Annotated in this window: 57 protein-coding genes and 1 riboswitch (1 of these 58 running past the window's edge); of the genes, 26 read left to right on the forward strand and 31 right to left on the reverse strand. The window is 46.7% G+C overall.

Annotated elements, in window-relative coordinates; genetic code table 11:
• Together QUB68_RS25940 and QUB68_RS25945 are read left to right on the forward strand one after the other, a co-directional pair.
• Nucleotides 1–1398 (forward strand): WD40 repeat domain-containing protein (locus tag QUB68_RS25940; RefSeq protein ID WP_332997791.1); only part of this gene is annotated, 1398 nt, incomplete at its 5' end.
• A gap of 250 nt (nt 1399–1648) precedes the next feature.
• Complete coding sequence (locus QUB68_RS25945; RefSeq protein ID WP_332997793.1) at nt 1649–3346, forward strand: SpoIID/LytB domain-containing protein; 1698 nt, start codon at nt 1649–1651, stop codon at nt 3344–3346.
• 319 nt (nt 3347–3665) lie between these two features.
• Here QUB68_RS25945 and QUB68_RS25950 read toward each other — a convergent pair whose 3' ends face one another.
• Nucleotides 3666–3965, reverse strand: coding sequence for a ferredoxin (locus tag QUB68_RS25950; protein ID WP_332997794.1), 300 nt, complete (start codon nt 3963–3965; stop codon nt 3666–3668).
• Between the two features lie 453 nt (nt 3966–4418).
• Between QUB68_RS25950 and QUB68_RS25955 the strand changes: the two genes are divergently transcribed.
• The 3 genes from QUB68_RS25955 (at nt 4419) to QUB68_RS25965 (ending at nt 7090) form a co-directional block, all read left to right on the forward strand.
• On the forward strand, nt 4419–5429 hold the full coding sequence (locus QUB68_RS25955; protein WP_332997795.1) for a Gfo/Idh/MocA family protein: 1011 nt from the start codon (nt 4419–4421) through the stop codon (nt 5427–5429).
• A gap of 200 nt (nt 5430–5629) precedes the next feature.
• Complete coding sequence (locus QUB68_RS25960) at nt 5630–6538, forward strand: DMT family transporter (protein ID WP_332997796.1); 909 nt, start codon at nt 5630–5632, stop codon at nt 6536–6538.
• A gap of 270 nt (nt 6539–6808) precedes the next feature.
• On the forward strand, nt 6809–7090 hold the full coding sequence (locus tag QUB68_RS25965) for a hypothetical protein (protein ID WP_332997797.1): 282 nt from the start codon (nt 6809–6811) through the stop codon (nt 7088–7090).
• Between the two features lie 206 nt (nt 7091–7296).
• Here QUB68_RS25965 and QUB68_RS25970 read toward each other — a convergent pair whose 3' ends face one another.
• The 3 genes from QUB68_RS25970 to QUB68_RS25980 are packed head-to-tail and all read right to left on the reverse strand — an operon-like array spanning nt 7297 to nt 10237.
• Entirely contained in the window at nt 7297–8253 is a 957-nt protein-coding gene (locus QUB68_RS25970; RefSeq protein ID WP_332997798.1) for a glycosyltransferase family 2 protein, read from the reverse strand.
• Nucleotides 8254–8300: 47 nt separating this feature from the next.
• Nucleotides 8301–8903, reverse strand: a complete 603-nt coding sequence (locus tag QUB68_RS25975; protein WP_332997799.1) for a hypothetical protein — start codon at nt 8901–8903, stop codon at nt 8301–8303.
• 26 nt (nt 8904–8929) lie between these two features.
• The gene (locus QUB68_RS25980; RefSeq protein WP_332997800.1) at nt 8930–10237 is read right to left on the reverse strand and encodes a glycosyltransferase family 39 protein; all 1308 of its coding nucleotides are present in this window, start codon (nt 10235–10237) and stop codon (nt 8930–8932) included.
• Between the two features lie 53 nt (nt 10238–10290).
• On the opposite strand from QUB68_RS25980, the gene QUB68_RS25985 reads away from it, so the two are divergent.
• Complete coding sequence (locus tag QUB68_RS25985; RefSeq protein ID WP_332997801.1) at nt 10291–10914, forward strand: TenA family protein; 624 nt, start codon at nt 10291–10293, stop codon at nt 10912–10914.
• 38 nt (nt 10915–10952) lie between these two features.
• Here QUB68_RS25985 and QUB68_RS25990 read toward each other — a convergent pair whose 3' ends face one another.
• Together QUB68_RS25990 and QUB68_RS25995 are read right to left on the reverse strand one after the other, a co-directional pair.
• Complete coding sequence (locus tag QUB68_RS25990; RefSeq protein WP_332997802.1) at nt 10953–12200, reverse strand: mannosyltransferase family protein; 1248 nt, start codon at nt 12198–12200, stop codon at nt 10953–10955.
• Complete coding sequence (locus QUB68_RS25995) at nt 12197–13495, reverse strand: pentapeptide repeat-containing protein (protein WP_332997803.1); 1299 nt, start codon at nt 13493–13495, stop codon at nt 12197–12199. Before QUB68_RS25995 ends, QUB68_RS25990 begins: the two co-directional genes overlap by 4 nt.
• A 119-nt stretch (nt 13496–13614) precedes the next feature.
• Between QUB68_RS25995 and QUB68_RS26000 the strand changes: the two genes are divergently transcribed.
• The gene (locus tag QUB68_RS26000) at nt 13615–14070 is read left to right on the forward strand and encodes an aspartyl protease (protein ID WP_332997804.1); all 456 of its coding nucleotides are present in this window, start codon (nt 13615–13617) and stop codon (nt 14068–14070) included.
• A gap of 136 nt (nt 14071–14206) precedes the next feature.
• On the opposite strand, the gene QUB68_RS26005 is transcribed toward QUB68_RS26000, so the two are convergent.
• On the reverse strand, nt 14207–14719 hold the full coding sequence (locus QUB68_RS26005) for a DUF1648 domain-containing protein (protein WP_332997805.1): 513 nt from the start codon (nt 14717–14719) through the stop codon (nt 14207–14209).
• 100 nt (nt 14720–14819) lie between these two features.
• On the opposite strand from QUB68_RS26005, the gene def reads away from it, so the two are divergent.
• The 3 genes from def (at nt 14820) to QUB68_RS26020 (ending at nt 17321) form a co-directional block, all read left to right on the forward strand.
• Nucleotides 14820–15380: a peptide deformylase gene (gene def, locus QUB68_RS26010; RefSeq protein ID WP_332997806.1), complete on the forward strand. Its 561-nt coding sequence runs from the start codon at nt 14820–14822 to the stop codon at nt 15378–15380.
• Nucleotides 15380–15580, forward strand: a complete 201-nt coding sequence (locus QUB68_RS26015; RefSeq protein ID WP_332997852.1) for a hypothetical protein — start codon at nt 15380–15382, stop codon at nt 15578–15580. Before def ends, QUB68_RS26015 begins: the two co-directional genes overlap by 1 nt.
• 403 nt (nt 15581–15983) lie before the next feature.
• Nucleotides 15984–17321, forward strand: coding sequence for a PrsW family glutamic-type intramembrane protease (locus tag QUB68_RS26020; RefSeq protein ID WP_332997807.1), 1338 nt, complete (start codon nt 15984–15986; stop codon nt 17319–17321).
• Between the two features lie 9 nt (nt 17322–17330).
• On the opposite strand, the gene QUB68_RS30020 is transcribed toward QUB68_RS26020, so the two are convergent.
• The 3 genes from QUB68_RS30020 to QUB68_RS26035 form a co-directional block, all read right to left on the reverse strand.
• The gene (locus QUB68_RS30020) at nt 17331–17438 is read right to left on the reverse strand and encodes a PEP-CTERM sorting domain-containing protein (protein ID WP_442923128.1); all 108 of its coding nucleotides are present in this window, start codon (nt 17436–17438) and stop codon (nt 17331–17333) included.
• Nucleotides 17439–17523: 85 nt separating this feature from the next.
• Nucleotides 17524–17970 (reverse strand): hypothetical protein, encoded by a 447-nt coding sequence (locus tag QUB68_RS26030; protein ID WP_332997809.1) that lies wholly within the window; start codon nt 17968–17970, stop codon nt 17524–17526.
• A gap of 177 nt (nt 17971–18147) precedes the next feature.
• The gene (locus QUB68_RS26035; protein WP_332997810.1) at nt 18148–18306 is read right to left on the reverse strand and encodes a hypothetical protein; all 159 of its coding nucleotides are present in this window, start codon (nt 18304–18306) and stop codon (nt 18148–18150) included.
• 228 nt (nt 18307–18534) lie between these two features.
• Between QUB68_RS26035 and QUB68_RS26040 the strand changes: the two genes are divergently transcribed.
• Nucleotides 18535–19587 carry a Gfo/Idh/MocA family oxidoreductase gene (locus tag QUB68_RS26040; protein WP_332997854.1) on the forward strand — a complete coding sequence of 351 codons (1053 nt, stop codon included), beginning with the start codon at nt 18535–18537 and terminating at the stop codon, nt 19585–19587.
• 219 nt (nt 19588–19806) lie between these two features.
• On the opposite strand, the gene QUB68_RS26045 is transcribed toward QUB68_RS26040, so the two are convergent.
• Nucleotides 19807–20790 (reverse strand): SGNH/GDSL hydrolase family protein, encoded by a 984-nt coding sequence (locus QUB68_RS26045; protein ID WP_332997811.1) that lies wholly within the window; start codon nt 20788–20790, stop codon nt 19807–19809.
• A 165-nt stretch (nt 20791–20955) separates the two neighbouring features.
• Between QUB68_RS26045 and btpA the strand changes: the two genes are divergently transcribed.
• The 4 genes from btpA to QUB68_RS26065 all read left to right on the forward strand — a co-directional run bounded on the left by btpA (nt 20956) and on the right by QUB68_RS26065 (nt 26669).
• Nucleotides 20956–21843, forward strand: a complete 888-nt coding sequence (gene btpA, locus QUB68_RS26050; protein WP_332997812.1) for a photosystem I biogenesis protein BtpA — start codon at nt 20956–20958, stop codon at nt 21841–21843.
• Nucleotides 21844–22214: 371 nt separating this feature from the next.
• A complete protein-coding gene (locus tag QUB68_RS26055) occupies nt 22215–23138 on the forward strand; it encodes a vitamin K epoxide reductase family protein (RefSeq protein ID WP_332997813.1) in 924 nt (307 codons plus the stop codon).
• 785 nt (nt 23139–23923) lie between these two features.
• The gene (locus tag QUB68_RS26060) at nt 23924–26026 is read left to right on the forward strand and encodes a CHASE2 domain-containing protein (RefSeq protein WP_332997814.1); all 2103 of its coding nucleotides are present in this window, start codon (nt 23924–23926) and stop codon (nt 26024–26026) included.
• Between the two features lie 373 nt (nt 26027–26399).
• Nucleotides 26400–26669 carry a hypothetical protein gene (locus QUB68_RS26065; RefSeq protein WP_332997815.1) on the forward strand — a complete coding sequence of 90 codons (270 nt, stop codon included), beginning with the start codon at nt 26400–26402 and terminating at the stop codon, nt 26667–26669.
• A gap of 10 nt (nt 26670–26679) precedes the next feature.
• On the opposite strand, the gene nadB is transcribed toward QUB68_RS26065, so the two are convergent.
• The 3 genes from nadB to QUB68_RS26080 all read right to left on the reverse strand — a co-directional run bounded on the left by nadB (nt 26680) and on the right by QUB68_RS26080 (nt 30383).
• Nucleotides 26680–28329, reverse strand: a complete 1650-nt coding sequence (gene nadB, locus QUB68_RS26070) for an L-aspartate oxidase (protein WP_332997816.1) — start codon at nt 28327–28329, stop codon at nt 26680–26682.
• Between the two features lie 434 nt (nt 28330–28763).
• The gene (psbU, locus tag QUB68_RS26075) at nt 28764–29198 is read right to left on the reverse strand and encodes a photosystem II complex extrinsic protein PsbU (RefSeq protein ID WP_332997817.1); all 435 of its coding nucleotides are present in this window, start codon (nt 29196–29198) and stop codon (nt 28764–28766) included.
• A 198-nt stretch (nt 29199–29396) separates the two neighbouring features.
• Entirely contained in the window at nt 29397–30383 is a 987-nt protein-coding gene (locus QUB68_RS26080) for an adenylate/guanylate cyclase domain-containing protein (protein ID WP_332997818.1), read from the reverse strand.
• A gap of 464 nt (nt 30384–30847) precedes the next feature.
• Here QUB68_RS26080 and hisF point away from each other — a divergent pair, with 464 nt between their 5' ends.
• From hisF to QUB68_RS26095, 3 genes are all read left to right on the forward strand, one after another.
• Nucleotides 30848–31618, forward strand: a complete 771-nt coding sequence (gene hisF, locus QUB68_RS26085) for an imidazole glycerol phosphate synthase subunit HisF (RefSeq protein ID WP_332997819.1) — start codon at nt 30848–30850, stop codon at nt 31616–31618.
• 381 nt (nt 31619–31999) lie between these two features.
• Nucleotides 32000–32125 carry a hypothetical protein gene (locus QUB68_RS26090; protein ID WP_332997820.1) on the forward strand — a complete coding sequence of 42 codons (126 nt, stop codon included), beginning with the start codon at nt 32000–32002 and terminating at the stop codon, nt 32123–32125.
• Between the two features lie 17 nt (nt 32126–32142).
• A complete protein-coding gene (locus QUB68_RS26095) occupies nt 32143–32484 on the forward strand; it encodes a low temperature-induced protein (RefSeq protein ID WP_332997821.1) in 342 nt (113 codons plus the stop codon).
• 196 nt (nt 32485–32680) lie between these two features.
• On the opposite strand, the gene QUB68_RS26100 is transcribed toward QUB68_RS26095, so the two are convergent.
• Entirely contained in the window at nt 32681–33697 is a 1017-nt protein-coding gene (locus QUB68_RS26100; RefSeq protein ID WP_332997822.1) for a sulfate/molybdate ABC transporter ATP-binding protein, read from the reverse strand.
• Between the two features lie 304 nt (nt 33698–34001).
• Here QUB68_RS26100 and argC point away from each other — a divergent pair, with 304 nt between their 5' ends.
• On the forward strand, nt 34002–35060 hold the full coding sequence (argC, locus tag QUB68_RS26105) for an N-acetyl-gamma-glutamyl-phosphate reductase (RefSeq protein WP_332997823.1): 1059 nt from the start codon (nt 34002–34004) through the stop codon (nt 35058–35060).
• A 309-nt stretch (nt 35061–35369) separates the two neighbouring features.
• On the opposite strand, the gene eno is transcribed toward argC, so the two are convergent.
• Nucleotides 35370–36650 (reverse strand): phosphopyruvate hydratase, encoded by a 1281-nt coding sequence (gene eno / locus QUB68_RS26110; protein ID WP_442923130.1) that lies wholly within the window; start codon nt 36648–36650, stop codon nt 35370–35372.
• A gap of 300 nt (nt 36651–36950) precedes the next feature.
• Here eno and QUB68_RS26115 point away from each other — a divergent pair, with 300 nt between their 5' ends.
• A complete protein-coding gene (locus QUB68_RS26115) occupies nt 36951–37868 on the forward strand; it encodes a calcium-binding protein (protein ID WP_332997824.1) in 918 nt (305 codons plus the stop codon).
• Between the two features lie 154 nt (nt 37869–38022).
• On the opposite strand, the gene QUB68_RS26120 is transcribed toward QUB68_RS26115, so the two are convergent.
• The 3 genes from QUB68_RS26120 to QUB68_RS26130 form a co-directional block, all read right to left on the reverse strand.
• On the reverse strand, nt 38023–38673 hold the full coding sequence (locus QUB68_RS26120; protein WP_332997825.1) for a Maf family protein: 651 nt from the start codon (nt 38671–38673) through the stop codon (nt 38023–38025).
• Between the two features lie 146 nt (nt 38674–38819).
• The gene (gene psbP, locus QUB68_RS26125) at nt 38820–39359 is read right to left on the reverse strand and encodes a photosystem II reaction center PsbP (protein WP_332997826.1); all 540 of its coding nucleotides are present in this window, start codon (nt 39357–39359) and stop codon (nt 38820–38822) included.
• Between the two features lie 143 nt (nt 39360–39502).
• Nucleotides 39503–39715 carry a high light inducible protein gene (locus QUB68_RS26130; RefSeq protein WP_332997827.1) on the reverse strand — a complete coding sequence of 71 codons (213 nt, stop codon included), beginning with the start codon at nt 39713–39715 and terminating at the stop codon, nt 39503–39505.
• A gap of 321 nt (nt 39716–40036) precedes the next feature.
• Here QUB68_RS26130 and QUB68_RS26135 point away from each other — a divergent pair, with 321 nt between their 5' ends.
• Nucleotides 40037–40648 (forward strand): hypothetical protein, encoded by a 612-nt coding sequence (locus tag QUB68_RS26135; protein WP_332997828.1) that lies wholly within the window; start codon nt 40037–40039, stop codon nt 40646–40648.
• A 155-nt stretch (nt 40649–40803) separates the two neighbouring features.
• On the opposite strand, the gene larB is transcribed toward QUB68_RS26135, so the two are convergent.
• From larB to QUB68_RS26185, 10 genes are all read right to left on the reverse strand, one after another.
• Nucleotides 40804–41589 (reverse strand): nickel pincer cofactor biosynthesis protein LarB, encoded by a 786-nt coding sequence (larB, locus tag QUB68_RS26140; protein WP_332997829.1) that lies wholly within the window; start codon nt 41587–41589, stop codon nt 40804–40806.
• Nucleotides 41590–41799: 210 nt separating this feature from the next.
• Nucleotides 41800–43572 (reverse strand): ABC transporter substrate-binding protein, encoded by a 1773-nt coding sequence (locus QUB68_RS26145; RefSeq protein WP_332997830.1) that lies wholly within the window; start codon nt 43570–43572, stop codon nt 41800–41802.
• A gap of 28 nt (nt 43573–43600) precedes the next feature.
• A complete protein-coding gene (locus tag QUB68_RS26150) occupies nt 43601–44173 on the reverse strand; it encodes a PIN domain-containing protein (protein WP_332997831.1) in 573 nt (190 codons plus the stop codon).
• Nucleotides 44151–44699 (reverse strand): hypothetical protein, encoded by a 549-nt coding sequence (locus QUB68_RS26155; RefSeq protein ID WP_332997832.1) that lies wholly within the window; start codon nt 44697–44699, stop codon nt 44151–44153. The genes QUB68_RS26150 and QUB68_RS26155 overlap by 23 nt, the downstream gene beginning before the upstream one ends.
• 68 nt (nt 44700–44767) lie before the next feature.
• Nucleotides 44768–45247: a 2-C-methyl-D-erythritol 2,4-cyclodiphosphate synthase gene (ispF, locus tag QUB68_RS26160; protein WP_332997833.1), complete on the reverse strand. Its 480-nt coding sequence runs from the start codon at nt 45245–45247 to the stop codon at nt 44768–44770.
• 229 nt (nt 45248–45476) lie between these two features.
• Entirely contained in the window at nt 45477–45653 is a 177-nt protein-coding gene (locus QUB68_RS26165; RefSeq protein ID WP_332997834.1) for a hypothetical protein, read from the reverse strand.
• 1 nt (nt 45654) lies between these two features.
• Nucleotides 45655–46221 (reverse strand): zeta toxin family protein, encoded by a 567-nt coding sequence (locus QUB68_RS26170; protein ID WP_332997835.1) that lies wholly within the window; start codon nt 46219–46221, stop codon nt 45655–45657.
• A 121-nt stretch (nt 46222–46342) separates the two neighbouring features.
• Nucleotides 46343–47554 (reverse strand): DUF1517 domain-containing protein, encoded by a 1212-nt coding sequence (locus QUB68_RS26175; RefSeq protein WP_332997836.1) that lies wholly within the window; start codon nt 47552–47554, stop codon nt 46343–46345.
• A gap of 57 nt (nt 47555–47611) precedes the next feature.
• Nucleotides 47612–48286 (reverse strand): tRNA (guanosine(37)-N1)-methyltransferase TrmD, encoded by a 675-nt coding sequence (trmD, locus tag QUB68_RS26180; RefSeq protein ID WP_332997837.1) that lies wholly within the window; start codon nt 48284–48286, stop codon nt 47612–47614.
• An 88-nt stretch (nt 48287–48374) separates the two neighbouring features.
• Nucleotides 48375–48545, reverse strand: coding sequence for a hypothetical protein (locus QUB68_RS26185; RefSeq protein WP_332997838.1), 171 nt, complete (start codon nt 48543–48545; stop codon nt 48375–48377).
• A 71-nt stretch (nt 48546–48616) separates the two neighbouring features.
• Between QUB68_RS26185 and QUB68_RS26190 the strand changes: the two genes are divergently transcribed.
• From QUB68_RS26190 to QUB68_RS26205, 4 genes are all read left to right on the forward strand, one after another.
• Nucleotides 48617–49510 carry a cyanophycinase gene (locus QUB68_RS26190; RefSeq protein WP_332997839.1) on the forward strand — a complete coding sequence of 298 codons (894 nt, stop codon included), beginning with the start codon at nt 48617–48619 and terminating at the stop codon, nt 49508–49510.
• A 318-nt stretch (nt 49511–49828) separates the two neighbouring features.
• Nucleotides 49829–52540, forward strand: coding sequence for a cyanophycin synthetase (gene cphA / locus QUB68_RS26195; protein WP_332997840.1), 2712 nt, complete (start codon nt 49829–49831; stop codon nt 52538–52540).
• A 667-nt stretch (nt 52541–53207) separates the two neighbouring features.
• Nucleotides 53208–54146, forward strand: a complete 939-nt coding sequence (locus QUB68_RS26200) for a trypsin-like serine peptidase (protein WP_332997841.1) — start codon at nt 53208–53210, stop codon at nt 54144–54146.
• Between the two features lie 420 nt (nt 54147–54566).
• On the forward strand, nt 54567–54803 hold the full coding sequence (locus QUB68_RS26205) for a hypothetical protein (RefSeq protein WP_332997842.1): 237 nt from the start codon (nt 54567–54569) through the stop codon (nt 54801–54803).
• Nucleotides 54804–55039: 236 nt separating this feature from the next.
• On the opposite strand, the gene cbiE is transcribed toward QUB68_RS26205, so the two are convergent.
• Together cbiE and QUB68_RS26215 are read right to left on the reverse strand one after the other, a co-directional pair.
• The gene (gene cbiE, locus QUB68_RS26210; protein WP_332997843.1) at nt 55040–56251 is read right to left on the reverse strand and encodes a precorrin-6y C5,15-methyltransferase (decarboxylating) subunit CbiE; all 1212 of its coding nucleotides are present in this window, start codon (nt 56249–56251) and stop codon (nt 55040–55042) included.
• Nucleotides 56251–56790, reverse strand: a complete 540-nt coding sequence (locus tag QUB68_RS26215) for a GNAT family N-acetyltransferase (RefSeq protein WP_332997844.1) — start codon at nt 56788–56790, stop codon at nt 56251–56253. Before QUB68_RS26215 ends, cbiE begins: the two co-directional genes overlap by 1 nt.
• A gap of 82 nt (nt 56791–56872) precedes the next feature.
• Nucleotides 56873–56952, forward strand: a riboswitch (adenosylcobalamin-variant (AdoCbl-variant) riboswitch).
• Nucleotides 56953–57008: 56 nt separating this feature from the next.
• Between QUB68_RS26215 and cobG the strand changes: the two genes are divergently transcribed.
• A protein-coding gene (cobG, locus tag QUB68_RS26220; protein WP_332997845.1) for a precorrin-3B synthase crosses the window boundary here: on the forward strand, nt 57009–57671 show its start. 783 nt of this gene lie beyond the right edge of the window; only the first 663 of its 1446 coding nucleotides appear in the window; its start codon is at nt 57009–57011; its stop codon lies off the right edge, out of view.

Genomic DNA, 57671 nt, shown 5'->3' on the forward strand with positions numbered 1-57671 from the left:
TTTAGTCCCGACGGCAAATATGTCGCTACGGCATCAGGCGACAAAACAGCCCGGTTGTGGGACTTAAAAGGCAAGCTGATACAAGAATTTAAAGGACATCAAGATTGGGTAAGGAGTGTCAGTTTTAGTCCCGACGGCAAATATGTCGCTACGGCATCAGGCGACAAAACAGCCCGGTTGTGGGACTTAAAAGGCAAGCTAATACAAGAATTTAAAGGACATCAAGGTTTGGTAAATAGTGTCAGTTTTAGTCCAGACGGCAAATACATCGCTACGGCATCATTTGACAAAACAGCCAGGTTGTGGGACTTAAAAGGCACGCTGATTCAGGAATTTAAAGTATCTCAAAATTTGGTATTGAGTGTCAGTTTTAGTCCCGACGGCAAATACATCGCTACGGCATCATGGGACAAAACAGTCAGGTTGTGGAATTTACAAAGCAAGCTGATACAAGAATTTAAAGGACATCAAGATGGGGTAAATAGTGTCAGTTTTAGTCCCGATGGCAAATACATCGCTACGGCATCAACGGACAAAACAGCCCGGTTGTGGGATTTAACAGGCAAGCTGATACAAGAATTTAAAGGAGATCAGGAATGGGTAATGAGTGTCAGTTTTAGTCCCGATGGCAAATACATCGCTACGGCATCATTTGACAATACAGCCAGGTTGTGGGATTTAAAAGGCAAGCTAATACAGAAATTTAAAGGACATCAAGGTTCGGTAAATAGTGTCAGTTTTAGTCCCGACGGGAAATACATCGCTACGGCATCGGATAAAACAGCCAGGTTGTGGGACTTAAAAGGCAAGCTGATACAAGAATTTAAAGGACATCAGGAATGGGTATCGAGTGTCAGTTTTAGTCCCGACGGCAAATACATTGTTACGGCATCGGATAAAACAGCAAGGTTGTGGGACTTAAAAGGCAAGCAGATACAAGAATTTAAAGGGCATCAACATTCGGTAATGAGTGTCAGTTTTAGTCCCGACGGCAAATACATTGTTACGGCATCGGATAAAACAGCCAGGTTGTGGGACTTAAAAGGCAAGCTGATACAAGAATTTAAAGGACATCAAGGTTCGGTAAATAGTGTCAGTTTTAGTCCTGACAGCAAATACATCGCTACGGCATCAGGGGACAAAACAGCCAGGTTGTGGGACTTAAAAGGCAAGCTGATCCAAGAATTTAAAGGACATCAAGATGGGGTATCGAGTGTCAGTTTTAGTCCTGATGGCAAATACATCGCTACGGCATCAGATGACAAAACAGCCCGGTTGTGGCAAATCAGAAGTTTAGATGAGATGCTGGTGCAAGGTTGCGATTGGCTGCACGACTATTTGCAGAATAATGCTGATAAAAGTGATAAAGACGTTTGTGATGGGATTAGCAAAAAATGATTAGTTCCTAAAGTTTGGATAGTTTCAGGGCTTCGCATGGGAGGCGAGAAACCGGGTTTCTACGAAATTTTGCGTTTAGTAGCGAGAAATCTAGGAAGAAACCCGGTTTCTGAGGACACAAATATTTTGCAAGGTGCGTCGCTACGAGATTGTCGCTCTTTTTTAGGGATTTATCGCAGGCGACACACCCTACAATTGGCCGATCTTCGGCAATTCCGCTGTAGTGGCGGCCAAATGTGCTAACGTAACAATGAAAAATCCCCAAATTTCAACTATCGGGAGACAGATAACCGTGTTCGCTCAAGCACCTCCAACTCCCAATTACAAATGGTTTAGCTGCATTTCTAGCACTGTTTTCACCGCATTGTGCCTGTTGCCCATTTTCAGCGCTGCGGGATACGCCCAAACTCCCCAAAATAGACCCATCAAAATCGGCGTGGTACAGCGGTTTGGCACCAAAGCCACCGATAAACTCACGCTGAAAGCATTACCGGGCGACAGTTTAACTTTGAGTTACAAAACTCCTCAAGGTACAGAAACCAAAACTGCCGCCAGCATCAAGCTAGAAATTGCCAATAAACCTCTGGAAGCGCCATTAGTAGAAGAACGAGTTGTTCTGAGCTCCCACCGCAGTTTCGAGAGTGCAGAAGATAGCGCTAATCAATGGCGCGCTAAAGGCATTGATGTGGAAATTGCTCAACCTTTGCGCTGGCAAGTTTGGGCGAAAAGAGATACTTACAACTCTCCTTTGGTGCGGCGCTGGCTGTTGCAAAGTTTGCAGGCTCAAGGTAACAAAACAGCTTTTTTAGATACCAAGGTTTTTAAACAAATACCTCAAACGTTTTGGGTGTTAAACGGCTTTCGTTTCAACCGCAATGAGTTGGATGTGACGGCGGGTAAAAATGTAATCGAGGTATTGAAACAAACTACCCAAGAGGCGACAGCTATCGACCCAGAAAAAGCTATTCAAGAAACTCGCCGTTATGGTGGCAGTTTGCACCTGCAAAAAAATTCTTACGGCACTTATACTTTAGTTAATGAGGTGCCGACTGAAACTTATTTGCGGGGTGTTGTTCCTCACGAAATTGGGGCTTTTGCGCCTTATGCTTCGATTGTCGCTCAAGCTATTTTAGCGAGAACTTACGCCCTGAGAAATTTGCGCCGGTTTGCTGTGGATAATTACGAGTTGTGCGCTGATGTTAACTGCCAAGTTTATCAGGGTTTGACGGAAGTTTACCCGCAGAGCGATCGCGCGATCGCCCAAACAAGCGGTTTAGTCCTAACTTACGAAAATCAGCTAGTAGACGCGCTCTATTCCGCGTCTAGCGGCGGCGTGACAGCGACTTTTGGCGATGTGTGGCACGGCCCGGAACGTCCATATTTGCGATCGATCGTCGATTCCCCCAAAAACGTCTGGGATTTGACAAAGCAGAGTTTGTCTGACGAAACCAACTTCCGCCGCTTTATGACTCTGAAAGCAGGCTTTAATGAGGAAAAAGAACAAACCTTCCGCTGGCGCGAACAAGTTTCATTGACCTCGATTGGTGGATTTCTGCGCCAGTATCTTCAGAAGAAAAAGCACCCGCTAGCTAATTTTAAAACTCTCACAAAAGTTGAAGTGGTGGAAAGGTCAGCCGCTGGTAGAGTTTTGCAGATGAAGGTACAAACTGATTTGGGCCCCATCGATATCGATAAAGATGAGATTCGCAATGCTTTTTATCCGCCGATTAGCACGCTTTTTTACCTTGAACCGATTTATAATCCAGACAAAACTCTCAACGGTTATGCTTTTGTCGGAGGCGGTTTCGGACACGGCGTGGGAATGAGTCAAACCGGTTCTTACAATTTAGCTAATTTGGGCTGGAATGGATCTCGAATTCTCGGCTTTTATTTTCCCGGCGCTCAAGTTGTCCCCCTCAACGATTCCATTACATTTTGGCGCGAATAGTTTATTAAGAGTCGGCGTAGAATCGGCGATTGAAATCGCGTCTAGACAAACGAAGTCCGCCTCCGCGGACTGAAGAACATAACGTAATATTAACCGTCTTTTCTTCAACCCGCACTCCTCGGGTTTTGTTTGTCTAGACGCGGTTTCAACCGTACGTCCCATCTTCAACCCGCGCACCATCCGGGTTTTGTCTGTGTAGACGCGGTTTCAACCGCCGTCTTTAACGCAAAAACCCGGTTTCTTAACGTAATTAAGCTGTTTCAGCTCAATTACGTTAAGAAACCGGGTTACTTAGCGCATCGCGCCTGTGAATCCTTCCTTAGTAGAGGGATTCTTCTTGGTGAGTTTCGATCGTACAATCAGACTTAGGATAGGCGACGCAGGTCAGAACAAATCCGGCCTCGATTTGGTCGTCATCTAAGAAAGATTGGTCAGATTGGTCAACTTCACCCTTAGTGATTTTGCCGGCGCAGGTGGAGCAAGCTCCAGCGCGGCAAGAGTAAGGGAGGTCGAGTCCTGCTTCTTCGGCAGCATCAAGAATGTAAGTATCGTCATCAACGTCAATGGTCTGGTTGATTCCTTCGGCTTCGCTGATGAGGGTAACTTTGTAAGTTGGCATGCACTAAATCCTCTCAAAAATTCAACAATATTGATAATTTTTCCTAATGCAACCTTCAAGGCTCTATTAGCTCTGAAGTTAGCTCTTAGGTTCGTTCCCTTTATGATAGTAGGGGATAGAAGTAAGGTTGCAACACTCATTTACGAAAAATTTGAATGGGATTAGTTATAACTTTTTCTAATTTCATCTTGATTGCTTATACCTATGTTGGGATCGGCCTTGTGATACTGTTGCCGCAAGACTTGCACCACATCACCCGGTTTCTGAGAAAAATCAGGTTTTGAGCCGTACAGCCCAAAAAACCGGGTTTTTGGTATGCGTTGTGCCGATCGACTTTCAGCTCAACTTGCTTGAGTTTGTCCCCGCAGCCTAAAATCTCGGCGATGGAACCGTCAGCCCCAGGGCTGCAAGTCTATAACTATAACTATACTAAAATCTCAAATCTCACATCCTATGACTCAGATTAATACAGGCTTTGGTTTTTCGGTCGCTCCAATTCGGGTGGGGATTGTGGGTACTGGTTTTGCAGCTAAGTTGAGGGCCGAAACGCTGGTAGCTGACGCGCGATCGAACTTGGTAGCAGTCGCGGGCCACAACCCGGAGCAAACCGCAGCATTTTGTCAAACATTCGGGGCCGAAGCTGAGGTTTCTTGGCGCAAGCTGGTAGAAAGAGACGATTTAGATTTGGTAATTGTCTGTACTGTGAACCGGGATCACGGGGCGATTGTCCTGGCGGCGCTGGAAAATCAAAAGCACGTTGTGGTGGAATATCCTCTATCTTTAGATGTATCTGAGGCCGAAAGGGCGATCGAGCTTGCCGCCCAAAAGCAAAAACTCCTCCACATCGAACACATCGAACTGTTAGGCGGTTTGCACTCCTCAATCAAAGAATCCTTACCATTAATCGGTAAAGTTTTTTATGCTCGCTACGTCACTATTACCTCTGTGCGATCGGCACCGCAGCGCTGGACTTTTCAACACTCCCTGTTTGGCTTTCCCTTAATCGGGGCAATTTCTCGGCTGCACCGATTTACAGATTTGTTCGGGGAAGTAGCAACCGTTAACTGTCAAACTCAATTTTGGGACACTCAGCCGGATTTCTACAAAGCTTGTTTGTGCAACGCCCAGTTGCGCTTTACTAATGGCGTTCTCGCTGAAGCTGTTTATGGAAAAGGAGAGACTTTTTCGCAGTCGGAAAACATTTTTACCATCTACGGAGAAGCCGGAACGCTGGTTTTTACTCCCGAATCCGGTCAATTAATTCAGGGAGAAAATCGGCAGAATATCCAAGTAGGAACGCGACGTGGTTTGTTTGCCAAAGATACGGATATGGTGTTAGAGTGTTTGCTAAACGGTACGCCCTTGTACGTCGAAAATACCAGTAGTTTGTATGCTTTGAAGGTAGCTGATGCTGCGAGGCGATCGAGCGAAACTAGGCAAAATGTGGCGATCGACAATTCATAACTATTCAGTCTCTTAGAGAGTCAACCGCAGATGCAAGGCAGATGGACGCAGATCAACGCAGATAATTTCCAGCAACAATATTTGTAGGGTGTGTCGCCCGGAAAAGTCCCTAAATTTAACAGAAAATCTCACAGCGACGCACCTTACATATGGGTTGAGCAAACACACACAAATAGAAAATTAGAGCAACAATTTTTACAATGAGATTACACTGGAAACATCATCAATTCGAGCCAGAAACAATCGGGCTAATTTACGGTTTTCTCGGCGTAGTTGGATTCAGCTTAACACTGCCAGCCACCAGAGCAGCAGTGCACGACTTAGACCCTATTTTTGTAGGATTAGGACGCGGATTAGTCGCAGCTATACTAGCCGCAATTACTCTATGGATAACTCGTCAACCTATTCCTTCCAAACAGCAATTTTTGAGTTTATTAGTTGTCGGATTGGGAGTAGTTGTCGGATTTCCGCTATTATCAGCTTGGGCAATGCAGTACGTGCCTGCCGCCCACGGTGCTGTAGTATTAGGATTGTTGCCCTTAGCCACAGCAATAGGAGGAGTCGTGCGATCGGGCGATCGCCCATCTTCTAGCTTTTGGCTTGCTAGTATCGCCGGGAGTCTAACCGTTGTCTGTTTTGGAATTGTTACTGGTGCAGGGCAACTCCAACTCCCAGATTTAGCTTTATTTGCAGCAGTAATTGCTGCTGCTTTTGGTTACGCCGAAGGTGGGCGATTAGCTAAGACTTTAGGTGGCTGGCAAGTTATCTGTTGGGCATTGATACTTGTCGCTCCCTTCGAGGTTTTGCCTACAATATTTGTGGTTGTCAAACATGGATTAATAGCTGCACCGACGGCCTGGTTGGGTTTTGCCTATGTGAGTATTGTCAGTCAATTTATAGCATTTTTTGCCTGGTATGAGGGGATGGCAATTGGCGGAGTTGCCAGGGTAGGGCAAATTCAGCTATTGCAACCGTTTTTGACGATCCTAGCATCCGCAATTTTGCTGGGTGAGACTGTGGAGCCGATCGCCCTAGGCAGCGCTTGTTTAGTTGTTGCTTGTGTAGCAGCGGGGAAAAAAGCATCAATTAAGCAGGCACCCGATTTGTGAGGGGAGTGACCAACCTCCAAATCTCTAAGAAAGGACTCTTCGTCCTTACTACAAACCTAACTACAAACCGGACATGAGATCGCTAGTCTGTCCAATTATAGATCGCATTCTCATCACAACTGTTTCTAGCGATAGATGAAATTTAAATATTTGAATTTTATTATCACAATATAAACCAAAAAACATCAAGCTGATCGTGTTTGTGGTTGCCTAGTTTGTGGTTGCCTATCAGACAATTCCTACCTTTTATCACATTGACAGCATAAACTCATGGAAATCAGACAAGATACGTTGTTCGATCGAGTATTCCGGGACAGCGAAGGCAACATTGTTATAGCTCAGCCACCAAATCTACCGCTAATTGTCGGGATTGTATCTAGTTTATTGAAGCTCCTTTTTACCACAGGTCAAATTTATCTAGTGTTGGATCTAGTAGCTTTTGGCGCCTTGTTTACTTGGGCTTGGGAAGAATTATTTCAAGGCGTTAATTACTTTCGTAGAGCATTAGGTCTGATTGGGCTGGTTGGTCTGATTGCCTGGAAACTTCAATAAGTAGGTAAGTAAGTCCACCTAAAAAAATATAATACCCAGATTCCCGACTTCTTTAAGAAGTCGGGAATCTAAAGCGCGAGCTTGTTTTACGTTTAATTCGGTAGTTTCTATTTAGTCAAGCTGCTACTTTTGTCTGAGTTAAAGCCCATTGACATAAATTTATCGCCGAAGTTGGCGTTTTTGATTATTACTTGATAATTTTTTTACTATCGTCGATGTCGATCGCCAAAACCAGCAACTTCTCCCAGCGTATAAAGCGGCCTGCCCTTCACCTCCTCATAAATCCGCCCAATATACTGGCCCAAAATCCCAATACTCACCAACTGCACCGCACCCAAAAAGAAAACCGCCATAATGATAATTGTCAAACCAGTTAATGCCGCACCCGGAGAGAAAAGACGCCAATACAAAACCAAAAAAGCCATTAAAACAGACACCAAAGCCGAAAATAAACCCAAATAAATCGACAGTTGCAGAGGAACTTTTGAAAAAGATACTAAACCATTCATCGCCAAAGCAAAAGATTTGCTAAACGTATACTTAACCTCACCAGCAAAACGCGGATCTCGTTCAAACTTAACAGCAGTTTGTTTAAAACCAATCCAAGCCCGCAGTCCCCGAATGTAGCGATTGCGTTCCGGCATCGCATTCAGCACATCCACGACGCACCTATCCATCAAACAAAAATCCCCCGTATCTATGGGAATATCAACATCAGCCAGATTCCGCAAAATGCGATAATACATATAAGCTGGCAACCGCTTAAACCAACCTTCTTGACGGCGTTGAGTGCGCTGGGCGTAAACAACTTGATACCCGATACGCCACTGTTCTACCATATCTAAAATTAGCTCTGGCGGGTCTTGCAAATCGCCATCCATGATGACTACAACTTGACCGCTAGAAAAGTTCAAACCAGCAGTTACAGCTATTTGATGGCCGAAATTGCGGGCAAAACTGAGGTAACAAATTCGCGAGTCTTGTTCGTGCAACTCTCGCAAAAGTTCCAAAGAGCGATCGCGACTGCCATCATTGATTAAAATTAATTCTACTGGGCCATCCATGCGCTCCATCACGCCACTTACTCGTCGGTACAATTCTGGGAGATTTTCTTCTTCGTTATAGATGGGAATTATTAAGGAATACTTAGGTGTATTGTTCATCGCAGTTTATGTTGTAAAATCAGGGGTTGAACTGTTAAATCAAAAGTTTATTCTTTCACAAACACGCTCAGCGGCTCCATCGACCATTTTTGTACGTAAGTTTGATTTTTGACTGTTATCTCTTTTACTTGTCTGCCGTCATTTTTTGTAGGAGAGTAAATTATCGCACAAGGGATAAAACTTTTGTAAGGTTCCGAGTCAAGTTTTTGCTTAACAATAGGATCAATCGTCGAGATATGTTCAATGCGAGGTGCTGGTTTTCCCGGTTCTGGAAACATGATCCACAAGGGATATTCCCAAACACTTTTAGCCCAAAATGACAGTCCTATATTGGTGCAGTTTTGAGATTTAACAAAATCTACTGCTGTATTATAAGCAACCTCGATCTTCGGCCGACTGGTAAAGTAAAGCTCGTGTCTGCTGCTATTAAAAATGTTACTATCTCCCAGGAGAGGTCTAAATTGGTTGTAAAAAATCCAAGGTAGCGACATGACAATCAGAATCGCAGCAAGATAATTTGCTATTTTTTGATTTGATAATTGCGATAATGCTAATCCAAATATGGGCGAAAATAATACAAATATTGACAGGTGGTGGCGGCCATGCCAAGGCTGCAATTTTAGTAGCATACATAGGATTAAAAATGTCATTATTACAGCAATTAAATAAATTACAACTATTTTTTTTTTCTTAAATTTGGGGTTTTAAATATAAGTGCGATGGCGGCAAATGTCAACCAAAAGTGAATTGGATTGGTAGCTGTGTTTTCATTAAATGACGGTGTGGCGATCGCAAATACTTGTCCGGGAGGCCAAGTGATGCGCGGGTCATTTGTAGCTACACCCAGTATTCTATGCAGCACGTTAATCACTCCCACAATCGCACCGTTAATGCGGGAAATCCTCGTACCCGCTTGCATACCTAAATTTCTAATTACATTTGACAGGAACGTTGGCAGCGTAATTGCTTCAATTTTATATTCTTTCGTAAAACTTTCAGGCGCTCCGATCGCATAACCGAACAAATCGTAATTCCGCCAAAAATGACCGAAGTTTATTACAAAAGTTACAGCGGCTATCAGCAAAATTGGTTGCAGCATCTTTCCCCGAAAGCCTTTAATTCCTCCGACAATAAACCAAACAATAAAAGGCAAACAAAATATATAAGCGGTCGTTTTTGTCAAGAGAGCCAGACCCAAACTCGCACCGATTTTGAAAGTATTAAATCCCGTGATTCCAGCGGAGAGTCCTGCTAAACCTGAGCAAACAAAACAAACCACCCAGAAACATACAGCATAATCGTTTTGAGTGCTAGAACCCTGGAGGATACCCATCGGTAAAGTCGCAGCAAAAACCGCTGCAAAAACTTGACCGCGCCGATTAGCGCCCAGTTGTTTAGCAATTAAAGAAACTGCGATCACACTTCCCACCATACTCAACCACTGTACCAAATTAGCAAAGCGATCGCCCCCGCTTAAAATCTGAAAGTGCATAATCGCAAACTCAGCCCCAGGCGGGTGATACAACTGCGGCACATAAGAAGTTGGATAATGCTCGACACTGCGGTTTTGCATCCAGTGAGCAACCCGACTCATGTGATAAGTCATCGAATCCCAATTGTTAGGCGGTGCAACTACAGCAATCAAACCAACCCCCGCAAAAATCAACAATACACCGCCTAGCAACCCCGCTGAGACACTAGAAAATTGCTCGTCTTGACTTTTATCAAAAATTGGTTTGACACGTTTAAATTTTAGATACACTATCAAGCCGAGGATACCTGCGATCGACCACAGCCAGAACACCCACTCAAAAGTCAGCAGCCTAAATAAACTCAAAATTTCCGTAGATAAAGCAACAATCACTCCCCAAACAATTGCTGCGGACAAAATAGCGCTGCGCCAACACTTATCTATTTTCTCAAATATGAGAAACAAAATGCCCAGAGTCACCAAGGGAATCAAGCCGAATATATCTGTTATCATAGATGTTGAGCCGCACTTTAAAAGTTATCACCAGCACCGAAAAATAAAAAGATATGACAAATTCTAGCTATCTTTGGCAAGCAAATCAAGACTTAAGCGAAGCTTGTCTGCAACATCCCTTTGTCAGAGGTATTGCTGACGGCAGCCTCCCCCAAAATAGTTTTGCATATTACGTTGCACAAGACGCATTTTTTCTGGGATCATTCGCCCGCGCTTACAGTATCGCTGCGGCAAAAGCACCGGATTGGGAGGGGTTTGAAATCCTCCACAATCTCGGCACCGGTGTTTTAGAAGAACTTCGCTTGCATCAAGGATATGCAGCGAAATGGGGTGTAAACTTGCTAGAGGCAAAACCGGGAATTGCTACCCGCCGCTACACGGATTTTTTATTAGCAACAGCCTGGGGAAGCGGTGTGGGTTTGACTGTAGCGGCGATGACTCCTTGCTTGCGGTTGTATGCTTTTTTGGGACAGCAACTAGCTAAACCTCATATACCGGAACACGCCTTGAGCGAGTGGATTTCTACCTATAGCAGCCCTGAGTTTGAGATTTTAGCAAAACAATTGGAAAGTTTGGTCGATCGCTACGCAGCAGCGGAACCGGAAGTAGAAGCAACTTATCGCTACGCTATGCTGTGCGAAAGAGACTTTTTTCAGGCAGCTTGGGAGGTAGAGTAAATTAAGTTTTTTCAAGAGATGCTCCCCAACTATCGCCCCTAAGCTACCCACACCCAACTAGCAAATCTGACGGAAACGTACAGCAGAAATATACCAAACAATCCCATCAACCCGTAACCCCAACGAGGCTTAGCTGCCAGCAACAAGCCGAGAGCTATTGACAGAGGCACGATACCGTAAGCGTAGCGGTTTACCGATCGCAAAGCTCCCGAATTAAGCAGCACCGCCAAAGAGGAAAAACCGTAAGTCAAAACAATAGTGGTAAGCCTTTTGCGCAAAAACCACAACAAATAGCCGCTGCCAAAAATCATCACAATTCTACTGATAGCAGATAGCTTCAATTTGAGAGCTTGAATCAATACCTCGAACCAACTGGGCTGAACCCATCCCTTTTGAACATGAACAAATGCTAAAGCATCTCCAAAGCGAATAGCACAATATATACTAAATGAAAGTATTCCAAGAGCGCTAGCCAAACCTGCAAAATAAGCAAGTGGAGGTCTTTTTTCTCTCCAAGCTGTCAGCAAAAAAGCAGGTATCAGTGCTACTCCCGGCCCCCTAGTCGCAGTTGTCAAAGCTCCCCAAACAGCAGCCCAAATATACTCGCCCCTCTCAAAAGATCGCAAAGCCGATGCTGTCAGAAACAGAAACAATCCTTCTGTATAAATGACAGTGCAAAATAGCGAGAAGGGACACCACGCTAGCACAGCGGTTGTCCACTTGGCCACACCAGTATCGTATCGCTCTTCTACCCAATAATAAATCAGCACTAATGCACCCAAAAACGCAAAAGAGTTGATGAATACCCCTGCTGCATCGGATCGCATTCCTAGGGTCATCAGCCCGCGAATTAGTAAGGGGAACAGCGGATAGAAGGCAACGGAATGCTGTTGTCCGTCATCTGCATAGGAGTAGCCTAGAGTAGCTATTTGGGTGTACCATCGGCCGTCCCAATGGGAGAACAACTCCCAGCCACTTTTGGGAATAAAGCCATTCACAAAATCCAAAGGTGGCATATCATACACCAGCGGGTTTTTGGACGCTAAAGGAGCAATTAGCTGCATCCCGATCGCAATTACCGATCGACTCAGAAACCACATAGCAATTACAAAAATTAACCCGTCCCTGTTTTTGTTGCGATCCAGACGCGGACTTACTTCTAGCCGTAAATCAGTATTTGTCATGGCTAAAACAGCGCAAGACTGTTGATCAGAAACTAAAGTATAGTCCGCTGCAAAGGCGATGGGCAAACATACAGGCAAGTACAGCGGTACTGCTAATTTCAACGTCCGAGTTTATTGGGAATACCTTCGCAGCCGCCGGGAATAGTCTCTCTCGACTTCGAGCCGCACCAAGAGCAACAGTAGTGTCGTTGCTCGTCCGACAGTCGCTTGACAGCGGTGAAATCAGCACGTTCAACTACAGCGCCAGTATGTTCACCCGTTGTGTAATTGGGAAATTCCGTGCGGCTGCGGGGAGATGCTGTTTCGGCCGAGCCGTAGAATAATATCGCGGCTCTCATGTCAGCGCGAGCGAGATTCGCGTCGTACAAGATAGCGCGTGAGAGATTTGCTTTGACTAAATCGCACTTGCTGAGATTGGCCCGGACGAGGTTGGCTTCACTCAACTCCGTCCACCGCAAATCGGTGCCAGCCATGTCAGCACCCGCTAACATGACATTGAGATCGATAACGCGGATACCGTGATCTCTGTCTTCAGCGTAGCCACCGTTGCCGTCAAGGATGGGGCGGCCTAAAAGCCGATCGCGCTTCAGAGGAGTAACCAATCTCGACTGCGACAAAAACCGCAGAATTTTCGCTTTACCTTCAGCATCCACACTGCTCATAATCGCAGCCGTGCGGCCTTCGGCGATCGCCCTTTCCTGCGGCCAATCTTCCAAAAATCCCTGTTCATCGAGGGCTAAATCGGACACCCCTTGAAAATAAGCATCAATTGTTTGCTGCTGCGTAATTCTGTTTTGCTGAATCGTCAAATCTTTCGAGATCACATACTGACGCCAAGCCACATAAACGCCCAAAATTGCGATCAAAATTTGACCCAAAGCGCCGATGACTTCGCCTACTGCTCCCACTGCATCCCAGTTAATCTTGATATTGCGGCTTCCCAGTTCACCGTTAGCCCCGCTAAGTATCAGCAAGCCAACTGTTCCCGCCAACAGCCCAAAGCTAGAGACGATCAGGGTGCGCCAAGTCGGAGGGATTACCTGCGTCCAGATTTTGCCCCAATTGGGCCACATGATCCGCAGGGCGATCGCGATCGCCAAAATCGCACCCGACAAACCGAGCCACACGATGTCAATGGCTAGCCCTATAATCATTGCTGCGATCGATCCCAATATCAGCAGCGACGCCGACATCTCAGCATTCGTTTGTGGTGGCTGCAACGGCGCAAAAACCTTACGACTTGGAGGAGGCGGCGGCAGCGGTTTTGTCGGTTCAGCAGTAGCGACGATTGTCACTGATTCTGGCGGCGGCACAGCAGGGCTCGCACCGTTAAGACTTTCTATAGTCACGTTGGACTCAGGAGGATTGGGTTGAGAAGAGTTTGATTCTGGTGTCATGCGTTGAGGCAAATTCTAATTTTGGGCGATCGCTAAAACGATTTTAACTAACGAAGCACGATTCTAGATAGCATTACAATAGAAATATCCAGTAATTACACTCAAAGAGGTAAAATAATATGACCCTGGTACTCCCCAATCTTCAAGGCAAACAAATGGGTCAAGTAATCACTACAATCACCGTCACGAATTTCATCGATCTAGTTATGGCAGAACGAGGATTCATTGCTGCTGAGGAAGTTCGCTCTGCGGTGCTCGATAACGTTCTTGTCGATACCGGAGCAACTCTGCTTTCCTTGCCAGCTCCTATTATTAGGCAACTAGGTTTAAGACAAGTAGGAGAAAGAGATGTAGAAACATCGGCTGGTATTAAAAAAGGTCGAATTTTTGCCGGCGCTCAAATTATTGTAGAGGGTAGAGAAGGCAGATTTGATTGTTTAGAATTGCCCGAAGGCGTTTCCGCTGTTTTGCTGGGCGTGACTCCAATGGAAGAACTCGGCTTAGAACCCGATTTGAGAAATCGACGGTTGCGAGTATTGCCGATGAACGATGAGCAAACATATCTGATGGCTTAGTTGAAGGTTGGGAGCATCTCTGTGAGAGCATTTACAGGAGTGCGAGCGTCTCGCTCGCTATATGTAAGCGAGCGAGACGCTCGCACTCCTAAAAAACGCTTTTTACAATTTTATATGCAAGGTGTTTACCATACACCTAGCGAGCAGAATAAGCCCTCACAAAATACACGCCAACCGTCGCAAATATCAATAAAATTATCCCGAAAACCAACTCGACACTAACCCTTTGAGCATTCCCCAAAGCCACAAGAATTTGCTGCCGCACCACCAAGGCAAACAGCCAACAAATCTCCGCCTTCAGCCAAACCAAAAGGCTTCGCGCCAAGAGATATTGGCGGCGCGCATTTTGCTCAGTAATCCGTACCGGATAGTTAAAAGTATGTGGATAGCGCGATACCGCAGTTATAACTGCAAAAATAATCGCAGCCACCGCCGGCAGCATCCAGATTGCGATCTTGTCGCCCAAAGCATCAGGCTGCCCCCCCAAGCCGAAGTGAATCGGAATTCGATCGGGCAAAACCGGCCAAAATTGTACGATCGGCAAAACAGCCAGTAAAATCGCGATCGCCCCCGAGAGCTCTACCGCCAAATCAGCAGGCGACAGCCCCAGAGAAATAACAGGCCGTTGGTTTGGTGCGTTTCCGGTCATGGCTACTTAAAATTAGATTAATATTGAAAATAATAGTATCGGTTCCCATGTAATCCCCAACAGCTTTCGTTGGGGGTTTCCAAACATCTCGCGAGGTTTTATGACGGTTCAGGTTTTGGTGGAAAAGAAAAAGTTAGAAAAACCGCCCCTAACAATACATACTTTAGGCGATCGCGTCCTGCGGCAGCCAGCAAAGCGCGTTAGTAGCGTCGATGCAGAAATTCGGCAGCTAGTCCGAGAAATGCTGCAAACCATGTACAGTGCCGATGGCATCGGTTTGGCCGCCCCTCAAGTCGGAGTCAACAAACAAGTAATCGTGCTCGACTGCGACCCGGAAAACCCTGCCACACCCCCAATGGTTTTGATCAACCCCACTATCAAAAGTAGCAGTGGCGATATCTGCATCTTGCAAGAAGGGTGTTTGAGCATTCCGGGAGTCTATTTTGATGTCAAACGCCCAGAAGTGATTGAAGTGTCATATCGTGACGAATTCGGCCGCCCGCAAACCCTGAAAGCGACTGAGTTACTGTCGAGAGTAATTCAGCACGAAATGGATCACCTCAACGGAGTGCTGTTTGTTGACAGAGTAGAAAACAAGCTGGCACTGAATGAAGAATTAGTCAAGAATCAATTTTCGCCCAAGGCAGTAAAATCAGTATGATGGCAGGAACTCCGAAAAGTGGTTTATTATTAGCTCTTTGTTGCATCACTGCGATCGCCGCCGTCGGCTCCATCTTTGAGCTGTCTTCGGGAAATGCTCAACTCGGCAATTTAGTTACTGGTATCATCCTCGCCCTCAGCGTACCGCTAACAGGCATATTTTTCTATGCAGCAGTTCAGGATGCCAGAGCAAATCTCTAAGCAGAGTCATTAGTCATTAGTTATTGGTTGTTGGTTGTTTGTTATTGGTTATTGGTTATTGGTTATTGGTTATTGGTTATTGGTTGTTTGTTATTAGTTATTAGTTATTATTCATAATCTAAAATTTCATAACTATGAAATCAAGATTGCGGATAAATAACATCACCTAACAGCGAACAAATGACTAATAGCTGTGCTATCAATACTACCGATAAATAATATCAGCTAACAGCTAACGACTGATGACCAATAACAAACAACAAATAACAAACAACAAATAACAAATAACAAATAACAAACAACAAATAACAAACAACAAATAACAAACAACAAACAACAAATAACAAATAACAAACAACAAACAACAAATAACAAACAATAAATAACAAATGACTAATAACCAATGACTAATGAAATCGGATTTCTGCTACAGATGCCCGCCAAAGGCGCTGCGGGAGCACCAGCGTCCAAGTACAAACTTTCTGAATATGGGGAAGTCGCGATCGGACGCGATCGCAATTGTCAAATAGCTTTAGAGTCGATCGCCCACGGCATGGTTTCCCGCCGCCACGCCGCAGTCCGTCCCCTGACTCAAGGTAATTGGACGGGATGGGAAATTTGCGACCTCAACAGCGCTAACGGAACTTATCTCAACGGCCAAAAGCTGCAAGGCTGTCAAACTTTACAAACAGGCGATCGCATCAGTCTCGGCCTCGATGGCCCCGAATTCATATTTGAATCTTCCGTAACCCCTCACCAAAATAAACCCGGATTCCCCGCCACAAAAACGAGCAATTTTGAGCAGCGTGAAAAGGACGCTCTCACTTTAACTCAATTATTCCCGATCGCCTCCACGGGCAAACAATTAAGCCAAAAAGCATACTTATATCCAGGTATTGCCACAGTTGTTTTTGTCGTGTCGCTGTTTTTAGCAGTCGGAAATTCCGCAGCCTTCAACTTCCTGCTGTCAGCTTACCTCGCCGGTGCAGCTTACTACTTCATCTATCAACTGTGCGGCAAACACAAACCTTGGTGGGTATTGCTGGGTACGGCTTTAGCTACAGTCCTAATTTTGCTCAGCCCCTTATTGATTGGATTTATATTAGTATTTAGAGAAATTTTGCCTGGTCGTTTGCCAGTACAAGGCGAAGAAATCAGTTTTTTGCCTTTTTTAATCAGAATGTTCTTCGGGGCGGGACTGATGGAAGAATTGCTGAAAGCCTTGCCCGTTTTGGGAGCGATGCTGCTGGGAAATTTGCTCAAAAATCCGTGGCGCGATCGCATCGGCGTTTGGGAACCTTTAGACGGAATTCTGTTAGGAAGTGCCTCAGCAGTCGGCTTTACACTATTAGAAACTCTGGGGCAGTACGTTCCCAATATCATCCAAAATATCACCCTGCAAGCAGGGCCAGAGGCAGGGCAATTGGTAGGATTGCAGTTGCTAATTCCCCGAATTTTGGGCTCCGCCGCCGGACACATGGCTTACAGCGGCTATTTGGGATATTTTATCGGTTTGAGCGCCCTCAAACCCAGGAAGCGCTGGCAAATTTTGGGCGTAGGTTATTTTAGCGCTTCGGCACTTCATGCTTTGTGGAATGCGTCGGGAGCAATCAGCGTACTTTTGCTAGCTTTGGTAGGAGTTTTGTCCTATGCGTTTTTGGTGGCCGCGATTTTGAAAGCCCGGGCTTTGTCTCCCAATCGAGAGCAAAATTTCGCAACTCGCATATTTTATGAAAAGTGAACTAGCAGGTCAAACAGCGATTTTTTTCTTGTGTTTCAACCAGATTAAACCAGCCAACGCTAAAGCTGTCCCTCCCACAGTAATTGGTTCGGGAACTGGTTCGGCTGCGGTATCCACTAGCTTGTAAGAAACTTCGGTATCCTTGATAATTAGGGCTTGCTGAAAAAGCCTAAAACCAATCGCACGTTCTGATCTTGCCCATTTAGAGAGCTGTTTTAAAAGTTATCAACCAAACGATCGAATTAACAACAAACAAAAAGGTATAAAAAATATAGATTGATGGAGCGCAGAGAGATCTCCATAAAGAAGGCATTTTAAGTGTTTTTAACGAACCGAGCGGGTAAACGAGACCTTCCGGTATCGAACGGGTATTAAAACTTTCATCTAAGGCGCTTTCATTATTCAAGAATTGGGTAACTGCATTGAGTCTTTGTATGGAATAAAATTGCACCTTCCAGTAGGTGGCTTCTAACAACCAAAAACCAAAAATTATAACGTATCCCAGCGGAACTAACGCATTTATTTTGCTGGCAAATGCCCAACCGAGCAGCGCTACCCAAATGGTAATTGCCGTAGTTTTTAACTGCTGCAAAATTGTACTGAAGTTAGCTATTTTTTTCTCTAATTCCTCTGCTCCTTTTTGCAGCATTGCTAGCTGAAATTCAAATCGATCCATGTTTGATTCGGAGATGGCTGATTGTTCCTATATGGTTTCTAACTTTAAAATACCAAATTCCAGCAGTTTTGCCTACCAAAAGGCTGTCCCCTCCACTACCAGCACGACCTATTAAAAGTCGTAATTATACCACAGTTTAAGAAAGCCGTCCTAGAAGAACGGGGCTTTAGACCCATTTTTTTGGTAACAATCGTGGTTCGCCCACCGCTGGTTGGGAGTTCGCCCCGTTTCTGCGACGTACAGCAACAATGGCAGCGCGCTGTCAATAACGAAGTTTAGGCGATCGCGATCGCCTCTAGTGAATATCATGTATAATTGCATTTGTCAATGCGTAATTTCCGAAAAGAATACCGCAATATTCAGCTCTCGTGCATGAGTAGCGCCTGCGTAATTGCTGACGGCCAGAATCCCAGCCCAACTTAGAAATTCTTCACAAATAGTTTGACTGTGGTACTATCTGGATGGCTGTGGAGTAGCTTAGGGAAGCCAACGGGCTTGATTCCTGTGGTGGAGGAGAATCCAGGAGTGCTAGATAGGATGTCATTGGGATACGGAAATGTTTTCGGCCAGCGAAGTCAACCTGAACCCCTCCGTATTGGGGTAATTGGGGTTGGCAATATGGGCCAGCACCACACGCGAGTTCTGAGCTTGCTCAAAGATATCGAGCTTGTGGGTGTTTCAGATATAAATGTAGAGCGGGGAATTGATGTAGCAAGCAAATACCGGGTTCGCTTCTTTGAAGACTACCGAGATTTGCTCGCCCACGTAGATGCAGTTTGTGTCGCCGTTCCAACTCGCCTGCACCACGCTGTGGGGATGTGTTGTCTCCAAGCGGGAGTTCACGTTTTAATTGAAAAGCCGATCGCCGCTAGCATTGCTGAAGCCGAATCTTTGGTCAATGCGGCTGCTGAAGCCCACCGGATTTTGCAGGTGGGTCATATTGAGCGGTTCAATCCAGCTTTTCAGGAACTCGGCAAAGTGCTGAAAACTGAAGAGCTACTGGCATTGGAAGCTCACCGGATGAGTCCTTATTCCGATCGGGCAAACGACGTATCGGTAGTTTTGGATTTAATGATCCACGACATCGACTTGCTCCTGGAATTGGCAGATTCCCATGTGGTGAAGCTGACAGCAAGTGGCAGCAGAGCCTCAGATTCAGGTTATTTAGACTACGTGACAGCGACGCTGAACTTTGCTAACGGCATTGTGGCCACCCTGACAGCAAGCAAGGTGACACACCGCAAACTCCGTTCAATCGCGGCTCACTGCAAGAATTCTCTAACAGAGGCAGATTTTCTCAACAACGAAATCTTGATTCACCGACAAACAACCGCCAATTATGTGACGGATTACGGTCAGGTGCTTTACCGTCAAGATGGGTTGATCGAGAAAGTTTACACCAGCAATATTGAACCGCTCCACGCAGAATTGGAGCATTTTATTAATTGCGTGCGGGGTGGAAATCAGCCTTCTGTGGGAGGAGAACAAGCTCTCAAAGCTCTGCGGCTTGCGAGTTCGATCGAGCAAATGGCTCTCGACGGTCAAGCTTGGTATCCGAAAGAGCTAGAGTCAACTTTGCAAGTTAGCTAAATCGAGACAAATCGTGTCGTTTCCGGTTGCTTGTACAGTTTGGGTTTGTTGTTGGTTGAAAAGGGTAACTGTTCGGACACAACCGGATTCGATGTGAGTCGATTTTCGCATTGAAGATTTGAGGTTGACTCCACAGATAAATCTGCGGACTTGAACTCAAGTTTAAATTTTTAGAGTTCCACAACCTAAGCCGGGACTTGCATCCGTCTTTGGGTGAAGTCACGATTTATACAAAAAAACAGCGACTATTTGGCTACCGATCTTGTTGCTAACTAACTGATTTCCTTGAGGACTGAGGTGAATGTTGTCTCGATACAAAGTTGGAAGTTGCGCCGCTGAATTAAAAATGGGAAGAAAATCTATGTAAGTAATTTTCTCACGTTCGACGAGTTCGGCGAGACGCTCTCTAGCCTTGACTTCCCAGTCGCGAGAGCCCTCGCCGAATTCATGGCGCTTGGGCGTTACCGCTAGCAAAAACTCGACGTTAGCCGAGACAGCTATTGTCTGGATTTGGCGAATAGCTTCTAAGTTGCAGCCGACTACATCCCCGCTTTCGGCTTGAGATGCGGCCAATTGGCGAGCCGGCATTGCAGGTAGTAGATAGCGATTCAATAACTTTAGTGTGGCCGATCGAGGTTGGCGATCGGGATAAGATCGATCGCGCCCCACAACTTCAGCACAGGGAGCGGATGCAAACAAATCGTCAGTATTCAGCAGCAACACCAGAACCTTTGCCCCAAAAACACCGAACCGCTTGGCATAAGCAAGTTGATTCCTCGGCCCCCAAGAATTGGCTGAGGCGTTGAGAACTTCAAAATCCGCATAGTTGACTTTTGAACTTAATTGTGCATTGCTAGGTAAATTCTGTAGTTGCAGCCTCAACTGCCTTGCCATAATTTCCGAGATGGTATCTGTCTGATGTGTCCACCAACCGCCGTTGGCGACAGAATCTCCCAACAGCAAGACGCGCAGAGTTTCGGGATCGGGCAGCGGGGCGATCGCTCCACTACGCATCGAATACTGATTAATCTCAATCCGGTTTCCCAAACGGCGCACCCTCTGGTTGGGCGCCAACAAATAGCCACACTCGGCATCGGCAATATAAATCAAGGGATTGCCAAAACCCAGCAGCACCCGCAGCAGCACTTCGATTGCTGCCCACAATCCTGCGGTGACAGCCAAAATTATCATCACAACTTTCAACAATTAACCTCGATCGAAAACGACAAACGACTGCTGAATTCGGGTTTTTAGCAACTTGGTGGCGCGATTGAGTCATCGGAATCGCCCCCGTGGATATAGAATTCTAGAATATACCGTCAAAATCCGCCGTCAGCCGTCAGTGAACTTGGTGGTTTCAGGAAACCCGTGGACTTAAAACAAATATTCAAAACGCCGAATCCCATAATCGGTGTCGTACATTTACAGCCTTTGCCAACTTCTCCCCGCTGGGGCGGGAACCTCAAAGCAATTATCGGAAGAGCCGAGCAAGAGGCTACAGCGCTGGCTTCTGGCGGCGCAAACGGTATCATAGTCGAGAACTTTTTCGACGCTCCTTTTGCCAAAGACTGCGTAGATCCGGCTGTAGTAAGTGCGATGACTCTGGTAGTCGAAAGGCTAACAAATCTCGTAACGCTGCCGATCGGCGTTAACGTGCTGCGAAACGACGCCCACAGCGCGATCGCCATCGCCTCCTGCACGGGAGCCCAATTCATCCGCGTCAACGTCCTCAACGGCATCATGGCTACCGACCAAGGCTTAATTGAAGGCCAAGCTCACCAGCTACTGCGCTACCGCCGGGAATTGGGCAGCGATGTCAAAATATTCGCAGACGTGTTAGTCAAGCACGGGCGACCCCTAGGCAGCCCCAACTTGACCACAGCCGTCCAAGAGACGATCGGGCGCGCGTTAGCCGACGCCGTGATCCTGTCCGGCTGGACAACCGGCAGCCCTCCCAGTCTCGAAGACTTAGAACTCGCGAGTGCAGCGGCGGCGGGAATTCCAGTTTTTATCGGCAGTGGCGCCTCGTGGGAGAACATTTCTACCCTCATGCAAGCTGCCGATGGTGTAATTGTTTCGAGCTCCCTGAAGCGAAACGGGCGCATCGAGCAGCCGATCGATCCGATCCGCGTCAGTCAGTTTGTCGAAGCCGCCCGCCGCAGCTTGTCCCAAAAAGAACGCGAACAGGAAAATAGAGACGCTAATGGCTCAAGAGGGCCAACACCCGAACCGGGCAAAGTCGGAAGTAAAACGTAAAATGGGAATGGGGAATTGGGAATTGGTAATGAGCATTAATCTCAACTTAAGGCTGGAACCATTGAAAAATCTCGCTTTTATCCGAGGCCTGATCCCCCTCGCATCCCCCGAAAGCAAGGGGGACTTTGATCGGATTCTTGTCCCCCCCGACCTAAGGGGGGGCTAGGGGGGATCGACGCTTAGTCGCCAAACAGCCGTCTCTGACTACGTTTGATCTGGTTGTTGACAGCAATCGTAATTAGTAATTGGTCATTGGTAGTAGCTGAAAGCTAAAAGCTAACAGTGAACAAAAGCACAAATTCCCAATTAGCAATTCCCAATTAGCAATTCCCAATTCCCAATTCCCAATTCCCAATTACCAAATCAAAAAAATGATTCGCCGACGTTCAACCCCTTGGATTCATCGCTGGTCTAGGACTGTGATCGCAGCGATCGCAGCCATCGGCGTCCTAGAAACGGCCTATCTGACGATCGCTAAATTCACGACAGGCTCAGTCATTTGTCCCACCAGCGGCTGCGACAAAGTTCTCAACAGTCCCTACGCTACAGTCTTCGGCACAGTGCCTTTAAGTTTATTAGGCTGTCTGGCTTATCTGAGCATCGCAATTCTGGCATTAGCTCCCAAAGCCGTCAATCCCGACACCAACAAAGGACTGCACTCTCAACTAGAAAACAGAACTTGGCAAGCACTATTTATCATCACCGCTGCGATGGTAATTTTCAGCAGCTATTTAGTGTATTTGATGGCTTTTGAAATTAAGGATCTGTGCATTTACTGCATCACTTCCGCCATATTTGCGCTGTCGCTGTTTGTGCTGGTGCTCGTCGGCCGCGAGTGGGAAGATATCGGACAGTTGGTGTTTACAGGCATTTTGGTGGCGATGGTAAGTTCGATCGGCGCTTTAGGACTTTATAACAGCGTCAGCTCACCTGCTGCTTCCGTCTCTACCCCTGGAATTATACCCCCTGCCGTCACTACAACCTCCGGCCCGGCACAACTTGCTTTAGCCCGCCACCTCCGACAAATTGGCGCTAAAGAATACGGCGCTTACTGGTGTCCCCACTGCCACGATCAAAAAATGCTATTCGGCAAAGAAGCAGCCAAAATAATTGATTATTTTGAATGCGATCCCAAGGGCCAAAATTCCCGCGCTGAAATTTGTCAAGCTGCGGCGGCGAATATTAAAGGTTTCCCGACTTGGGAGATTAAAGGTCAGTTTTATTCGGGGACGCAAACTTTGGATAAACTCGCTGAGTTATCCGGTTACACCGGCCCGCGCAACTTTCAAAACTGACAGAATAGTTTGAGATTTTAGATGGCAGATTTTAGATTGTTAGGCAGTAAATATCGGTTTTTAAATTACTGGAGCGTTGGCTCATGCTGCGAAATCAATCTAAAATCTCCCATCTATTTTTAATAAAAAGTTATTAAAAATTAGTGAGATCGTGTCCGGTAACATCGTTGTTATATAATGCAAGGTCTTGTAGGGGCGGGTTCGCCATTATTCTGGCTTTAAAAGCCAAAAGTTTCATAAACCCGCCCCGCCCATACAAGCACGAATCAACCGGACTATCTACTACGCTGGCTGCAAATAAATACTAGCAATTTTACACAAAAAGTCCCGGAACCGGGTTGCCGCTTCCAGACTCATTAGACTCCAATTGCACTCGCTCGCTGTTCTTAAAATTATCTGCGTTGATCTGTGTTTATATACCTTGAATCTGCGGTCGATCTATAGCGGTTCTCAAGCGTGGTCAGGTATGCCCTATGCCCATAGCCCTATGCCCTATGCCCATAGCCCTATGCCGGAAGCTTAGCTGATCTTTCTGAGAAAGGCTATATCAATCAAACATTTAGGCAATCTTGTCTATTGCTGAAATGACGTATTTTGGTTGAGAAACTAGGTTTTTGCGGTTGCAGCCCGATCGCCCGCACCGCCAAACCCAAAAATCAAAAATATAAAATCAAAAATATAAAATCAAAAATATAAAATCGACTGAGCAGATTGCCCCGGAAATGTAAAAGCTATATGTAGTAGTAGCTTAGATGCTCTTCAGGCGAGGCAAAATTCCCCAAATTATGCTAAAAACTATCAAAAAATGGCTCGATCGAGAACGCGGAGTATTGATTACTGCCAGTAGCGTTGCTAGTACGGTGATTGTACTGCGCTGGTTGGGATTTTTGCAGGTGTGGGAATGGGCTGCTTTCGACAACTTTGTGCGCTGGCGGCCCGCCGAACCAATTGACTCGCGCATCGCCATTGTCGAAATTAACGAAGCTGACTTGCAAAAATATGGCTACCCAATTTCCGATGCTGTATTGGCCCAATTGCTGCAAAAATTGCACGCTGGCAAGCCGCGGGCGATCGGTCTCGACGTTTACCGAGATTTGCCAACTCAACCGGGTAACGCCGAATTGCTCAAAACTTTTAAAACTATTCCCAACTTAATCGGCATTGAGTTGATGCCAGACGAAACCAGGTTGGGAGTTCGGCCGCCTCCGGTACTTGACAAGCTCTCGCGCATTGGTTTCAACAACGTTGTCATCGACGCTGACGGCAAAGTGCGCCGAGCTTTGCTCTACTCTTGGCCAGGAGACGGCAAAACTCATGAAAGTTTCGCGCTTAGACTGGCTTTGCTTTACCTCGATCGCGAAGGGATTTCCCCAGAACCAGCCACAGTCAATCCTAAATACTTGCAGCTAGGCAAGGGGGTGTTTCGACCTTTTGAACCGAATGATGGTGCTTACGTGCGATCGGACAGCCGCGGCTATCAAATTCTCGCTAATCTGCGTGGCCCGATCGGCAGTTTCCGCACCGCATCCATGAGCGACGTGCTTTCTGGCAAAGTACCGGCTGATTTTGTGCGATCGCGCGCTGTCTTGATCGGCTCCAATGCCGCCAGCCTCAAAGACTTTTACCAAAATGCTTACAGCTCCGGTTTGTTTGCTCCTCCCCAGCCAATAGCCGGAGTCGAGCTTCAGGCTCATTTCTTGAGCCAAATTTTGAGTGCGGCCCTCGACGGGCGGGGGGGTATCAAAGTTTGGCCCGAGGCTGCGGAGTTGCTGTGGATTTTACTGTGGTCTTGGGCGGGAGCCAGTGTGAGCTGGAAGTTGCGATCAATCGGGCGATCGGCTTGCTGTTTGTCAAGTATCAGTCTCGGTCTGAGTGCCAGTTTATACTTAGCCTGTTTAGCAGGTTGGTGGCTGCCGTTAATTCCTCCAATCCTCAGTCTTTTGGGTTCAGGCGCCGTAGTTGTAGGTTATCTGGCTCACTTGCAAGAAGAATTAAAACGGTCTAAAGAATTTTTACAATCGCTAATCGATACAATTCCCGACCCGATTTTTGTCAAAGATAGAAATCACCGCTGCATTGTTTTAAATCAGGCATATTGTCGATTTATCGGCTATCCTTTAGAAATTTTAACTTGCCGCACAGATTACGATTTATTTCCCCCAGCCGAAGCCGATATATTTTGGCAGCAAGACGAATTAGTATTGCAAACTCACCAGCCGCTAGAAAATGAAGAATATTTTACCGACGCTCACGGAGTTACGCATCTGATTTCAACTAAAAGATCCCTGCACAAAGATGCTGCTGGCAACCTATTTTTAGTCGGAGCGATCCGAGATATTACCGAGCGCAAGCTCCGGGAAGATGCCTTAGAACAAAAAAATGCTGAACTCAGCCACCAAGCTTATCACGATGCTCTCACGGGTTTGTCCAACCGCAAAATGTTTTACGAATGCTTGCATCAGTCTTTAGAAAGAGCTTTCAGCAATCAGGAATTGGTAGCTTTACTGTTTTTAGATTTAGATGGATTTAAGTTAATCAACGACACTCTCGGACACAATGTGGGCGATTTACTCTTACAAGCAGTTGCCAGTCGGCTCAAAAAATGCTTGCGCGGCAGCGATACAATCTCGCGATTGGGCGGCGACGAGTTCACAGTCATCCTGCCCGCAATTCCAGGTCGCGAGGAAGCTGCCAAAGTAGCTGAAAAAATTTGCGACGCCATCATGCAGCCTTTTATTTTAGAAGAACATACAGTTTCTGTAACTACAAGTATTGGCATTAGTTTGTATCCAATTGACGGTCAAGAGTCAGATATTTTAGTCAAGAATGCCGATACTGCGATGTATCGTGCTAAGCAACTAGGGAAAAATCAATATCAATTTTATTAAGTCATCAGTCATTAGATAGACTTACAAAAAGTATCAAACTTATTAGAGCAAATTACCGTCTCTTCTAAATGTTAAAAAATATTACAAAAGATGAGATGAGTTTAAAAAAAGAATGCAACGGCAGACCCGTGTTCCAAACCCTTATGCAGTAAGTCATCGCCAATCGCCAACCGCCAATCGCCAATCGCAAATAGCAACTGGTAGGAGACAGAAAACCAACTTCAAATCGCCAAAAAGTCTAGATTTAAAAGGGTCTACGTAAACTTACGAAAATTAATTAAAGGAAATGTAAAGATATCAGTGGAACTACGGAAATTGATAGATATAATAGGTGGTAGGGACGTGCATCTACTTCAGTGATTTGAATAAGGCTATGAACACTATGCGTACTTTGATTCAGCTCACAACAACGGCAACCCTGGCTGTCTGCCTGCAAGTGAATACGATCGGCATCGCAAATGCCACTAGACTTGCCAGTAACTCAACCAGCAACTCCACAAAAGAGCGTAGCTTGCGGGGCTCGACGCCATCGACCTCCACAGTCTTGACAGTCGCGCCAACATCTAGAGTTCCAAATAACCCAAAAAAATACGAGCCAGACCCCAACGGAAACCCCAAAAGTGACGGTACGGGGACGCGCTGAACTCAATTTTTCAATCTTCTATTCGCCCCGATTTGTACCAATTCGATTGGTGAACTAAAGTGTGGCTGCACCAATTCCGATCGGTAAGGGGATAGTCTACCCGGTAGTGACCGCCGCGGCTTTCCGTGCGAAACGCAGCACTTTTGAGAATTAAGTAGCCAATATCCAATAAATTGCCAACTTCCCCCCAATTTCGCAAAACCGAGCTATTCTCCTCATCAGGGGAAAAATCAATAATTTGTCCGGGCCGTAAATTATCAAGCGCTTGACTCAAAGGCAAAGAGGCAAATTCTTGCCTCCAAATCTCAACTTGGACGATCGCACTTTCCAAATCCCGCATTCCCCGGCAAATTCCCGCACTTTGCCACACCAAACTCGGCAATTCGATCCGCAACTTGTCGATCGTCTCAATATCCTGTTGTGAAATCGATTTTTCCAAGATTTCCCCTGCATCTTCATCATCTGAGAATGCCTTGGACTTTTCACCTTCTACCTGCAAAAGTCCCATTTGCGCGCCAAAAACCAAACATTCCAGCAGCGAATTGCTCGCCAACCGATTAGCGCCGTGTACCCCCGTGCTCGCAGTTTCTCCCACCGCGTACAAACCCGGAATCGAAGTTTGGTTGAACTTGTCAGCCACAATCCCTCCCATCCAGTAATGGGCGGCGGGCGTCACGGGCACCGGTTCGGAAAAAATATCAACTCCCCAGTCAGCGCACACTTGAATAATATTCGGAAACCTGTAGCGCAGTCGATCGACCGCAATCGGGCGCAAATCCAGCCAAACATGAGGTTCCCCCGTCTTCTGCAAGTGGCTGAAAATAGCGCGACTAACGACATCGCGAGGGGCGAGTTCCCCGCTGGGGTGATAGTCAAAAGCAAAGCGATATCCCTTGCTGTCAACCAAATGAGCTCCTTCTCCCCGCACCGCTTCGCTAATCAGAAACCGAGGCGCGCCCGCTTTGCTGAGGGCTGTCGGGTGAAACTGTACAAATTCTAAATCTCGCAGCAGCGCCCCGGCACGCCACGCAATTGCCACCCCGTCTCCGGTACTTACCGACGGGTTGGTCGTTTGAGCAAAAACCTGTCCGCCGCCGCCTGTGGCAAGCACCACGGCCTCTGCCCGCAGCCATTTGACTCGGGAGTCGCAAATTGAGCTAATGCCCTGACAGCGACCGTTTTTGTCTAGCCACAGGCTCAAAGCAAAGGCGGGGGAGATGAGTTGAATGTTTTTGTGGCTTAATACTTTTGCTGTCAGCGTACTGATAACCGCTTTCCCTGTGGTGTCGGCGGAGTGGAGCACTCGGCGCCGGGAGTGGGCTGCTTCTAGGGTGAGGGCTAAATCTGGGCCGGTGCGATCGAATGCAACGCCCATTTTTACCAGGGAATCAATGCAATCAGGAGCTTGCTCTACTAAAAATTGCACCGCTTCCAAATCGCAAAGACCTGCTCCGGCAGCCAGTGTATCCTGAACGTGCAGGGCTGCTGAATCTTCTGGGGCGATCGCCGCAGCAATTCCTCCTTGGGCCCAATCGCTTGCAGAAACAGGCAGGATATTTTTATTAATCAAGCCGACGTGCAAATGTTCTGGAAGGCAAAGTGCCGTGTACAAACCGGCTGCGCCAGCACCAATCACCAATACGTCAAATTTGTCAGTCATAAGTCTGCCGATTTTAGATTTTACAATTAACTTTACATATGAATCTGGGGAATATAACTGTCGATTTTAGCTTTCATATTTTATTTAGATTTGACTCCACCTATGACTTTAGGGGCTGGAACTGTCAATTTTATATTTAATAATTGAATAAATTAATAATTTAATCTACAGATTAATCTGGATTTAAACTAATGTCTAAAAATTTTTTCTCTCCACAACATCGGAGGCTTGTATCGGTCTTTGGGTTCGCTCCTTTTTCAAGGCATTGGGTATTTGTCAGTCTGAGCATAAGCCATAAGCCATAAGCCATAAGCCATAAACCATAAGCCATAATTCAACAAAAAATCAGTTCTGACTAATGACCAATGACTAATGACCAATGACTCATGACTCATGACTCATGACTAATAAATTCAAAGGAGGCCCGCTGCTATCTAGTCATAGAGACCATTATTCAACCGGGTGTCTCCTTCAATAAACACTGATTCGACATCAGTTACGGTGAATTTGTCCATGTTAGCTTGCAGCACCTTTTTCTGAGGTTCCGTCAAGCCTGAAATGTTGAGTACCTCCTCAACTTTTTCGTAAGGAGCATTCTTAATAATTAGTCCAGCTAAAGTAGGATACAACCCTCGAAATTCCCGAAAGTCACGGACGGCGCTGTTGTTCAAATCAAGTTTTTTGCCGTATTCTGTGGCAAGCTTGTCATCGGCGCGATTGGTTCTAACCGGAGCTTCCACAGCTAGGAGCGAGGATGATGGCAATACGATACGGCTCAATGTCGCCGCGATCGCGCTCATGTCTCCAGCCCCTGCAAAGCAGCCCAGCACTAAGCCCAATACTGCCAATAGACGACCCAATCGTTTCATGAAGTTTTGTCTCCCAATTTCATACACAGCATTTATGTAGAGACTACCATTTTGCTTATGCAGTTTTTCAGATTAATCCGCAGCAGGCAGAGGACTGTTAACAAAATTTACATTTAGATGTTGACATCACAGGCGAAATATGATATGTACCGAAGTTGAGGCGATCGGTTAACTTTTGCCCCGCACCCAGTTTTCTAGCTATCGAGAACTCTTGCCTTTGGTTTTCAGAAAAGCATTCAAGTCAGCATAAGTACCGCCGTAAGTCACGCTGGGAGTGTCGTAACCCTTCAAATCAACGATGTGCTGCTCGAAAGCTCCCTGGGCACCCAATTCCGTCAGGTATTTGTAGGTTGTTTCTCCCACGGCGATGTCCTTGCCGAGTTGCTTAGTGCAAGATTCCAGGCGAAATGCTGCGTTGACAGTATCTCCCAAAGCGGTGTAGTCCGATCGATCGCTGCTGCCGGAATTTCCCACCATTGCATAACCAGTATTGATTCCAGCCCCGACTCGCAACGGAAAAGGCAACGGGTAACGGCTGCTGAGTTCGTCTGTTGCCTTGTGCAGTTCGCTCAAAGCTTGGCAAATCTGCATCATTTCCTCGGTGCTGACACCGCTGGGTTTGTGAAACCAGACAGCCATAATCGCATCGCCGATGTATTTGTCCACCCAACTACCGTGTTCGCGAATGATTTGTCCAGCTTTGCGGAACCAATTGCCGATGACTTCCGAGAGTAGGGTTTCGTCTAGCTGTCTAGTCAACACTGTAAAGTCTCTAATGTCCATTACCATGACGCTAATCAGGCTGCGTACCGTCAGAGTCGCCGTAAAATCTTCAGAGTCTGACTCGTTGATGCGATCGATCCGGCGGCCTGCTGTTGGGTTGTAGAAGTCCAACTCGGTTTGACCGAAAATAATCCGATCGCCATTTCTGAGCGTGACAGGAATACTCACCCGCCGCCCGTTGACAAAGGAACCATTGCGGCTGCCCAAGTCGATCAGGTAGAACTCTCCGGTCTCCATTTGCTGTAACATCGCGTGATTGCGGGAAATCCAGCGATCGGTCAATACAAAATTATTGTCATCATTCCGCCCTACTGTCCAGCAATTGCTGCCGGAGAGCGGCAAGTAGCGATTGCCGCTTTCTGTACGAAGTAACAAATGTGGATTGGCTTGCAAAGTCACCACAGCCCTAGAAACAACATCAAGTCAACCGATTTGAGGTTTTAAACTTTAAATTTTAACTGTACCGCGCGGCTTATAACTGAGATTGCTGGTAAAAAACCTCATATTGGCTGATCTTAAATCTCAAATCGTTTAGTCGATCGTCGATTCACCGAACCTTTCGCAGGATTCCCGAACCACAGGTTCGATCGCCCGCAAAGGTAGTTATGGTTCGATCTTAAGCGAAAGTGTCATATTTTTCACGCCCAAGATCTATTGAGGCCATTAAATTTGCGACTGTTTGCCGAAAATATAACTTATTTTATGCTGAGAGAGCCGAAAAAACTGCAAAATGGCTCTGTGGCTCAGACAACCGTGTTGTTAGCAAGGTATCTTTAAGATTTGTTGCTGAACTTCCGGTTTTTGAAGATATCAACAAAGCCTTTTCCTCGCTGCGGCGCTCAATAAATTAGAAACACAAGAATTTTATGTTGTCGAAGAGAATTTTGCCTTGTCTGGATGTGAAAGCCGGCCGCGTGGTCAAAGGTGTCAATTTTGTCAACCTTAAAGATGCTGGCGATCCGGTAGAAATGGCTCAGGTATACAATGATGCGGGTGCTGATGAGTTAGTGTTTCTGGACATTACGGCGACTCACGAAGACCGGAACATTATGATTGATGTGGTGTACCGAACTGCCGATCGAGTATTTATCCCTTTGACAGTGGGCGGCGGCATCCAATCCTTGGACACCATTAAAAGTTTGTTGAGGGCGGGCGCTGATAAGGTAAGCATCAATTCCGCTGCGGTGCGCGATCCGAGTTTGATTGACAAAGCGAGCGATCGATTTGGCAATCAGTGTATTGTAGTGGCGATCGACGCTCGCAAACGCCAAGATGCGGACAATCCCGGTTGGGACGTGTACGTGCGCGGAGGACGAGAAAATACTGGCCTAGATGCGATCGTCTGGGCCAAGGAAGCCGAACAGCGCGGCGCCGGCGAAATTCTGGTGACAAGCATGGACTCTGACGGCACTCAAGCCGGTTACGACTTGGCCTTAACCCGCAGCATCGCCGAAATGGTCGAAATTCCCGTGATTGCTTCCGGCGGCGCTGGCAACTGTCAGCACATCTACGAAGCCGTGACAGAGGGCAAAGCAGAAGCCGCACTCTTGGCTTCCCTGCTGCATTACGGACAACTAAGCGTCGGAGAAATTAAGACTTATCTAGCAAAATGTCTAGTTCCGGTGCGGCAGCAGTAGTTCAGTTGTCAGTTATCAGCATCTGATATCTTGCAGCAACAGGCAGGATGCCTGTTCCACAATAATTATTAAATTTTATTGTGGGGTGGGCGGATCTCCTGCCCCGACGGGCACGATTATTGCAAATAGCGGCTGATTTAAAGTGCATTAAACAACAGAATTTTCTCGCTCCTACCTTGTGATATTAGTTAAAAAAAGAATGCAACTGAAGACAAGCTGAAAACCCATATACGATCGCTGATTCCCAATCTCAAATCTCAAATTGAGAATCGAAAATCCTATGACTTCCCGTGAGGCACCATACTCATCTATCGGAAGACACAAAGCCAAAATATTCCCTGAGAATGATTTCAAAACCCAGCTTTTTCAGCTATATATAATATGTTAGCTCTATTTAAGAGAGAGCAAGTGCTTAATGCTGTTGCTTCTATCCAAATTGAGTTAAAGATTGTGCAGAATTTGAGTGAAATTCAGCCTGTTAACAATCTCAGCGATCAAAAATTCTAAAAACGGAGAAATTTTGTATGTCTTTTATCAGCTTTAACACCCCTGTCAAGCGTTTAGCCCGCACTTTAATAGCTGTTTGTTTTTGTGCATTGATGTTTGTTTCTAATGCTTTCCCAGCTTTTGCCGTGACCAGCAGCCCCACCAAAGGTCAAGAGCAACTTTTAGGTATTGAGAAAGAAGCTCAAAAAGCAGTTTTGAAAGACCCGATGTCTCTGGAAGAAACTCAGAAAAAAGCCAACGAAGGAATTAATGAAGTTCAGGGAGATGCTGACAAGGACAAGATGAAAAATCCTTCTAATACAAACTCTACATCCTTTGAGCAACAAGTCAAAAAAGCTGTCACCAACATCAAAGACTAACTGCGCAGTTATCAGAATAAAAAGTAGGGACACGGCATTGCCGTGTCCTTCTAGTTTTTGTGTCCGATCTCAATTTAGCTCTAGTTTTAAGAAGTGGTATCAGAGGGTTTTTAGTGAGGACTTTAGTCCGCATCCATGATTAGGACTAAAGTCCGAACGCTGGAACCCAATTGTGGTTGTTCGAGCGGATATGATATCAGATTGAATAAAAAAGTGGAAACGACTTGGCATCTTTCGGCTTGACGAACACTCTTTGCTGCGGCTGCAACTGCAACTGGTCAAACTTTTCTCTGGTCAAATTAGCGTTTACTACTTGACCGTCGTCTAAGGTTAATTCTACCTGAATTTCCCATCCCAAATGAATCAAGCGACTGATTCTTGCAGGTACTGTTGCATTATTTTCTGTAGTTTCAATTACCACGTCGTGAGGGCGCAAGAAAATCTCTGGGTTGGGTGAGTCAAATCCGTTGTCTTGAAACAGCCTCGAACTGCTGGGTAAGACATTGACAGGGCCGATAAAACTCATGACGAATGCACTCGCTGGATGGTCGTAAATTTCTGCGGGCGTGCCTACTTGTTCGATTTTACCTTTATTCATGACGGTAATTCGATCGGCAACTTCCATCGCTTCTTCTTGATCGTGCGTCACAAAGACTGTGGTAACGTGCACCTCGTCGTGCAGTCTGCGCAACCAAGCGCGCAAATCTTTGCGAACTTTGGCATCGAGAGCTCCAAAAGGTTCGTCTAGCAGCAACACTTTCGGTTCCACAGCTAGGGCTCTGGCGAGGGCCACCCGCTGCCGCTGCCCTCCTGAGAGTTGCGACGGGTATCTATCGCCCAATCCTCCCAGTTGCACTAAATTTAACAATTCTTCTACTCGGGATTTGACTTTCGCGGGCGGTGTTTTCTGAATTTCCATCCCGAAAGCGATGTTTTTTCGCACTGTCATGTGCTTGAATAGCGCGTAGTGCTGGAACACAAACCCAATATTACGGTCTTGGACGCTGGTATTTGTGGCATCTTGGCCTGTGAGCCAGATTTTCCCGGAGTCGGGCATTTCTAAACCTGCAATCAGCCGCAGCAGCGTAGACTTGCCGGAACCAGACGGGCCCAGCAATGCGACTAGGGAACCGGATTCAATTTCTAAGCTGACTCGATCGAGTGCTTGGAAACTGCCAAAATGTTTTGATACGTTTTCTACTGTAATTCCCATAAAAAGTTCGGCAACGGATGAGTATAACGAATTTAACGGATTTAACGGAGGTCAGACGCCACAACCAAGAGCAAAAATGTTAATCTCCGGTTTCTGGATAGGTTAAGGTAAGTTTTTTATAGCACGATCGCACATCCGTTGCTTAATTTTAGGGTTTTGGCGATCGCTCAAACGAAAAATTCCCAACAATGCACCTCCATCACAAAACAACACAATTCTTTATCACCAAAGTTAGCGTTTGGTACTACAATGCAGCAAAAGTTCAAGCGTTTTTGACTTCAAAGGCTGAGGGGATATAAGGAAAATGGGAAATGTTGGACGTGTGCCTGTAGGAATTATCGGCGCTTCAGGGTACGGCGGCGTGCAACTGGTGCGACTGCTGGCGGATCACCCAGCGGCGGAAGTAGTGTATTTGGGCGGGGATAGCAGTGCGGGAAAACCTTTTTCCAGTCTTTATCCACATCTGACTAACTGCATTAACTTGACTGTCGAGGCGATCGACCTAGATAAAATAGCGGCAAAATGTGAAGTTGTGTTTCTGTCGCTACCCAACGGTTTAGCTTGCCAAATGGCACCGAGGCTGATCGAAAAAGGCTGCAAAGTCTTGGATTTGTCGGCTGACTACAGATTTGAAAATCTGGACACTTACAAAGCTTGGTACGGCGGCGAGCGATCGGACTCTGAAGCGGCTGCAACCGCTGTTTACGGTTTGCCAGAATTGTATCGCGATCGCATTAAAGATGCTCAATTAGTAGGCTGTGCCGGTTGCTACGTCACTGCTAGTTTATTAGCCCTAGCGCCCTTGCTAAAACAAGGTCTCATCGTGCCAGAAACAGCAATTATCGACGCCAAATCAGGAACTTCGGGAGGGGGCCGCAAAGCCGAAGTTAATCTATTGTTGGCAGAAGCCGACAATTCCATAGGTGCTTACGGGGTTGGCCGCCACCGCCACACCCCAGAAATTGAGCAAGTTTGCAGCCATTTGGCCGGACAAGATATCAAAGTCCAATTTACTCCTCACCTGATGCCGATGGTGCGCGGAATTCTGGCTACTGTTTATGCAAATTTGCGCGATCCGGGATTAGTTCGGGAAGATTTAATCACCATTTTCACCGCTTTTTACCGCAATTCTCCTTTGGTAAAAGTTTTGCCGGCTGGGGTTTATCCGCAAACCAAATGGGCTTGCGGCACAAATCTTTGTTATATCGGCGTGGAAGTCGATCCGCGCACTGACAGGGTAATTGTCATGTCGGCGATCGACAATTTAATTAAGGGCCAAGCCGGTCAAGGCATCCAGTGCATGAACTTGATGATGGGTTGGGAAGAAACTTTGGGTTTGCCTCAATTGGCTTTCTATCCTTAATTGGGCATAGGGCATAGGGCATTGGGCATTGGGCATAGGGCATGGGGCATGGGGCATGGGGCATTGGGCATGGGGCATTGGGCATTGGGATTAGTGTCAACAATCACCTAAAACCATTAAATCTCGTTTGTAGCCCAGGCCAGATCACCCTAAATCCCCCTTAAGAAGGGGGACTTTGAATGCTTCTTGTCCCCCCCTTCTTAAGGGGGGCTAGGGGGGATCTGGCCTCGGTGGTAAACAGCAGTCTGTGACTAAGTTTGACCTTAAGTTGACACCAATGGATAATGGGGAATTACCGATTATCGATCGCTATTTCGGCCCGTAACCGATCGATCCTGCATAAATTGCCCGATCGCCCAATTCCTCCTCAATCCGCAACAAACGGTTGTATTTGGCAACCCGTTCGCTGCGACATAGAGAACCAGTCTTGATTTGACCGGCGCGAGTCGCTACAGCCAAATCAGCAATTGTGGTATCCTCAGTTTCACCAGAACGGTGGCTGATCACCGATCGATAGCTGTTCCGCTTCGCCAGGTCGATCGTATCCAAAGTCTCCGTCAAAGAACCAATTTGATTCAGCTTAATCAAAATCGAATTGCTAGCTTTCAAATCAATGCCTTTTTGCAAGCGCGTGCGGTTTGTTACAAACAAATCGTCACCCACCAACTGAACTTTGCTGCCCATTTTCTGAGTCAGCGCCACCCAACTATCCCAATCGTCTTCGTGCAAACCATCTTCAATAGAAACGATCGGATATTGCCCAACCAAACCATCCAAATAATCGATTAATTCTGTCGGGGAATGAGCCACACCGTCGTAAGTGTACTGCCCATCTTTGTAAAACTCGCTAGCAGCAACATCCAAAGCCAAAGCAATTTCTTCACCTGGTTTGTAACCAGCTTTTTCAATTGCCATCATCAACAAATCCAAAGCTTCCTGATTGGAACCCAAATTAGGAGCAAAACCACCTTCATCGCCAACACCAGTCAGCAAATTTTTGTCTTTCAAGACTTTTGCCAGACTCGCAAATACTTCTGCACCCCAGCGCAAAGCTTCCTTAAAAGAAGGCGCTCCCACAGGTACAATCATAAACTCTTGAATGTCTACGTTGTTGTCCGCGTGGGAACCGCCGTTGATCACGTTCATCAGAGGCACGGGTAAAACGTTCGCTAGAGGCCCGCCCAAGTAGCGGTAAAGGGGGATTCCTAAAGTGTCGGCGGCTGCCTTTGCTGTGGCTAGGGAGACTCCGAGAATGGCATTTGCGCCGAGGTTGGATTTGTTGGGGGAACCGTCCAAGTCAATCATGGTTTGATCGATTAATCCTTGGTCGATCGCATCCATATCAACCAAAGCGGGGGCAATTTTGTGCTCGACGTTAGCAACGGCTTTCAGCACGCCTTTGCCACCGTAGCGTTTTTTGTCATCATCCCGGAGTTCGTGGGCTTCAAAGGAGCCTGTAGACGCGCCGCTGGGGACTTGTGCGAGCCCGACAACACCGTTGGCTAGGTGAACTTCAGCTTCGATGGTGGGGCGGCCGCGGGAGTCCAGGATTTCTCTGGCTTTGATAAATTCGATCGCAGTGTCTTGCATATTAACGATTCCTGACTTAACTCAAGGTTTGATGACAATTAGCATTCAGTAGGTTTTCGGTAACTAACTGCTAACGGGTAATAGATTACGCGATCCCGATAATTATTGCTGAAGAGTTCAAAATATTTGCGGATTTGGGCAATGCCTTGGTGTCAATAAGCTATGCTTGCTGCATGACAAATGGGGCAATTTTTACAGTAACTTGATTGTTATAACCGTAGATTCACGCAGATTTCTTAATTGGAACCTTTGTTAAAATCCGAATGTCAACAAAATTAATCAAAACAGGGGAAACCTAAAATGTTAGAAACAAATCTTGGAGAAATTAAAGCCTTAGCTATCGACTCCGATCCAATTATTCCCGATCCCCCAAACATCAGATTGCTCACAGGGCCATTGCCAAATCCCAGCGACCCCAACTTTTTTGACCTTACTCCCAATAACGATATCGTTCAATTAGCCAACGGAATTCTGCGCGACACTCCTGGAGGTTTGCGGGCCTTAGCCGGCAACGATTTTGTCCGAGGTTCAGGTGCAGCCGAACTGATGAACGGAAACGGTGGCACAGATACTTTAATCGGAGGTTGCGGCAACGATACTATTCGCGGCGGTCAAGATTTTGACATACTTTACGGAGAATGTGGCAACGACATTCTCAGCGGGAATCAAGGCGATGACTACGCCTATGGAGGCACGGGAAATGACTTTGTGCGAGGCGGTCAAGGCAGCGATAATTTAGTAGGAGACAGTGGCAACGATACTCTAATCGGTGATGCTGGAATTGACAGACTTTGGGGAGGAGAAGGTGCAGATTTGTTTGTTCTCCGCAGAGAAGCGGGAGCAAGTTCGGCGGCAATTGGTTCGGATCAGCCGCGTCCTGTTGGTACTTTTCCTATTAAGGTAGATGAAGTGCCTGCCGATTTTATTCTCGACTACAATGCAGCACAAGGAGATACCATCGGATTGGCCGGAGGATTGACGCGAAACGATCTTGTTTTAACCGAAAAGTTTTTAACAATTGGCGATGCCAGAGATTACGACAGCAATGGCCCTGTTCCTCCGGGACAGCCGCGAACTGCTGATTTTAGATTCCTGGATACTAAGGCGACGATAATTCGAGAAGCTAGTACCGGCAATATTTTGGGTTTGGTGAAAGATGTGTCGCCTGCTCAACTTCAGTTTACTTCTGTTGTGGATAGTGCGATCGCCCTAGGTTAACTCAAATCGGTACACATTGCTGCTAATTTGGATAACACGGACGGGCGGGACATCCCACAACAGCAAGGCTCTCAATCCTCGTTCCCAGGCTCTGCCTGGGAAGGCCTATCAGCGAGGCTCTGCCTCCCGATTCCTGACATGAATTCTACAAACATTAAGATTGCCAAAAATCCGCAACATCATATCCCATTTCGCCCAGCATTTGCCGCAGCAGAGGCAAACTCAACCCGATTACATTTGTGTGACAGCCCTCGATTTTTTCCACAAAAAAGCCACCTTTACCCTCCAGTGCAAAACAGCCAGCACAGGCGAGGGGTTCTCCCGTAGCGACGTAGGCCGCAATTTGGCGGAAGCTCACTTCGGCAAAATGAACTTTCGTCACTTGACAGCGAATGAGCGATCGATCTATTGCCTCATCAAAGTTATCGAATCTAGTATCAATTAAAGCATGACCCGTATAAAGTTCGCCAACTTTACCGCGCATTTTCTGCCAGCGCGAGATTGCTTCTTCCGCATCCTTCGGCTTACCGTGAATTTCCCCATCTATGACCAAAATTGAATCACATCCCAACACCAAACACGATTTGGGATTGGGAATTTGCGGGTGAGAATTAGCCCGCAAAAAACTAGCTACAGCGTCAGCTTTTCCCTCTGCTAAAACTTGCACTAATTTAGTAGCATCCCTCATTTTTATTTGCCCTTCATCAAAGTCGCTGGGGCAAATCACAGCTTGAATGCCGGCACTTTTTAGCAGGCTGCGGCGCGCCGGGGAAGCTGAGGCTAATACAAAAGTTGGAATTTTCATATGTTAAGAAGTCATTAGTCATTAGTCATTAGTCATTGGTCATTAGTCATTAGTCATTTGTTGGCTTTAATAACCAATGTACCATCCATAATGCTTTTTGGCCCAGTATCCCATAACTAATAACTAATAACCAATAACTTTTCAACCTAATAAACAGAGAAAGATTTGACGACTTTCTCAAAAGCTTCTTTTACCTTCGGCCAGCGTTCTTCGGTAGTGGAAATGTTAAGCGTAAAAAGTTTGCCACGGCTGATTGCTACGCTGGCTAAGTTGTGCCGTTGTTGATTTGGGAGTTTGACAGCATATTCTAACAGGTAATAGTTTTTCGATCGCGATTCCCGAGCTTCTGCATTGAGTAATTCAGCTTCGCGGCCGGAATCCGTCGGGGCGAGCGCATTTTTGCTAAGCTTGTATCCGACATCCGTGGGCGTCCCCAAATCAGCCAGAGTTTTGTTCCCCGCGACTGGACTGATGACCACGCTGACGTTTTCGGTTTGCTGAATCAAATCGCGAAACACGATATCGGGCCCATTAGCAACTGCGATCGGCAGCCAGCCATTAGGATAGAGAAATTGATAGCCATCGCCAGTATCAACATAGCTTTTGAGTCCGACGACTTTAGACACACAACCAGTCAAGCTGAGGCTTAGAACCACCAGAAGTATTGCCGCAATTCGTTTGAGCATTATTTTTACGGGTAGGGTAAAACTAAAATATTTAATTTTAATTATCTCACCAAACCTTGCCCCTAAAAATAGTTAAGCTATGGATCGCGGTTTGTATATCGCCCGCGTGCCATAGCCGTACAGTTTAATTTTCAACAAAATCGTTACAGGTGAGTTAGCCAGGTAATCAGTCCGTGCTTGGTGGAAACTTCTAAAGCCAAGAGAGAAACAAAACCTATCATGGCAAGGCGACCGTTCAAGCGTTCTGCGTAGGGGGTGAAGCCGGTGCGGGGTTCGTCATCTATATATACTTTGGGTTCGATCGCAAAATTGTTCATTTTGCCGTCGTTGTCGAGCTGTAAGCCTCTGTCAGCCATGTCAGTCTCCTAAGTTGTTTTTGTGTACTGTAAATAAATGTAACATACTTATGAAGATATGTAAAGGATTGTATGATTTTTTTTGAAAGCCGGCGATCCGACACCAGTTTCCACAAAAAATGCAGCCCTGGGCAAGCTTCAAACCCATATACAATAAGTAATTCCCCATCAAAAATCTAAAATAGTATGACTGCCGGTAGTAGACTCTGTGCCCCGGAGGGGGGAGGATAGAGTGGAGAGGCGCAAAAGACGATCGATGATCGCGCGAGGCAAATCCAGTCGGGGTTTGATGAAAATAGTGGAAGAACGGAGGAAAAATTTATGCGGGCCAGTCTGGAAATGCGGTGGTTTTATAGCGGTGCGCTGCCAAAATCGATCGGGCAATGGTTTGGCAGCGAGAGTCTCGGCGGGTATCTGTCCCCGCCAGAAGAGCGAGAAGACTTATACTTGCTGATACCGGGCTGCGACTACTTGGGAGTCAAGCTGCGCGGGAAAAATTTACAGGTAAAGTGGCGGCAAGCAGAATTGGGGGCGATGCAGTTTGGCAACCGCTGGGAAGGCAAAGCCGAGAAATGGCTGAAATGGATTTGTGCCGACACGATAGCGCCGCTACCAGCGGATATCATCGCGACTGGAAAGTGGGTGAAGGTGAAGAAAAAGCGAGCCCAGCGTCTTTACCAAGTTTCTGCCCCTGGTGTGCTAATGTCTGTGCCTGTGGAAGCACCAATTCCCCAAGGCTGCATTGTGGAAATTACTCAGTTAAATGTTAACGGCAATCCTTCGTGGACTTTGGGATTTGAAGCCTTTGGCAGCGAAAGTTTTTTGACCGAAAGTCTGCAAACAGTAGCTAATTGGACTAGCAAGAGTTATCAGGCGCAAAAGTTGAAAGCTGAGGATTCTTCTGGTTATCCGATTTGGCTGGCGGGCGATTAATATCAATCCGTTTGAATAATACCGCCTGTATTCTTTAAGTTCCCATCTGTTGGGACAAAAAATAAGACGGCGGTTGAAACCGCGTCTACACAAACTTTCATCCACTCCAAGCGGTGTAAAGAAAATAACGCAATTTTAACCGCCCGGTCTTTCTTCTATTCGCCCTCTCCCATTCTCCCCACTCTGCCAGCACTTCTCAAGATTTGGCAAGCTAAAATCGCCGCCCCAAATCCGTTATCAATATTGACAACACCAACACCAGCCGCACAAGAATTAAGCATAGTTAAAAGAGGAGCAATCCCGCCAAAACTTGCGCCGTAACCAACACTTGTCGGCACCGCAATCACCGGACAATCTGCCAAACCTGCAACCACACTCGGCAAAGCACCTTCCATACCAGCAACCGTAATCAACACATCAGCATCATCAATCACGTGCCGATTATTCAACAAGCGGTGAATTCCAGCAACTCCCACGTCCCACAAACGCCGCACCTGAAAACCGCAAAGTTCCGCCGTAACTGCCGCTTCTTCCGCCACAGGCAAATCCGCCGTTCCCGCACTGATGATAGTCACAGTACCCGGATGCTGCCAAGTTGGGGAATTAGCAGAAATTGCACAAATTCGAGCTTTTTGGTAGTAGCACAAATCGGGTATTTTTTGCTGCAATTTCTCGAAAACTTCCGGTTCAATTCGCGTCGCCATCACCACAGGATTTCGCCCGCGCATCGCCTCGATAATTTCCACAATTTGGTCTGGTGTTTTCCCTGGGCCCAAGATGACTTCAGGAAAACCGGTTCTTAACGTGCGGTGGTGGTCAATTTTGGCAAAATCACCGACTTGTTGAAAGTCAAAATGCTTTAATTTGTCCAAAGCTACGGCGGGGCTAACATCGCCAGACGCAACAGATTCGAGTAACTTCTGTAAAATTTCAGGTTCCATGAATTAATTCACTAATGACCAATGACAGTTGACAGTTGACAGTTGACAGTTGACAGTTGACAGTTGACAGTTGACAGTTGACAGCTTGCGAAAGAGAAGGGTTGACTAATGACCAATGACGAATAACTAATGACCAATGACCAATGACCAATTACCAATTACCAATGACTACTGACTACTGACTAATGACAACTGACTACTAACAACTGACTATTCGGCAATTTTCAGCTCGTACAAATTCCAGAAAGCACCGCCGATCGCACTATAGCGAATTCCGGATACGCGATCGCGCACAGCCTCAAAAGTCAGCGGATTCACCATGTAAATAAAAGGCACTTGTTCCGCTATGATCCGCTGCGTATCCCCATAAAGCTCCTTGCGCTTCGCCTCGTCAAGCTCCTGGGAAGCCTTCACATAAAGGTCATCAATTTTCTGCTCCCAGTCGTACACTTCCCAACCCTTAATCGGCGGTTCTCCCGCTGATGCGCCCTGGTTAAAACTGTGCAAAGTCCCCTTGACCGACCAAATATTGTAGCCGCTGTGCGGTTCCAGACCTCCCGTAAAACCGCCGAGGTAAGTATCCCAATTTTTACTCAAACGCAGCTTTTCCACATAAGTGTTAAAACTCAAAAACTGCGTATCAATTTGCATCCCCAATTTGCCCAAATCTTGTTTAATTTGCGTTCCCATTTGCTCCCGTACTTTTTTGCCAGCAGCCATCAACAAAGTAAATCGGACTTTGTTGCCCTCAGCATCCAATAATTCGCCGTTACTATTATACTTAAAACCGGCACTCAGCAGCAACTCTTTCGACTTTTGCGGGTCGTAACTGTAAGTTTTCAATCCCTGTTCTGGAGACAAGTAGAACGGACTTTGCGCCGGAATAGGGGAATGCAGTGGCGCCCCAAGTCCGCGATAGATATTGTTAGTCATCGCGTCGCGGTTGATGCCATAGGCGATCGCCTGACGAAATTCCTTAGCCGCGAACCAGCGAGACTTAACCGCATCTACAAACGGCTGATTTTGAGCATTGCGCCCCTTATTCAGATTGAAACACATAAACACGCTGCCAGTGTCCGGGCCGCCGTTAAACACCGTATATTTGCCACGTTTATCCTCCCGTTTCAGCAGCGGAAACACCTCCGGCTGCACGTCCAGAGTATCCAAATCGCCCGATCGAAAATTCAGCAATTGAGTATCAGTATTTTCGATAATTTGCCAAACAATTTGCTGGATGAAAGGCTGACTATTTCCCTCAGCATCTTTGCGCCAAAAATAGGGATTTCTTTCCAAAACCACGCGCTGATTGGGAGTATAACTCAGCATTCGGTATTGGCCGTTACCGACAATTTTTTGGGGGTCAGTATCCGTGCCCCAAGCAGACAGGTATTTAGGCTTGCCGTCAGCCTCTGTATTGGTGACATATTCCTGCAAGATATGAGCTGGTAAAATTGGTATTCCCCCAGCAAATCTAACAAAAGGAGCAAAAGGTTCTGCCACTGAAAATTCAACGCGGCGGCTGTCAATTTTTTTGAGTTTGGGCAATTGACGGCTTATACCAACCCTCAGAGTATCTTTCAATCCGCTAGGAATTTTATCATTGAAATAAATCTTTTCATAGCTGAAGATAATGTCATCAGTTGTCATCGGCTCGCCATCAGACCATTTCAAACCTTCTCGCAGGTTGAAGACAATCTTTTTGCCATCCTTAGAAACTTCCCAGGACTCTGCTAAACCAGGTTCTAGCTTCGATGTCAAGCCGTTTTCGTTGAGCAATCCCTCGTACATATAGCCAAAAACGCTGTATGCAGATTGATTTAGCGGATAGTTGAAGGTAGACGGGCCGCTGGGGGTGGGAACGATGAGTCTGTTGGTTAATTGCGATCGCACCGGAGTACAAGCAGACAGACTGACGGCTGCAATTACAGCCAGCAAAACAGCCAGCCAGCGGCGCTTTGAATGTAAAATAGGGAAATTTTTCATAAGAATTTAGTTTACCACCTGCGTGCAATTATGACTGAGATTGTAGCCAACCGAGAAAGTCTTCAGTGCGCGAAAAATACTTGGTTATCCCGACTTCCTGCAAAGCATCTCGAACTTTCGACAGACCAAATTCTTTGACGTTACCGCTGAGAAATACTTTGCTTTCTGTAGAATGCGATCGGGCATGACTGAGGATACAGTGTAGAATCAAATTGTCTGTTGGGTCTTTTTCGATCAAAGTTTCGTTTAAGCTTGCTTCGATAATCTCTGGATTTAATGCAATCATTTCTGCATTTCGCGACATCAGACTTATCGCTTCCCGCAAGCGAAATTTAATTTCATCTATTCGATAGCGATAGTAAACTAATGACTCTTCTAAGTGAAAATATAGAGATGTGGCGTATTCAGATGTCACATCTCGCTTTGTTTCGCTAACTTGACGACTTAGCTGTTCCTTAAAAGAGTTTTGTCGCTTCAACTCATCCTCTAAAGCTGACAAAGCCGACCTGTAACAAATGCTGGGTATTACCAACTGAACTGATGAGGACAAATCTCTGAGCAACATAATTGCTTCAGCCTCACGCCCTGTAGTAATACTCATCAGAAAGTTGGTCTCGATATATACGATTGCCACCTAATTCCACTCCTGATTTTGTTGTTCCACCTGCGAGTAATGGCAGCAAACCGATGGCTGCTATCTGCTCCGATGCTGGCGGTATTTCTGATTTCCAGTTATAATCTAAGTCATGCAGCCACGATTCAATCAGCCCCTCAATGGTACTTTCAAAGAGCCATTTACTGCCAAAACTCGGCAGATAATAGCGACATATTTCACCAGTATTGAGAGTGCAAACAGGCTCCGATAGATTCACGCCATCCCATTTGAAAATCAAAATTTGTTCCGCGTCAATAAACATAGCATAGGGGATAATCGCGTTTCTTTCAGACACCTTAGCTAACACAGCTTTCAGCCAGTCGATCGCGCGATCGACAATTTTCTGTTTGGTGGCTGGTTCTTGAGTTTGAATAATTTTAACCTCGATTAGCACGACTATGCGATCGTCCTTATCCAACGCGATCACATCCGCGTCTACAGGAAATTGTAACTCCCAGTTGTCAGTGTCCATGATTTCAGGCTTCCTAGCGATTTTGGATTAAACAATTGACTCCACAGTCAATTTTAGATTATAGAGTTCTATTTTCGGCCCAGCAAAACTACAGCATAGGCTGCGATTCCTTCTTCTCTTCCCACGGGGCCTAACTTTTCGTTGGTAGTAGCTTTGATGCCAATTTGGTCGGGTTTTAATTGTAAAACACCAGAAAGCCGATCGCGCATTTGCTCAATATGCGGTTTCAGCTTCGGACGTTCAGCCACCACCACCGAATCAATATTGCCAATTTCCCATCCTTTATCTAATATTAACTGATTGACTTGTGCCAGCAGCACTAGACTGTCTGCACCTTTCCATTTCGGGTCAGTTGGCGGGAAATACAGACCGATATCTCCCAAGCTGAGAGCTCCCAGCATCGCGTCCATGATCGCGTGGGTGAGCGCGTCTGCGTCGCTGTGTCCTAATAAGCCTAATTCGTGGGGAATGTGTACGCCACCGAGGATCAGGGGGCGTTCTGGAACTAAGCAGTGAATGTCGTAGCCATTACCGATACGGATGTTCATTTCATTCAGTTGACAGTTGACAGTTGACAGTTGACTGCTTGAGGGCGACCTCTACCTAGAAGGAAGAGGATTGGAGTAATGAATAGTCTGATTTTAATTTCTCCCCGATCAGGGAGAGGCTTTAAACCAATTCTTTCTGGTGAAGTTTAGGTGGCGAAAAAGCAGACAGTAGAGTATTATGTCACAGTCTGGGTGGAGATGATTTAATTTGTTGGGCAATTGACCTTTTTTACTTTTGGGTCATTGGAGGAATGCGATCGGCTGTTAAAATTACAACGTTCCCATCTTGCCAAACAGCAATAGATTCACCTAATTTGCGGTGTCTTTCAATAGCTGCTGCAACGGCAGCTTTCACTCCCGCATCAATCTTTGTAGATAAAAGCTGTCTGGGTTTTGATTCGTTCATTCTATCTTTGAGTTATTTGATTCCAGATTGCAATATTATAGACGATCTGTTCTTGCTCGATACTTTCTTCTGTCACTAACTCGGGAGTTTCGTTAGAGTTATTATAGATAATCCAATTGTCGCACAAAGGCAAATACAGAGCGAGCAAGTTTCGCATTCCTCTGTCATAGCGGCGGCGGATGACATCTTCTGGGATAGAATGGCCGCCGCTAGCTACCCGTCTGGCTACTCTTGCTATGGCTAGTTCGGGCGATCGCAACCAAAAGTAAATTAAGTTAATTGTATAATCTTTGGTTTTACAACTTCTGAGGAAAGCAGCAAAGCTGCGGGCCGCCAGAGTAGTCTCAAAAGCAAAATCAGTTCCAGAATTAGACAGAGTTTGCAGTCTTTCTAGCATAATGCGTCCGGCAGAAATGGCTACGGACTCTTGATTGAATGGTGAAAGTGCAGCCGCGATCGCATCAGCATTGACATATTCAAAACAGTCCAGAAAGTTAGGTAATAAACTCATTGAGGCCGTGGTTTTCCCGGAACCATTAGCGCCACCAATTATGTAAAGATTTGGCATAAATTGAATTATCCATACTTTCTGGAAATCATCTCAACATTAAAACCATCTGCGTTTATCCGTGTTGATCTGCCTTTCATCTGCGGTTAGCCTATTAATTAAAAATTAATGCAATGCAAGTCTAACCAATCCGAATCAAATCCGCATAGGAACCCAACAAATCATCGCCACTCAAACTATCAGTTTGCTGCTGCGGACTCCAAATCACCTCTAAAATCAGCAAATTATCAGCAGGAGTCGCAGCCGATCGCTCTAACACCGCTTTCAACTTCCCAACATCGCGAATCTCTCCAAACAGCGGTCTGGTGTCCTCTGTCCCAATCAAAAATGTGACTGCAATATACTCTCCAGGATCGCGATCGCCAGCACTGACAGACTGCTGGCGGCGGATATCGCCGTTAACCATACTCAGAGTTTCCCGACTTAACTTGCTGCGTTCGTGAATCGAGATTTGGTCGAAGATTTGGGTCGCTTCTGCCAAATCTGAAAATATCTGGGAAGTCGCGCAAACGTGAGTCCAGCTTTCGCGATTTCGCAAAACAATCAAAACAGATTCTTGCAAAAATTTGGCTCGATCCTCCGCGCTTTCTAAGTCTGAATTTAGCGTCAATTCATTGAGCTGACTTGGAACATTGCCAGCGGTGGCCAACATGGCAACTTGCAACTTGCTGACTGCAAAATTCGGTTTTTTTGAGGCATCCCCAGCCTTGTTTCGGTAATAGTAAATACAGTAAGCTATTAAGGCGACAGTCCCTGCCGAAACAAACAACCAAAATACAAACAATTTCCAAGCTTCAGAAGATTCCTCACTCGCAGCACTATCCGAGTTATTTTCAGTTGTAACAGGTGCTGGATTGACGGCTGGTTGTGGCTGAGAATTAGTATTTGGCTGACTGTTACCGGAATTGTAAGGAACTACATAACTCGGCCCTGAATTATAAGTGCGCTCTATAATTACAGTTCTGTTATTTCCAGATTGTTGGGGAATCGGAGCGTTCGGTGCGGCGACAGGTGCGGGTGAAGCCGGCTTTTCAAAAGAGCCGCTGCGAACTCTTCCCCCAGTGTTTCCGCTGTTGCTGGGGTGGCTGGAACTGGAACTAGAAGAACTATCGGATGGGCTGCGACTAGAACTAGAAGAACTAGAGCGGCTGGAACTAGAACTGGAACTAGAAGAACTCGATCGCCCGCCGCCACTTCCGCCACTGCTTCTGGCCAAAGCTTCCCGGTTAATATTTAACCATTTGCCGCCGCTGCCACCAGTTAAATTTACGGTAACTTCACCAGCGAGCAAAAAGGCGATCGCCGTACAGCACAAAAGTTGATTTTTTAACATAAGTTTCTCTGCGAAAAATAGGATGCTCAACCAAGACAGTTAACAGCCAACAGCGAACTAATCCGCTAGCAAATCCGGGCGGCGCGATCGAGTTCTTTCAATTTGCTGTTGCTTGCGCCAGCGAGCAATTTCTGCGTGATTACCAGACAGCAACACGTCGGGAACCTTCAATCCCCGAAAATCCGCTGGCCTAGTGTACTGCGGATAATCCAAAAGTCCGTCCTCAAAACTCTCAAACTTCAGCGAATCTTCCTTCGCCACAGTTCCGCGCAGCAATCGCAAAACCCCATTAATCAAAGCCAAAGCCGGAATTTCGCCCCCCGTGAGCACAAAATCCCCCAACGACACCTCGCGAGTGACTAAGTGCAGCACCCGATCGTCCACACCCTCATAATGACCACAAATCAACACCAACTGATCGCGTTCCGTCGCGAACTCCCGAAACATCGGCTGCTGCATCGGTTCCCCCTGGGGAGTAAGCAAAATCACCTCCCGCCGCGGCAAAATCGGTAGCGACTCCACCGCAGCAAAAATCGGTTCCGGCTTCATCAGCATCCCCACTCCGCCCCCGTAAGGCTCGTCATCTACTCGCTGGTGCTTGTCTGTGGTAAAATGGCGGGGATTGACAAAATTCACCTCAGCAATATTTTTAGCTAAGGCTTTGCCCATCAGTCCCGATGCTAGGGGAGCCAGGAAAAATTCTGGAAATAGCGTCACAACGTCAAATCGCACAATAATTGAAACTTATTGATACATCACCTCTAGTTTGACTCTTAGAGGGATATCCGTTTTCAGTAATTGCATTATTTTTTATAATTTCTTATAATTTGTGAGCATTTTTGCAAGTAAAATCCTCTTCCTTTGTCTGCTGGCCACTTTTGTTGTACAAAAACAATCTGTTCTCACGCCAGTGGCTGCGAGTAAACTTGCTCAAATAACTGCGGATCGGGCGATCGGCCTTAGCACTTCGCTCGCCAGAAAAAATATTCACTCTTAAAAAGCCCCATTGTACTCACAGCCACGGCAAAATTGAATTTCACATCCCACAGAGGAAGACACACCATGCAGCAGTTGACATCTCAAGCCCTCGAACACAATATTCCCCAGCGCACAAAAACCTCGATTATGGTCATCGGGGGAGCCGAAGACAAAGTTCACGGGCGAGAGATTCTGAATACCTTTTTTTGCCGTGCTGGGGGTACAAACGCTCGGCTGGCGATCGTCCCCTGCGCCTCGCGAGATCCCGAAGGAATTAGCAACCGCTACCGCACCATATTTGACGAAATGGGCGTTAGCGCCGTCAAAGTCATGGATATCCGCGAACGCGAACAAGGCGAAAACCCAGTCTGGAAAGATTACTTAGAAGACTGTACCGGAGTATTCATCACAGGCGGCGACCAACTGCGACTCTGTGGGCTGCTGGCGGACACCCCGCTGATGGAAAAAATTCGCGAATATGCTCTCTCGGGCAAGATTACCCTCGCCGGCACCAGCGCGGGTGCTGCGGTGATGGGATATCACATGATTGCAGGCGGCGGGAGCGGGGCGTCACCCAACCGTTCTTTAGTAGACATGGCAAACGGACTTAACATTATTCCCGAGATCATCGTAGACCAGCATTTTCACAACCGAAACCGCATGGCTCGCTTGCTGTCTGCTGTTGCTTCTCATCCCGATCGCCTCGCGATTGGTATTGACGAAGATACCTGCGCCTTGTTTGAGGGAGATGATACTATGAAAGTCCTCGGTAAAGGCACTGTAACTATTGTTGATTCTAGGGACAACTTTTATACCAATGAGTCTCTAATAGGAGCGACAGAACCCTTGAGTTTGTTCAATATGCGCTTGCACGTCCTGTGTCACGGAGATTGCTACAATATGCCCCAAGGCAAACCGATGCCATCGTTAGCGTGTTCCGAGTCTGGCTGGCCCTCAGAATGCCGCACAGCTAACTAACGCAGAAGATTTATAGTCATTGATTCGGCAGAAAATCGGAGGGCGGCATTCCGGCCGAATCATGGATATCACAAGAGGAGAGATTTTTAACCAGCAGGGGGCTGACGCCATTCGGCAGAAGCACAGAAAATTTACCTTCTGCCTTGTACTTGTTTCTAGCCGATCGCTGGGGCATGAATTTTCAACGCTGGCGACCCATAACTGTAAATTCAATGCCAAACTGTTCGCAGCGAACAGTCGATCGAGCAATCTAGCTCCAAATTGAATAAATGCTGCAATTATCTATAAGATTTAGCGACCCATACCCCTCTTACTGTCATGAAAATACTTAAAATCCAGACCTTACGCGGCCCCAACTACTGGAGCATCCGACGCCAAAAACTCGTCCTGATGCGTCTGGATTTAGAAGAGTTGGCAGATAAAACCACAGCGCAAATTCCTGGCTTCTACGAAGGATTGACCGCCGCGCTGCCGAGTTTGAACGAGCATTATTGTTCTCCCGGCCATCGGGGAGGCTTCCTGCAACGTGTTAGAGAAGGCACAATGATGGGACACGTAATCGAACACGTAGCCCTAGAACTTCAGCAAATGGCAGGAATGCCGGTCGGGTTCGGTCGAACCCGCGAGACTGCCACCCCAGGCACTTACCAAGTAGTAATCGAGTATCAAAACGAACAAGCAGGTCGCTATGCAACCCGCGCGGGCGTGCGGATGTGCCAGAGCATTGCCGATACTGGCAGTTATCCAGCAGCAGAATTAGTCCAAGATTTGAGAGACCTCAAAGAGTTTGCTTTGTCGGCAGCCCTCGGGCCGAGCACGGAAACACTGATCAAGGAAGCAGAAGCTCGCGGCATTCCCTGGATACCGTTGAGCGCCCGGTTTATGATTCAACTCGGCTACGGGGTGCACCAAAAGCGGATTCAGGCAACTCTGAGCAACCGCACCGGAGTTTTGGGGGTAGAACTGGCCTGCGATAAGGAAGGTACAAAAAATATCCTGGGCGCTGCCGGGGTACCGGTTCCCAGAGGGACGGTGATTAATTATATGGACGAACTGCGCGGGGCGATAGATGATGTGGGCGGTTATCCGATCGTCCTGAAACCGCTAGATGGCAACCACGGCCGCGGAATTACGATCGACATCAACTCCTGGGAAGTAGCAGAAGAAGCCTACGACTTAGCCAGCGCAGCATCGAAAACCAAAAACGTCATTGTCGAGCGCTATTACACCGGCCGCGACCACAGAGTATTAGTAGTCAACGGGCAAGTCGTAGCAGTCGCCGAACGAGTCCCCGCTAACGTCGTGGGCAACGGCAGGTCTACAGTAGAACAGCTCGTTGAAGAAGTAAACCGCGATCCCCAGCGGGGAGACGGACACGATAACGTGCTCACCCGGATCACGATCGACAAATTGACCCTCGATTTGCTGCAAAAACAAGGCTACGCCATGGACTCGGTATTGCCCGCCGGCAAAAGAGTCTTCTTGCGCGCGACAGCCAACTTGAGCACCGGTGGCATTGCAGTCGATCGCACCGACGAAATCCACCCCGAAAACGTCTGGCTGTTTTCCAGAGTCGCCAAAATTATCGGCTTGGACATCGCGGGCATTGACGTAGTAACATCCGACATTTCCCAACCCCTGCGCGATACGAACGGAGTCATCGTCGAAGTCAACGCAGCACCGGGTTTCAGAATGCACGTCGCGCCGAGTCAGGGTTTGCCCCGCAACGTCGCCGGCGCAGTCTTCGATATGCTATTCCCATCGCCTCAACCCAGCCGAGTGCCGATTTTAGCGGTGACGGGAACCAACGGCAAAACTACAACCACTCGCCTGCTGGCCCACATTGTCAAGCAGACTGGTCAAGTTACGGGCTACACGACGACAGACGGCACTTACATCGGCGATTATTTGGTCGATAGCGGAGATAATACTGGGCCGCAGAGCGCTCAGTTGATTTTGTCCGATCCGACGGTGGAAGTGGCGGTGCTGGAAACGGCGAGAGGCGGAATTTTGCGATCGGGCTTGGGATTCGATCAGTGCGATGTGGGCGTCGTCTTGAACGTCGCAGCCGATCACTTGGGCATCGGCGACATCGAAACCGTGGAACAACTAGCCAAGCTCAAGAGCGTTCTCGTGGAGTCGGTAATGCCCAAAGGCTATGCAGTTTTGAACGCAGACGACCCGCTGGTAGCACAAATGGCGCAGCGTGTCAAGGCTCAAATTGCATACTTTTCGATGAACCCGGACAACGAACTGGTTGCCAAACATACCGCTGCGGGCGGGCTGTCTGCGATTTACGAAAATGGGTATTTGTCGATTTTGAAAGGCGATTGGACGCTGAGAATTGAGCAGGCTGTGAATGTGCCGCTGACGATGGGCGCGCGCGCGCCGTTTATGATTGCTAATGCTTTAGCGGCTTGTTTGGCGGCTTTTGCCCAAGGAGTGAAAATAGAAGACATTCGATCGGCTTTGTCAAGCTTCCAAGCATCCGTCGGTCAAACTCCCGGACGCATGAACTTGTTTAATTTGGGCAGCTATCACGCTTTGCTCGACTACGCCCACAACCCCCACAGCTACAAAGCTTTGGGCAGTTTCGTGCTGAATTGGCCGGGAATGCGGATTGGGGTAGTTGGTGCCCCGGGCGATCGGCGAGATGAAGATTTTGTCACCCTGGGCAAACTTTCGGCCGATATGTTCGATCGAATTATTGTCAAAGAAGACCTTGACAGACGCGGCCGAGAACCCGGTGTGGTGGCAAAGTTAATTTGCCAAGGGATTGCAGAGGCTATTGCCGCACGCACCCCAGATCAATCCAAAGTTCAATACGAGTTGATTCTCGACGAAACAACCGCTGTTAACAAGGCTTTAGATGAAGCGCCGAAGGGCAGTTTGGTGGTAATTTTACCGGAAGGTGTCACTAAAGCTCTGGCTTTAATTGAAGCCCGGAAACCGATTCAGGAATCTGTGGTAAATGCTACTATTGTCGATCGATCTTTGGAGTCGCGGGACAGTTTGAAAACTTCGGTGTAAATCAAGGCTAAACTCTGAAGTCTCATTGAATTAATAGGTTGGGTTTAATTGTGTTAAACCCAACCTTTTTGTTGCCAAATTGATTTAGTCCTCCGATTAGAATAATTTTCAGGTAAATCAAATACAAAAAATCGGTTTCGCTCCGACAGTGTTGCCCCGCAAAAGCCCACCCTTCCGGGTTTCATATCTGTACTAAATCGACCTGCTGTACATACTACATATTAGCGAGCCAGGGCAAACGCATCTAAATTCTGTAAGCCCTACCGAGTAGAGATTTCAACTTTCTGCAACACAGATCGACAATGGCTCAAACCTCGATCTAGCAAGCATCATCAACATAATAAGATGCGTTTGCCCTGATTAGCCTGCGAGATGCTCGCACATCGAAAGTCAATCCAAAACTTAGGATCGCGAATTAAATAATTTACACAAGTTTGTGGGGTGTCCCGCCCGCCCACCCTTTCTGGACGGGCGGGACGCCCATCCCACAAGAAGCATAAAAATTATAAGCTATTTAATTTTCATTCCTTAGATACTCCAAGTTTGTTGCAATATCTTCATAATTCTCTACGCGGATCGTCGTATTGCTCTCAAAGTTTATTTTAAGGAGGATTAGATCAAATAACGCAGATAAGACACCCAATGTCTTATTCAGAAGGAGATTAATATGTCGAAGCATGAAAGCATCTCATCAGAGAGTATACAGAACTTAGAACAAGAAGGACACGAAGCAGTTTCAAGTGAGCCTGAGTCACAAAAACCCGCAGATGTCCTATCAGTCGCCGATTTCGCAGGAACTGCTAGTAAAGGTGAGATAGAATCCGTTGCTGGTTTCAATCCATCTGCTGCATTAAAAGATGGCATTGAAGCACAGGAAGTAGCAATTACCAAAGAACTTGAAGAATTGCAAGATGCTGCTACGTTGGAATTTCTAGAGCCAGAAACAGTCTGTGGTCAAGACGATCGAGCTCGAATTTCACCTGCTACTAATATCCCTTGGCGATGGATATGCCAACTGATTATCACATTCCCTAATGGTCAGTTTATTGGCACAGGATGGTTTATTGGCCCGCGAACCGTCATGACAGCAGGACACTGCGTTTACAGCAAAGGTGCTGGAGGATGGGCGCAGAAGATTGAAGTCATTCCTGGTATGGACAGTTCTAGTCGTCCCTTCGGATCGCAGGTTGGTACTTCCTTCCGCAGTTCAAAAGGCTGGACAGACAGCGCCGATCCTAACTATGATTATGGAGCGATCATTCTCCCAAATAATGACCTAGGTAATCGGGTTGGCTACTTTGGGTTCGCTACTTTATCAGACAGTGAACTCAAAAACCTCACAGTCAATAATTCTGGCTATCCAGGTGACAAACCATTTGGAACCCAATGGTTTAATGCTGGTATTACCACTCAAGTTACCGATCGTAAAATCTATTACATGATTGACACGTATGGTGGACAAAGTGGTAGCCCAGTATGGCGTTTCCTGAATGGCCAGCGACACGGGATTGGCATCCATGCCTATGGTGGCTGTCCTAACTCGGCAACTAGGATTATTAAACCAGTATTTGACAATATGCTGGCTTGGCGAAATCTCGGTTTCTAATGGCAAACTTGATGCGCGGCAAGCTATCAAAACTAGCTGATGGATTCCTGATTCATTATGGATGTAGGAATTTCAGATTCCCAGTCTGGAGTAAGAAAACGTTCTGTTAGCAGTTTAATAGACTTGTCGCAAAATACAGGAGTTGTTAGATTGATGGAGTACATTCCCAATAGTTGGACGTTAATACGAGCAAGCTTTTGGGAATTTCACCAGCCTTCGATAGGAGCGCGATCGGCTGTAACTGGAGTATGCTATGGATCAAACAAAGGTAGGTAGATTTTCGACACAGCGATCGCTAGTTTGAGCATAGTTGATTGATTTCGCGATCGTTTTACTGGTAACTTGTATGAGTCACTCCCACGACAAATCAACCCTACCTTCAGCAGTTAGGACTCACAAAAAGTATCTACTCAAAAAGCTATGGAAATTGAAGGCAAGATTGTGACGGTTATGGAAAGCTGGCCTTTGCAGTTGACTGTTCAGACTCAAACCGGGTTCTATGATGTCGTACTTCGCTTAGATACTCAAATTACTCAGAATGAACGAATAGTTGATCCAGGTAGCTTACATCCTGATTTACAAGTTAGGATACGAGGTCAAGTTTCTAGTTCAAATCCTCTGGCTATGAATGCTCAGATGATCGAAGTTCTGCAATAGATATTTCCAATAACTCCCAAACTCTATCCCAGCTTAATTTCTGGCTGTCGCCTGCATGGCCGACAACCAGAAACCAACGCTGATATAGCGAGTTTAAATCAATTCTACAATTCAGGTGCAGCCCTAAAAAAAGCAAGCATAAATGATCGGTAAGGCTGGAAAATAATTTTTGAAATTAACGCTATTAGATAATAACGTTAATTGTTGGTACAACTCATTGAGACACGATATAAGTCCTAGGAAGTTTTAACTACCGCCCACTGAGTAATCGGTGCTAGCGGTTTCCACCCGAGAAAAGAGCCGATCGCCCCAGCGCGCTGAATCCCAATTCTAATCAATTCGCCACCGTAAATATTGTGCCACTGTAAAACCTTCATTTCGCTTTCAATAGTCACCGCGTTTACAACTAATCTGCCGCCCTCACCTAAAGCCTTCCAACAAGTTTCCAGCAAAGCCTCTGCGGTGACACCGCCGCCGATGAAAATTGCATCCGGTGGCGGCAAATTTGCCAAAGCTTCCGGCGCGTCTCCCGCCACGATTTTGAGTTCTGGAACACCCAAATTAGAGGCATTTTCGGCAATATATTCCAGTCTAGTTGGGTGACGTTCGATCGCGATCGCCCGACAACTCCGATGACTCCGCATCCACTCAATCGCGATCGAACCACAGCCCGCCCCCACATCCCACAGCAACTCCCCCGGAATCGGCGCTAACGCAGACAGCGTAACGGCTCTAACCTCCCGTTTCGTCAACTGTCCATCGTGGCGATAGGCTGCATCCGGTAAGCCGGAGGTACGGGGAATCAGCAGAGTTTCGCGATCGGCTGTAACGGCAATGGCGATCGTATTCAAATCCACCAAATCCGCTGCATTCCAAGCTGCTGCCACCCCATCGAGCCGCCGTTCCGCCTCCGACCCCATCCGCTCGAACACGGTCATCAAACTGCTGCCAAACCCCCGCTGTGTCAACAATTCGGCGACCTTTCCCGGCGTGTGTCGATCGGCACTCAACACCAGCAAGCGCGCGCCGGGAGAGAAAGCAAGGGCGATCGAGGCGATCGGGCGATTTGTCAAACTGAAAGTCTCAACATCCGCCAGCGGCCAACCCAAACGGGCGCAAGCCAGACTAAAAGCCGATGCTGCGGGAATCACAGTCATTTCAGAAATGGGAATCCGGCGCGATAGCGTGACACCAATTCCGTGACACATCGGATCACCACTGGCGAGCACGCAAACAGTCTCCCCGCGACGGCTGATGATGCTGTCAACTGTTGTTTGTAGTGGTGAAGCCCAAACCAATCGTTCGCGGGTGTCCTCGGTGGGTAGCATTGCGAGGTGACGCGCGCCACCGACAATGATTTTAGATCGATCGAGTAGCGATCGGGCGATCTCGCTCAATCCCGAAAGTCCGTCTTCCCCAATTCCCACCACCGAAAGCCATTTGTGCATCAGACACCTGCTAATTTCGACTTATCAAGTCTAAAGAATAATATGGGATTTTCATGCACAATTCTTTCTTCTACTTGCCTCATGCTGAGTCTTTCTGCTACCTTTTGCGAATCGGTGTTTGGGCGATTCCCTACGGGATAGCTTCGCTTCACGCAGCTTGCGACAAGATACTCAAAGCCAAGTTCATCAAAACAATACTCTATTATTTTTGTTGCAGCTTCAGTAGCGTAGCCTTTTTTAGTTGCTGTTGGCAGCAATGCGTAAACTAACTGGGGCTGTTCTTCATCAAAAAAATACCACAAACCCACAAATCCAATGACTTCTTTCTCGGTGTTTGTCTCGATCAACCAAAGACCGAATTTCTTTTCTGCAAAAAGCTTTTGATTCTCGCCAAGCATTTCTTCTACTTGTTGCAGCGACCAGATTTCGCCGTCACATAGATATCTCCTCACATAGGAATCAGTGAAAATTCTGTGGAGCGTGTTGAGGTCGCTATCCAAAATCGGTTTTAAAACCAATCTCTGAGTTCTAAGTATCATGAGTATTATTTTCTTTGGATTATGGGGCATTTGTTAAGAAAGTTGAGAATTTTGGCTGCGGGCGATCGACTTGTGATATATTTCTTAAACCTGAAAGCGGGAAAGTCCGGTGTAATTCCGGCGCTGTGCCGCAACTGTGAGAGTCAGAATGCCGATTTCGGGGCGCGTTTGGCGCGTTTACTTTTGGATTCCCTGCGTCGCACGGGGAAGGAGATTATTTGTTAGCTTTGACTGATTTACCAACTTGTCCGGGTTTATTTTACGGTTCCCGAGCCCGAGACGGAATATTGTCGAGGATGCGGATTCCGGGGGGAATTTTAAATGTACAGCAGTGTTGGACGATCGCCAATTTAGTCGATCGCTACAGTACCGGTTGGTTGCAAGTCACAAATCGGGCAAATTTGCAAATCCGAGAATTGCATTCGGAAATTGCCCCGTCAACTTGGCAAGAATTGCAAGAATTGGGATTAGCATCTCGCCGCGTTGAAGTTGACCCGATTCGCAATATGATGGCAAGTCCGACAGCAGGAATCGATCGCCAGCAGTTACTCGATACTCGCCCGCTAGTTGCAGCTTGGGATGATTACCTGCAAACCCATCCCGAATTATCGGAACTTTCCGCTAAATTTAGCATTGGATTTGACGGTGGCGAAGCGGTTTCGATCCGCAATCTACGGAACGATATTTTATTAGCAGCAGAAAGGAACTCGACCAACTCCGAAATAGTTTTTAGGCTGTATTTGAACGGCGATACAAGAATTATCATCGAACAATCGCAATGTATTTCAGTATTAGCAGCCTTAACTAACGCATATGTGGAATACACCAAAAAGTTGCCGCGAATTGATGGCAAAAAACCGCGCTTGCGGCACCTGCTAGCA

Source organism: Microcoleus sp. A006_D1, from assembly GCF_036702805.1.
Lineage (GTDB): Bacteria > Cyanobacteriota > Cyanobacteriia > Cyanobacteriales > Microcoleaceae > Microcoleus.

Bases quoted from the DNA above. Each gene is read 5' to 3' on its own strand.
- QUB68_RS25960 (WP_332997796.1), top strand. From the start codon at position 5,630: ATGAGATTACACTGGAAACATCATCAATTCGAGCCAGAAACAATCGGG.
- QUB68_RS26040 (WP_332997854.1), top strand. From the start codon at position 18,535: ATGTCATTGGGATACGGAAATGTTTTCGGCCAGCGAAGTCAACCTGAA.
- QUB68_RS26145 (WP_332997830.1), bottom strand. From the start codon at position 43,572: ATGAAAAATTTCCCTATTTTACATTCAAAGCGCCGCTGGCTGGCTGTT.
- QUB68_RS26065 (WP_332997815.1), top strand. From the start codon at position 26,400: ATGAACACTATGCGTACTTTGATTCAGCTCACAACAACGGCAACCCTG.
- def (WP_332997806.1), top strand. From the start codon at position 14,820: ATGACGGTTCAGGTTTTGGTGGAAAAGAAAAAGTTAGAAAAACCGCCC.
- QUB68_RS26115 (WP_332997824.1), top strand. From the start codon at position 36,951: ATGTTAGAAACAAATCTTGGAGAAATTAAAGCCTTAGCTATCGACTCC.
- QUB68_RS26175 (WP_332997836.1), bottom strand. From the start codon at position 47,554: ATGTTAAAAAATCAACTTTTGTGCTGTACGGCGATCGCCTTTTTGCTC.
- QUB68_RS26090 (WP_332997820.1), top strand. From the start codon at position 32,000: ATGTTAGCTCTATTTAAGAGAGAGCAAGTGCTTAATGCTGTTGCTTCT.
- QUB68_RS25970 (WP_332997798.1), bottom strand. From the start codon at position 8,253: ATGAACAATACACCTAAGTATTCCTTAATAATTCCCATCTATAACGAA.
- QUB68_RS26030 (WP_332997809.1), bottom strand. From the start codon at position 17,970: ATGCTGCAAAAAGGAGCAGAGGAATTAGAGAAAAAAATAGCTAACTTC.
- QUB68_RS25955 (WP_332997795.1), top strand. From the start codon at position 4,419: ATGACTCAGATTAATACAGGCTTTGGTTTTTCGGTCGCTCCAATTCGG.
- ispF (WP_332997833.1), bottom strand. From the start codon at position 45,247: ATGAACATCCGTATCGGTAATGGCTACGACATTCACTGCTTAGTTCCA.
- QUB68_RS26215 (WP_332997844.1), bottom strand. From the start codon at position 56,790: ATGATACTTAGAACTCAGAGATTGGTTTTAAAACCGATTTTGGATAGC.
- QUB68_RS26150 (WP_332997831.1), bottom strand. From the start codon at position 44,173: ATGAGTATTACTACAGGGCGTGAGGCTGAAGCAATTATGTTGCTCAGA.
- QUB68_RS26120 (WP_332997825.1), bottom strand. From the start codon at position 38,673: ATGAAAATTCCAACTTTTGTATTAGCCTCAGCTTCCCCGGCGCGCCGC.
- QUB68_RS26100 (WP_332997822.1), bottom strand. From the start codon at position 33,697: ATGGGAATTACAGTAGAAAACGTATCAAAACATTTTGGCAGTTTCCAA.
- QUB68_RS25985 (WP_332997801.1), top strand. From the start codon at position 10,291: ATGACAAATTCTAGCTATCTTTGGCAAGCAAATCAAGACTTAAGCGAA.
- QUB68_RS25995 (WP_332997803.1), bottom strand. From the start codon at position 13,495: ATGACACCAGAATCAAACTCTTCTCAACCCAATCCTCCTGAGTCCAAC.
- larB (WP_332997829.1), bottom strand. From the start codon at position 41,589: ATGGAACCTGAAATTTTACAGAAGTTACTCGAATCTGTTGCGTCTGGC.
- hisF (WP_332997819.1), top strand. From the start codon at position 30,848: ATGTTGTCGAAGAGAATTTTGCCTTGTCTGGATGTGAAAGCCGGCCGC.
- QUB68_RS26190 (WP_332997839.1), top strand. From the start codon at position 48,617: ATGCAGCAGTTGACATCTCAAGCCCTCGAACACAATATTCCCCAGCGC.
- QUB68_RS26170 (WP_332997835.1), bottom strand. From the start codon at position 46,221: ATGCCAAATCTTTACATAATTGGTGGCGCTAATGGTTCCGGGAAAACC.
- nadB (WP_332997816.1), bottom strand. From the start codon at position 28,329: ATGACTGACAAATTTGACGTATTGGTGATTGGTGCTGGCGCAGCCGGT.
- QUB68_RS26055 (WP_332997813.1), top strand. From the start codon at position 22,215: ATGATTCGCCGACGTTCAACCCCTTGGATTCATCGCTGGTCTAGGACT.
- cphA (WP_332997840.1), top strand. From the start codon at position 49,829: ATGAAAATACTTAAAATCCAGACCTTACGCGGCCCCAACTACTGGAGC.
- argC (WP_332997823.1), top strand. From the start codon at position 34,002: ATGGGAAATGTTGGACGTGTGCCTGTAGGAATTATCGGCGCTTCAGGG.
- QUB68_RS26095 (WP_332997821.1), top strand. From the start codon at position 32,143: ATGTCTTTTATCAGCTTTAACACCCCTGTCAAGCGTTTAGCCCGCACT.
- QUB68_RS26005 (WP_332997805.1), bottom strand. From the start codon at position 14,719: ATGACCGGAAACGCACCAAACCAACGGCCTGTTATTTCTCTGGGGCTG.
- cbiE (WP_332997843.1), bottom strand. From the start codon at position 56,251: ATGCACAAATGGCTTTCGGTGGTGGGAATTGGGGAAGACGGACTTTCG.
- QUB68_RS26205 (WP_332997842.1), top strand. From the start codon at position 54,567: ATGGAAATTGAAGGCAAGATTGTGACGGTTATGGAAAGCTGGCCTTTG.
- QUB68_RS26165 (WP_332997834.1), bottom strand. From the start codon at position 45,653: ATGAACGAATCAAAACCCAGACAGCTTTTATCTACAAAGATTGATGCG.
- QUB68_RS25965 (WP_332997797.1), top strand. From the start codon at position 6,809: ATGGAAATCAGACAAGATACGTTGTTCGATCGAGTATTCCGGGACAGC.
- QUB68_RS26035 (WP_332997810.1), bottom strand. From the start codon at position 18,306: ATGATATTCACTAGAGGCGATCGCGATCGCCTAAACTTCGTTATTGAC.
- QUB68_RS26130 (WP_332997827.1), bottom strand. From the start codon at position 39,715: ATGGCTGACAGAGGCTTACAGCTCGACAACGACGGCAAAATGAACAAT.
- QUB68_RS25945 (WP_332997793.1), top strand. From the start codon at position 1,649: ATGAAAAATCCCCAAATTTCAACTATCGGGAGACAGATAACCGTGTTC.
- psbP (WP_332997826.1), bottom strand. From the start codon at position 39,359: ATGCTCAAACGAATTGCGGCAATACTTCTGGTGGTTCTAAGCCTCAGC.
- QUB68_RS25975 (WP_332997799.1), bottom strand. From the start codon at position 8,903: ATGACATTTTTAATCCTATGTATGCTACTAAAATTGCAGCCTTGGCAT.
- QUB68_RS25980 (WP_332997800.1), bottom strand. From the start codon at position 10,237: ATGATAACAGATATATTCGGCTTGATTCCCTTGGTGACTCTGGGCATT.
- QUB68_RS26060 (WP_332997814.1), top strand. From the start codon at position 23,924: ATGCTAAAAACTATCAAAAAATGGCTCGATCGAGAACGCGGAGTATTG.
- psbU (WP_332997817.1), bottom strand. From the start codon at position 29,198: ATGAAACGATTGGGTCGTCTATTGGCAGTATTGGGCTTAGTGCTGGGC.
- QUB68_RS26000 (WP_332997804.1), top strand. From the start codon at position 13,615: ATGACCCTGGTACTCCCCAATCTTCAAGGCAAACAAATGGGTCAAGTA.
- QUB68_RS26020 (WP_332997807.1), top strand. From the start codon at position 15,984: ATGACTAATGAAATCGGATTTCTGCTACAGATGCCCGCCAAAGGCGCT.
- QUB68_RS26015 (WP_332997852.1), top strand. From the start codon at position 15,380: ATGGCAGGAACTCCGAAAAGTGGTTTATTATTAGCTCTTTGTTGCATC.
- QUB68_RS26200 (WP_332997841.1), top strand. From the start codon at position 53,208: ATGTCGAAGCATGAAAGCATCTCATCAGAGAGTATACAGAACTTAGAA.
- eno (WP_442923130.1), bottom strand. From the start codon at position 36,650: ATGCAAGACACTGCGATCGAATTTATCAAAGCCAGAGAAATCCTGGAC.
- QUB68_RS26155 (WP_332997832.1), bottom strand. From the start codon at position 44,699: ATGGACACTGACAACTGGGAGTTACAATTTCCTGTAGACGCGGATGTG.
- QUB68_RS26135 (WP_332997828.1), top strand. From the start codon at position 40,037: ATGCGGGCCAGTCTGGAAATGCGGTGGTTTTATAGCGGTGCGCTGCCA.
- QUB68_RS25950 (WP_332997794.1), bottom strand. From the start codon at position 3,965: ATGCCAACTTACAAAGTTACCCTCATCAGCGAAGCCGAAGGAATCAAC.